Annotated in this window: 46 protein-coding genes and 6 tRNA genes; 11 read left to right on the forward strand and 41 right to left on the reverse strand. The window is 69.6% G+C overall.

Going from position 1 to position 47,328, the window contains the following annotated elements; all coding sequences use genetic code 11:
• Nucleotides 1–551 (forward strand): proline and serine-rich protein 1 family protein (locus tag D7X96_RS22430; protein WP_121770676.1); only part of this gene is annotated, 551 nt, incomplete at its 5' end.
• A gap of 11 nt (nucleotides 552–562) precedes the next feature.
• Here the strand turns inward: D7X96_RS22430 and D7X96_RS22435 are convergent.
• Nucleotides 563–1,066 (reverse strand): hypothetical protein, encoded by a 504-nt coding sequence (locus D7X96_RS22435; protein ID WP_120549134.1) that lies wholly within the window; start codon nucleotides 1,064–1,066, stop codon nucleotides 563–565.
• Nucleotides 1,067–1,237: 171 nt separating this feature from the next.
• Between D7X96_RS22435 and D7X96_RS22440 the strand changes: the two genes are divergently transcribed.
• Complete coding sequence (locus D7X96_RS22440; RefSeq protein WP_121770677.1) at nucleotides 1,238–2,713, forward strand: right-handed parallel beta-helix repeat-containing protein; 1,476 nt, start codon at nucleotides 1,238–1,240, stop codon at nucleotides 2,711–2,713.
• A gap of 52 nt (nucleotides 2,714–2,765) precedes the next feature.
• Here D7X96_RS22440 and D7X96_RS22445 read toward each other — a convergent pair whose 3' ends face one another.
• The 3 genes from D7X96_RS22445 to D7X96_RS39625 all read right to left on the reverse strand — a co-directional run bounded on the left by D7X96_RS22445 (nucleotide 2,766) and on the right by D7X96_RS39625 (nucleotide 5,321).
• The gene (locus D7X96_RS22445) at nucleotides 2,766–3,215 is read right to left on the reverse strand and encodes a hypothetical protein (protein ID WP_120549136.1); all 450 of its coding nucleotides are present in this window, start codon (nucleotides 3,213–3,215) and stop codon (nucleotides 2,766–2,768) included.
• 27 nt (nucleotides 3,216–3,242) lie between these two features.
• Nucleotides 3,243–4,355: a cytochrome-c peroxidase gene (locus D7X96_RS22450; protein WP_121724721.1), complete on the reverse strand. Its 1,113-nt coding sequence runs from the start codon at nucleotides 4,353–4,355 to the stop codon at nucleotides 3,243–3,245.
• A 189-nt stretch (nucleotides 4,356–4,544) separates the two neighbouring features.
• Nucleotides 4,545–5,321, reverse strand: coding sequence for a YfiM family lipoprotein (locus tag D7X96_RS39625; RefSeq protein WP_147468370.1), 777 nt, complete (start codon nucleotides 5,319–5,321; stop codon nucleotides 4,545–4,547).
• Between the two features lie 140 nt (nucleotides 5,322–5,461).
• Here D7X96_RS39625 and D7X96_RS22460 point away from each other — a divergent pair, with 140 nt between their 5' ends.
• Nucleotides 5,462–6,553 carry an acyltransferase family protein gene (locus D7X96_RS22460; RefSeq protein WP_233610125.1) on the forward strand — a complete coding sequence of 364 codons (1,092 nt, stop codon included), beginning with the start codon at nucleotides 5,462–5,464 and terminating at the stop codon, nucleotides 6,551–6,553.
• A gap of 9 nt (nucleotides 6,554–6,562) precedes the next feature.
• On the opposite strand, the gene D7X96_RS22465 is transcribed toward D7X96_RS22460, so the two are convergent.
• Nucleotides 6,563–7,747 (reverse strand): tRNA-uridine aminocarboxypropyltransferase, encoded by a 1,185-nt coding sequence (locus D7X96_RS22465; protein WP_120549140.1) that lies wholly within the window; start codon nucleotides 7,745–7,747, stop codon nucleotides 6,563–6,565.
• Nucleotides 7,748–7,842: 95 nt separating this feature from the next.
• Between D7X96_RS22465 and D7X96_RS22470 the strand changes: the two genes are divergently transcribed.
• A complete protein-coding gene (locus D7X96_RS22470; protein ID WP_121770683.1) occupies nucleotides 7,843–8,583 on the forward strand; it encodes a 16S rRNA (uracil(1498)-N(3))-methyltransferase in 741 nt (246 codons plus the stop codon).
• Here the strand turns inward: D7X96_RS22470 and D7X96_RS22475 are convergent.
• The 15 genes from D7X96_RS22475 to D7X96_RS22545 form a co-directional block, all read right to left on the reverse strand.
• Nucleotides 8,564–9,940 (reverse strand): DUF2914 domain-containing protein, encoded by a 1,377-nt coding sequence (locus tag D7X96_RS22475; RefSeq protein ID WP_121723269.1) that lies wholly within the window; start codon nucleotides 9,938–9,940, stop codon nucleotides 8,564–8,566. The genes D7X96_RS22470 and D7X96_RS22475 overlap by 20 nt on opposite strands.
• A gap of 93 nt (nucleotides 9,941–10,033) precedes the next feature.
• Entirely contained in the window at nucleotides 10,034–10,354 is a 321-nt protein-coding gene (gene grxD, locus D7X96_RS22480; RefSeq protein ID WP_120549142.1) for a Grx4 family monothiol glutaredoxin, read from the reverse strand.
• 17 nt (nucleotides 10,355–10,371) lie between these two features.
• Nucleotides 10,372–10,629, reverse strand: a complete 258-nt coding sequence (locus D7X96_RS22485; protein WP_120549143.1) for a BolA family protein — start codon at nucleotides 10,627–10,629, stop codon at nucleotides 10,372–10,374.
• Nucleotides 10,629–11,174 (reverse strand): YqgE/AlgH family protein, encoded by a 546-nt coding sequence (locus D7X96_RS22490; protein WP_120549168.1) that lies wholly within the window; start codon nucleotides 11,172–11,174, stop codon nucleotides 10,629–10,631. Before D7X96_RS22490 ends, D7X96_RS22485 begins: the two co-directional genes overlap by 1 nt.
• Before the next feature lie 60 nt (nucleotides 11,175–11,234).
• Nucleotides 11,235–11,684, reverse strand: a complete 450-nt coding sequence (locus D7X96_RS22495) for a response regulator (RefSeq protein ID WP_120549169.1) — start codon at nucleotides 11,682–11,684, stop codon at nucleotides 11,235–11,237.
• A gap of 65 nt (nucleotides 11,685–11,749) precedes the next feature.
• A complete protein-coding gene (locus D7X96_RS22500; RefSeq protein WP_121770678.1) occupies nucleotides 11,750–12,562 on the reverse strand; it encodes an ABC transporter permease subunit in 813 nt (270 codons plus the stop codon).
• Complete coding sequence (locus D7X96_RS22505) at nucleotides 12,559–13,443, reverse strand: ABC transporter permease subunit (protein ID WP_120549145.1); 885 nt, start codon at nucleotides 13,441–13,443, stop codon at nucleotides 12,559–12,561. The genes D7X96_RS22500 and D7X96_RS22505 overlap by 4 nt, the downstream gene beginning before the upstream one ends.
• 3 nt (nucleotides 13,444–13,446) lie before the next feature.
• On the reverse strand, nucleotides 13,447–15,108 hold the full coding sequence (locus D7X96_RS22510; protein WP_121770684.1) for a peptide ABC transporter substrate-binding protein: 1,662 nt from the start codon (nucleotides 15,106–15,108) through the stop codon (nucleotides 13,447–13,449).
• Between the two features lie 168 nt (nucleotides 15,109–15,276).
• A complete protein-coding gene (gene lon / locus D7X96_RS22515; protein ID WP_120549146.1) occupies nucleotides 15,277–17,730 on the reverse strand; it encodes an endopeptidase La in 2,454 nt (817 codons plus the stop codon).
• A gap of 194 nt (nucleotides 17,731–17,924) precedes the next feature.
• Entirely contained in the window at nucleotides 17,925–20,111 is a 2,187-nt protein-coding gene (locus tag D7X96_RS22520; protein ID WP_233609838.1) for a prolyl oligopeptidase family serine peptidase, read from the reverse strand.
• Nucleotides 20,112–20,295: 184 nt separating this feature from the next.
• Nucleotides 20,296–21,579 (reverse strand): ATP-dependent Clp protease ATP-binding subunit ClpX, encoded by a 1,284-nt coding sequence (clpX, locus tag D7X96_RS22525; protein WP_014394869.1) that lies wholly within the window; start codon nucleotides 21,577–21,579, stop codon nucleotides 20,296–20,298.
• 235 nt (nucleotides 21,580–21,814) lie between these two features.
• Entirely contained in the window at nucleotides 21,815–22,435 is a 621-nt protein-coding gene (gene clpP, locus D7X96_RS22530; protein ID WP_120549147.1) for an ATP-dependent Clp endopeptidase proteolytic subunit ClpP, read from the reverse strand.
• A gap of 47 nt (nucleotides 22,436–22,482) precedes the next feature.
• A complete protein-coding gene (gene tig / locus D7X96_RS22535) occupies nucleotides 22,483–23,760 on the reverse strand; it encodes a trigger factor (protein ID WP_121723271.1) in 1,278 nt (425 codons plus the stop codon).
• 103 nt (nucleotides 23,761–23,863) lie between these two features.
• Nucleotides 23,864–23,945, reverse strand: a tRNA-Leu gene (locus D7X96_RS22540).
• A 132-nt stretch (nucleotides 23,946–24,077) separates the two neighbouring features.
• Nucleotides 24,078–24,150 (reverse strand) — tRNA-Lys (locus D7X96_RS22545).
• A gap of 333 nt (nucleotides 24,151–24,483) precedes the next feature.
• On the opposite strand from D7X96_RS22545, the gene bet reads away from it, so the two are divergent.
• Complete coding sequence (gene bet, locus D7X96_RS22550) at nucleotides 24,484–25,587, forward strand: phage recombination protein Bet (protein ID WP_120549148.1); 1,104 nt, start codon at nucleotides 24,484–24,486, stop codon at nucleotides 25,585–25,587.
• Nucleotides 25,588–25,681: 94 nt separating this feature from the next.
• Here bet and D7X96_RS22555 read toward each other — a convergent pair.
• From D7X96_RS22555 to D7X96_RS22615, 13 genes are all read right to left on the reverse strand, one after another.
• A tRNA-Arg gene (locus D7X96_RS22555) sits at nucleotides 25,682–25,755 on the reverse strand.
• A 21-nt stretch (nucleotides 25,756–25,776) separates the two neighbouring features.
• Nucleotides 25,777–25,850 (reverse strand) — tRNA-His (locus D7X96_RS22560).
• A gap of 93 nt (nucleotides 25,851–25,943) precedes the next feature.
• Nucleotides 25,944–26,017 (reverse strand) — tRNA-Arg (locus D7X96_RS22565).
• Between the two features lie 42 nt (nucleotides 26,018–26,059).
• Nucleotides 26,060–26,133 (reverse strand) — tRNA-Pro (locus tag D7X96_RS22570).
• A 71-nt stretch (nucleotides 26,134–26,204) separates the two neighbouring features.
• Nucleotides 26,205–26,795: an RdgB/HAM1 family non-canonical purine NTP pyrophosphatase gene (gene rdgB, locus D7X96_RS22575; RefSeq protein WP_120549149.1), complete on the reverse strand. Its 591-nt coding sequence runs from the start codon at nucleotides 26,793–26,795 to the stop codon at nucleotides 26,205–26,207.
• Nucleotides 26,792–27,496, reverse strand: coding sequence for a ribonuclease PH (gene rph, locus D7X96_RS22580; RefSeq protein WP_014394861.1), 705 nt, complete (start codon nucleotides 27,494–27,496; stop codon nucleotides 26,792–26,794). Before rph ends, rdgB begins: the two co-directional genes overlap by 4 nt.
• A gap of 48 nt (nucleotides 27,497–27,544) precedes the next feature.
• Nucleotides 27,545–28,351, reverse strand: coding sequence for an N-acetylmuramoyl-L-alanine amidase family protein (locus D7X96_RS22585; protein WP_121723272.1), 807 nt, complete (start codon nucleotides 28,349–28,351; stop codon nucleotides 27,545–27,547).
• Between the two features lie 61 nt (nucleotides 28,352–28,412).
• Nucleotides 28,413–29,477, reverse strand: a complete 1,065-nt coding sequence (gene selD, locus D7X96_RS22590) for a selenide, water dikinase SelD (protein WP_121723273.1) — start codon at nucleotides 29,475–29,477, stop codon at nucleotides 28,413–28,415.
• A 13-nt stretch (nucleotides 29,478–29,490) separates the two neighbouring features.
• On the reverse strand, nucleotides 29,491–30,435 hold the full coding sequence (locus tag D7X96_RS22595) for a DUF4388 domain-containing protein (protein ID WP_120549152.1): 945 nt from the start codon (nucleotides 30,433–30,435) through the stop codon (nucleotides 29,491–29,493).
• A gap of 37 nt (nucleotides 30,436–30,472) precedes the next feature.
• A complete protein-coding gene (locus D7X96_RS22600; RefSeq protein WP_120549153.1) occupies nucleotides 30,473–31,195 on the reverse strand; it encodes a tetratricopeptide repeat protein in 723 nt (240 codons plus the stop codon).
• Nucleotides 31,196–31,231: 36 nt separating this feature from the next.
• Nucleotides 31,232–31,936: a hypothetical protein gene (locus tag D7X96_RS22605; protein WP_121770679.1), complete on the reverse strand. Its 705-nt coding sequence runs from the start codon at nucleotides 31,934–31,936 to the stop codon at nucleotides 31,232–31,234.
• Nucleotides 31,933–32,703: an outer membrane protein assembly factor BamD gene (locus D7X96_RS22610; RefSeq protein WP_120549155.1), complete on the reverse strand. Its 771-nt coding sequence runs from the start codon at nucleotides 32,701–32,703 to the stop codon at nucleotides 31,933–31,935. The genes D7X96_RS22605 and D7X96_RS22610 overlap by 4 nt, the downstream gene beginning before the upstream one ends.
• 12 nt (nucleotides 32,704–32,715) lie before the next feature.
• Nucleotides 32,716–33,222 (reverse strand): regulatory protein RecX, encoded by a 507-nt coding sequence (locus D7X96_RS22615; RefSeq protein WP_120549156.1) that lies wholly within the window; start codon nucleotides 33,220–33,222, stop codon nucleotides 32,716–32,718.
• Between the two features lie 36 nt (nucleotides 33,223–33,258).
• Here D7X96_RS22615 and D7X96_RS22620 point away from each other — a divergent pair, with 36 nt between their 5' ends.
• On the forward strand, nucleotides 33,259–33,996 hold the full coding sequence (locus tag D7X96_RS22620) for a hypothetical protein (protein WP_120549157.1): 738 nt from the start codon (nucleotides 33,259–33,261) through the stop codon (nucleotides 33,994–33,996).
• A gap of 30 nt (nucleotides 33,997–34,026) precedes the next feature.
• Here the strand turns inward: D7X96_RS22620 and D7X96_RS22625 are convergent, their stop codons facing one another.
• From D7X96_RS22625 to D7X96_RS22640, 4 genes are all read right to left on the reverse strand, one after another.
• Complete coding sequence (locus tag D7X96_RS22625) at nucleotides 34,027–35,445, reverse strand: type IV pilus twitching motility protein PilT (protein ID WP_121770685.1); 1,419 nt, start codon at nucleotides 35,443–35,445, stop codon at nucleotides 34,027–34,029.
• Nucleotides 35,446–35,588: 143 nt separating this feature from the next.
• On the reverse strand, nucleotides 35,589–35,990 hold the full coding sequence (gene rpsI, locus D7X96_RS22630) for a 30S ribosomal protein S9 (RefSeq protein ID WP_120549158.1): 402 nt from the start codon (nucleotides 35,988–35,990) through the stop codon (nucleotides 35,589–35,591).
• An 8-nt stretch (nucleotides 35,991–35,998) separates the two neighbouring features.
• Nucleotides 35,999–36,445, reverse strand: a complete 447-nt coding sequence (gene rplM, locus D7X96_RS22635; protein ID WP_043321175.1) for a 50S ribosomal protein L13 — start codon at nucleotides 36,443–36,445, stop codon at nucleotides 35,999–36,001.
• 167 nt (nucleotides 36,446–36,612) lie between these two features.
• On the reverse strand, nucleotides 36,613–38,679 hold the full coding sequence (locus D7X96_RS22640) for an ATP-dependent helicase (RefSeq protein ID WP_120549159.1): 2,067 nt from the start codon (nucleotides 38,677–38,679) through the stop codon (nucleotides 36,613–36,615).
• 34 nt (nucleotides 38,680–38,713) lie between these two features.
• On the opposite strand from D7X96_RS22640, the gene D7X96_RS22645 reads away from it, so the two are divergent.
• Together D7X96_RS22645 and D7X96_RS22650 are read left to right on the forward strand one after the other, a co-directional pair.
• Entirely contained in the window at nucleotides 38,714–39,274 is a 561-nt protein-coding gene (locus tag D7X96_RS22645) for a hypothetical protein (RefSeq protein WP_233610020.1), read from the forward strand.
• Between the two features lie 22 nt (nucleotides 39,275–39,296).
• Nucleotides 39,297–39,800 carry a caib/baif family protein gene (locus tag D7X96_RS22650; protein ID WP_233610019.1) on the forward strand — a complete coding sequence of 168 codons (504 nt, stop codon included), beginning with the start codon at nucleotides 39,297–39,299 and terminating at the stop codon, nucleotides 39,798–39,800.
• A 3-nt stretch (nucleotides 39,801–39,803) separates the two neighbouring features.
• On the opposite strand, the gene D7X96_RS22655 is transcribed toward D7X96_RS22650, so the two are convergent.
• Together D7X96_RS22655 and D7X96_RS22660 are read right to left on the reverse strand one after the other, a co-directional pair.
• Nucleotides 39,804–40,982, reverse strand: coding sequence for a class I SAM-dependent rRNA methyltransferase (locus D7X96_RS22655; RefSeq protein WP_121724302.1), 1,179 nt, complete (start codon nucleotides 40,980–40,982; stop codon nucleotides 39,804–39,806).
• Between the two features lie 8 nt (nucleotides 40,983–40,990).
• A complete protein-coding gene (locus D7X96_RS22660) occupies nucleotides 40,991–42,244 on the reverse strand; it encodes a metallopeptidase family protein (protein WP_121770680.1) in 1,254 nt (417 codons plus the stop codon).
• Between the two features lie 104 nt (nucleotides 42,245–42,348).
• On the opposite strand from D7X96_RS22660, the gene D7X96_RS22665 reads away from it, so the two are divergent.
• Nucleotides 42,349–42,930, forward strand: coding sequence for a Maf family protein (locus D7X96_RS22665; protein WP_121770681.1), 582 nt, complete (start codon nucleotides 42,349–42,351; stop codon nucleotides 42,928–42,930).
• On the opposite strand, the gene D7X96_RS22670 is transcribed toward D7X96_RS22665, so the two are convergent.
• Nucleotides 42,927–43,892 carry a DHH family phosphoesterase gene (locus D7X96_RS22670; protein WP_120549163.1) on the reverse strand — a complete coding sequence of 322 codons (966 nt, stop codon included), beginning with the start codon at nucleotides 43,890–43,892 and terminating at the stop codon, nucleotides 42,927–42,929. The genes D7X96_RS22665 and D7X96_RS22670 overlap by 4 nt on opposite strands.
• 367 nt (nucleotides 43,893–44,259) lie before the next feature.
• Between D7X96_RS22670 and D7X96_RS22675 the strand changes: the two genes are divergently transcribed.
• Nucleotides 44,260–44,511 carry a hypothetical protein gene (locus D7X96_RS22675; RefSeq protein WP_120549164.1) on the forward strand — a complete coding sequence of 84 codons (252 nt, stop codon included), beginning with the start codon at nucleotides 44,260–44,262 and terminating at the stop codon, nucleotides 44,509–44,511.
• 353 nt (nucleotides 44,512–44,864) lie between these two features.
• On the opposite strand, the gene D7X96_RS22680 is transcribed toward D7X96_RS22675, so the two are convergent.
• A complete protein-coding gene (locus D7X96_RS22680; protein WP_120549165.1) occupies nucleotides 44,865–46,349 on the reverse strand; it encodes a TolB family protein in 1,485 nt (494 codons plus the stop codon).
• A 139-nt stretch (nucleotides 46,350–46,488) separates the two neighbouring features.
• On the opposite strand from D7X96_RS22680, the gene D7X96_RS22685 reads away from it, so the two are divergent.
• A complete protein-coding gene (locus D7X96_RS22685; protein ID WP_120549166.1) occupies nucleotides 46,489–47,286 on the forward strand; it encodes a TatD family hydrolase in 798 nt (265 codons plus the stop codon).
• Nucleotides 47,287–47,328: the final 42 nt, after the last annotated feature.

Consider the following 47,328-nt stretch of genomic DNA (forward strand, 5'->3'; position numbering starts at 1 on the left):
TCCCGGCCCCGCCGCCGCCGCCCGCGCGCAACCTGGCCATCGTCGACCGTGAGCAGGTGGAGCGCCGCATCGACCGGATGGAGAGCGCGCTGCGCGACGCGATGTCCCGCACCAAGGACGCCAAGGGCCGCGAGGCCATCCGCGCCGCCATGGAGCAACTGGACAAGTTGAGCGAGTACGTGGACGACGCCGCGCCGTACGGCACGGGCATCCCGCTTCCCCAGCAGCCGATGCCACCCCCGCCGCCGGTGGTGCGCCCCATCCCGGACGCGCAGTTCCGCAGCATCACCCAGGCGATGGTGCGCGAGTCCTTCCCGCGCGAGAAGCTGCGCATCCTGTCGCAGGTGGCTCCGAACGAGAACTTCCTCGTGTCGCACATCCTGACGGTGCTGGGTCAGTTCTCCTTCTCCAACGACAAGCTGGAGGTGGTGCGCATCATGCGGCCCACGCTGCTGGATCCGCAGAACGGCTACCAGCTGTACCAGGCCTTCCCCTTCTCCAATGACAAGGAGAAGCTCCAGTCCATCCTCGACAGCGGCGGCCACTACTAGCCTTCGATGCTTCAGCGCCGGAGCGCGGACCAGATGGCCCGCGCCTCCGGCGAGTCCGCGGTGGCATGCACGCTGGCCACCACCCGCCCTTGCGCGTCCAGCGCCAGGACGTAGGGCGTGTCGCTGGAGGAGAGTCCCAGCGCCTTGGCCATGCCGCCGTTCTTGTCCATCCAGGTGGACTGCCAGTAGTCCCTGGGCACCTGGCCCTTCGCCTTGCCCCGCGCGGTCCCCTCGCTGACGAAGAACGGCAGCTTGAGGGTGATGAGCGACTGGCGCCGCACCGAGTCCTCCAGGTGCCGGTCCGCCTCCGCGAACCAGCCGCGCATCCTGTCCCCCGCGTCCTTGTCGGTGATGACGACCATCAGGGTGGGCGCCCCCTTCAGCTCCTCGCTCTCATGCGGCCGGGCCGTCAGGTCCTTCGCGGCGAACTCCGGCAGCGGCTGCCCCTTCTCCGGCAGCGCGAGCGCGCCCGGGGCCAGCAAGAGCCCCCCGACCAGCGCAGGCATGGCGAGCATGGGACGTCCCCACCCGGACTCTCTGTGTTGGCGAGCCATGGGACGACAGGTGCTCACGCCCACGCCCTTTCCCTAGCAGCCGGGATGGCGGCGCACGCCAGGCTGCCTGCTTTGCGTGGAAATCCGGTAGCGTCGGGGTCCTCCACCACCCCCCTCCCGGGAGTCCCCCCCTTGAGAACCGTTTCCCTCGCGCTGCTCCTGTTGCCACTGACGGGCAGCGCGGCCGTGAAGAGCGTCTCCACCGTGACCGAACTCCAGGCCGCGCTGTCGTCCGCGAAGGCCGGCGACGAGATCGTCCTGGAGGACGGCACGTACACCGTCAACGCGAACCTGAGCTGCTCGGCGGAGGGCACCCAGGCCGCGCCCATCACGGTGCGAGCGAAGAACCGCCACGCGGCCGTCGTGCGCTTCAACGCGCTGGAGGGCTTCAAGGTGTCCGGCCGCTACTGGACCTTCGACGGCCTCACCGTGGAGGGCATCTGCGCGAACGACCAGAACTGCGAGCACGCCTTCCACGTCACCGGTCACGCGGAGAACTTCGTGCTGCGCAACAGCCGCGTGCGCGACTTCAACTCGCAGCTCAAGGCGAACGCGTCGCAGAACGGCAGCGGCGTCTGGGAGATGCCGCACAAGGGCCTCATCGAGCGCAATGAAATCTACGACACGCGCGCGCGCGCGACGTCCACGCCCGTCAACAAGCTGAACATCGACACGGGCGATGACTGGGTGGTCCGCGACAACGAGATTCACGACTTCGCCAGGCAGGGCGGCGGCATTCCCTACGGCGCCTTCATGAAGAGCGGCGGCAAGCGGGGCCTCTTCGAGCGCAACCGCGTCCTGTGCGTGAAGGACCTGCCGCTCACGGGCGCGAATGACACGCGCATCGGCCTGTCCTTCGGCGGTGGCGGCACCGGCAACCAGTTCTGTGCGCCGGCCTTCGACCCGGCCGTGCCGTGCTCGCCGGAGCACACGGACGGCATCATCCGCAACAACATCGTGGCCAACTGCTCGGACGTGGCCGTCTACCTGAACAAGGCCGCGAACACGCGCGTGCTGTTCAACACGTTCGTTGGAACGACGGGCGTGGACTACCGCTACGCCGCGTCCACCGGCGAGGCCATTGGCAACGTGATGTCGGGCCCCATCCGCACCCGCGACAGCGCCACCGTCACCCAGAGCACGAACAAGTCGAGCGTGCCCACCGCCACCTTCACGTCCTGGTACGTGGATCCGCTCAAGGGCGACCTGACGCTCAAGGGTGACGTGTCGGCCATTGGAACGGGCCCGCGGAACGCCCTGGTGCCGGAGGACTTCTGCGGGCGCGCCCGCCCCGCCACGACCACGCTGGGCGCCCTGGAGCACTCGCTGGGCAACTGCTCCGCGAGCACCGGCGGCGGCACGGATGCGGGCACCGGCGGCGGCACGGACGCGGGCACCGGCACCACGGACGCGGGTGTCGACGCGGGCACCGGCGGCACTCCGGACGCGGGCACGGGCGGCAACCCGGACGCGGGCTCCGGCCCGGAGAAGGAGAACCCGGGCAATGACGAGGATGAGGACGGCGGCTGCAGCGCGAGCCCGGGCCTGCTGCCCGCGCTCCTCATGCTGCTCACGCCGCTGGCCCTGCGCCGGCGCGCCCGCCGCTAGTTGAAGTCACGCGCGAGGCGGCTGGAGGCCCCAGCCGCTTCGCCGCGGGTTGCTAGAACGCGGTGGAGACGAACAGGCCCGGCCGGATGGCCAGGATGCCGCCCGCCACCAGCGCCAGCGACACCAGCGCGCCCACGAGCACCGCCACGTAGCCGGGCGGCACGCGCTTCGCGTCACCGGACTCCGGGGACTCCGGGCCCGCGCTCGCGGCCGCCGCGCGCCGCCGGGTGGCGCCCAGCGGGCCCTGGATGGCGCCCACCGCCAGCACCATCATCACGATGTGCCCGATGAGCGCCGGGTAGTACCCGCGCGTCACCAGCACGCCAACGCCCACGAGCAACTGCAGCTGCAGGAACCCGGAGTAGGACGCGCCGATGATGCGCCCCACCTTGTCGAACGGGCGCTTCGTGGCGGCAGCGAACGCGAAGTACGCGAGCGCGATGACGCCGGACAGCAGCACCAGGTAGCGAAGGCCCGAGTGGAGATGAAAGAAGAAGGTCATGGGCGCGAGGGTTTAGCACCCGCCGGGCTACGATGGGTCGGGCTTGGGCGTGCGCTTCGTGCTGGGAGGCAGGGGCGGCGCGGAGATGCGCTCGGCGGGGGGCAGCTCGCCGGTGAGGCTCTTGAGGAAGGCCACCAGGTCGTCCACCTCGCCGTCCTTCAGCGTGCGCCCCAGCTGGTAGCGGCCCATCAGGCGCACCATGGTGGGCAGGTCCTTCACGCTGCCGTCGTGCAGGTAGGGCCCGGTCATCTCCACGTTGCGCAGGGTGGGCACGCGGAAGTAGCCCCGGTCGTCCTCGTTCTTCGTCGCGTCGAAGCGGCCCGCGTCGGTGAGCGCCGGGTAGGCCTCCACCAGCCCCAGCTTCTGGAACGACGCGCCGCCCACCGCCGGGCCGTTGTGGCACGTGGTGCAGCCGGTGGTGACGAAGGCCTCCAGGCCGCGCTGCTCCTGCGCGCTCAGGGCCGCGTGCTCCCCGGCGAGGAAGCGGTCGAAGCGCGACGGCGTGGTGAGCGTGCGCTCGAAGGCGGCCAGCGCCCGGGCGGCGTTCGCCAGCGTCACGGGCTTGCCCGTCTTGGGGAAGGCGGCGCGGAAGCGCGTGGTGTACTCGGGGATGGAGGACAGCGTGGCCTCGACGCGCTTCGCGTCCGGCATGGCCATCTCCACCGGGTTCATCATGGGCCCTTCCGCCTGGGCCTCCAGCGTGGCCGCGCGGCCGTCCCAGAACTGCGCGATGTGGTGGGCCGCGTTGTAGACGGTGGGCGAGTTGCGGCTGCCCTTCTGCTTCTTGTGCCCTTCCGACAGCGCCTTGTTGTCCACGCCGAAGGTGTCGAGCCCGTGGCAGCTGTTGCAGGACACGTCGTGGTTCTTCGACAGCCGGGGCTCGTGGAAGAGCATGCGCCCCAGGGCCACCTGCTCCGCGGTGTCCTCGGGCAGCGGCGCCTGGTTGCGAGGCGCCTGGAAGAAGTGCGCCGCCAGCTTCGCCACCGCCTCGGCATCCGGCGGCTTGGGAGCCGCGGCCTGCGCCACCACCGGAGCGGGTGCGGGAGACTTCACCTCGGGTGCCTTCTCGGCGGAGCGCTGCTCGCAACCGGTGGCCATCACCGACAGGGTGAACCCGAGCAGCAGTCGATTTCGTGTCATGTGCGGAGCCTCCCGTCAGCAGTGGAGCGCACCGTACCAGTGACCCGGGCGGCTGGCTTCGGGACGGAACGTCGCACCCACCGCGTGGGCTTTCCCGTGCCATCAGTCCGGCAGCGCCTGCCCGCATGGCGGCCCGGCGGACGCGGCCCGGGGCCTCTGCGGAACAATCTCCGCGCCGCTACCTCTTCTTCAAGGACCCGGCGGCGTGCCGGGGACACGCAGCGGCGCGTCCGCATGGAAGCGCGGCGCCACGGAGGACGGCGGATGCAGGACGGTGACTCGGGCGGCAAGGGGCGACAGGTGGACGTGCTCGTCTGCCGCAAGTGTCTGGGCAAGTGCGCCCGGAGCGGCGGGCAGGACCTGCCGCGCTGGCTCCAGGGAGAGCTGGCCGAGCGGGGCCTCGCCGGACAGGTGCGCATCACGCCCACGGGCTGCATGAACCAGTGCCCGCGCCGTCAGGTGACCGTGCTCGTCTCCGACTCGGAGGACGCCGAAGGCCGCATGCTGCTGGTGGAGCCCCGGCTGCAACGCGACCTGCTGCTGAAGTTCGTGGAGCGCCGCGCCCGTCCGGACGCGCCCGCCACCACGCTCGGAGACGACAGTGCGGGGCGGGGGCAGGAGCACCTCGGTGATGAACCGGTCCACGAGGAACGCGGCCAGTAGCCCCGTGGCGGTCCCGGCGGTGTCCCACGCCAGGTCCTTCACGGAGAAGACGCTGCCGCGAGCCCGGTCGTAGACCTCCTTGCCCAGCCCCACGCCCAACCCCAGCCCCACGCCGGTGAGCGCCCGCGCGCCCGGCGAATCAAACAGCGCCGCGCCCACGCCATAGCCCACGCCCGTGGCGCCCGCGCACGCCGCGAAGTGTCTGGGCTTGTCGCTGCCAAACCAGTCATCGCCAGACGCGGCGCGGACGGAGGCCGGAGCGGCCAGGAGCACGAGGGCGGCGAGCGCGGGACGGGTGGACATGCATCCATCCTGTAGCATCCCCCACACGGGGTGCGACCTGGGCCGGGAGTGAAAATCCGGGTCGTTTCCACGCTTGCCGACCCCCACGGTGGGTGCGTTTTGGAGACGAGGCCCGAAGCTGGGCTTATGCTCGGACCGTTTTGAAAGGCTTCGCTCCCTCGCTCAACTTCCGGCAGACCCGGCACCCCGCGCTGGATGGCGCGCGAGGACTGGCCGTGCTCGCCATGGTGATGGGTCACACGCTGGATGCGCTGCTGGCGCCCGCGTTCCGGGACCACCCGTGGGTCCAGGAGTATTGGAAGCTCCGGGGCATCACCGCGCCGCTGTTCCTGCTGGTGAGCGGCTGGGCGGTGGTGATGGCGCTGGGCACGAAGCCTGGGGCCGCGAAGGACTCCTTCGGCCGCCGCTTCCGCCGGGCGCTGCTGCTGCTCTTCCTGGGCTACCTGCTGCACTGGCCGGGCTGGGGCGCGGTGCGTGAGCTGGGCTTCAGTGATGCCATGCTGCGCAAGGTGTTCCAGTTCGACGCGCTCCAGTGCATTGGCGCGGCGCTGCTGCTGGGCGCGATGGCGCTGGTGGTGACGCCGAACCGGGGCGCGCGGGCGCTGCTCCTGGGCGGGCTGGCGGTGGGCATCCCGCTGGCGAGCGCCGGGATGTGGCACGCGGGCGAGCACCTGCCGGTGCCGCTGCAGCAGTTCATTGGCAACGGGGAGGGCAGCCGCTTCCCGTTCTTCCCCTGGGCGGGCTTCTTCTTCGCGGGCGCGTTCGCCGCGCAGCTTCTGCACCTGCTCAAGCCGGGCCTGGCGCAAGGCTTCTCGCTGCTCGCGCTGGGCGGGGCGCTGCTGGGGCTCACCCACCAGGTGCCCGTGGAGTGGACGCCCACCAGCCCCACGATGGTGATGTACCGCGTGGCGCAGGGCCTGCTGGTGCTGGGCGTGGTGAACCTGCTGCCACAGCGCTTGAGCGGCCTGCTGGCGCCGCTGGGCCGGCTGTCGCTGTGGATCTACGTGCTGCACCTGCCGGTGGTGTACGGCTGGGCGGACATCGCGGGCCTCTCGCAGCGCATCGGTCCCCGGCTGGGCATGGCCGCGGCGATGGGCGTCTCCGTGGCGCTGCTGGTGGGCTGCTACCTCGTCGCCCGCCTGGGCCGCTGGGCCCGCGAGCAGGCCCGTCCCTGGCGCGCCGGCTCCACCACGCTGGGCGCCAGCGTGGGCACCGCGCGCCTGGGCCAGTAGGCGCGGCTTTCAGCCTCCGGAGCCGGTGCGCGGCAGCTTCGCGGGAGGCTCGGTGGCGTTTCCACGCGCCACCAGCTCGCGCGTCACGGACTCCAGCGCGCTGATGCGGCGGCCCGCGCGGCCCCGGGCCCACGTGGCCACCTGGGGCGCCTTGAGCAGCTCCACGGCCTGCTCCACGCCGCCCGCCTTGCCCTTGAGCGCCCGCGCCGTGGCCAGCCGCACGTTGCGCGCGGCCCTGCGCGCCAGGCCCCCGTTCCTCAGCAGGTCCAGGGCGAACGTGGTCCACACCGTCAGCTCGTCGTCCGGGCGCAGGAAGGCCTCGAAGCGGGCCAGCGCCTGGGCGCGCGGCTCACCGGCGCGCAGCTCCTCTTCCGTCAGCTCGACGTGCAGGGGCGTGCTGTGCGCCAGCGGCTGCTCCGGCGCGATCACGGCCTCGAAGCGCTCGCCCGTCGCGTAGCGGACCGCCACCAGGTGCACCAGCTCCGGAGGAATCCCGCTCTCCAGCGGGTGCGCGTTCGCCTCCGCGTAGAAGAGCACCAGGCGCTCCGAGGCGTCCGCCAGCGAGCGCAGCTCCAGCGGCGGGCGCCACTCGCCCTTGTAGATGCGGCGGCGGTTGGGCCCGGTGCGCGTCTCCTGCCGCTCCAGCTGCGTGTCCACCATGAACTCGAACGCGCCCAGCATGCGGTCGAAGTAGTCCGGCTTGCCCTCCAGCTGGCCCAGGATTTCCGCCACCGCCTCGATGGTGGAGACGCAGTGGTCCGCCGGCTCCGCGCGGATGCGGTAGTTGCTCGGGCGGCGAGGCACGAAGCCGATGCGCGGCAGCGCCGCGAGCACCGGGTTGCGCATCACCACCTTCTTCGCCTGGGGCCAGGTGCCGTCCACGACGATGAGCGTCTCCGGCGGGTTCGCCTGGGCCTCCTCCACGGAGATGGCGTCCTCGCCCGGGAAGAGCACCGCGACGCGCTCCGGGTGCTTCGCCAGCTCCGCCAGCCGGGCGTGGCCGGTGAAGTCCACGCCCCGGTGCAGCTCCGAGTTGGGCAGCGACAGGTGCGCCATGCGCGCCGTGCCAATGGCCACGCGCCGCTCGCGGGGATGCTGGAGGAACACCACGCGCGTGCGCGTCTGGAGCTGGGGGACGTGCGCGCAGTAGCACGCGCTTTCAGGACGCAGACACTTGATGCAGAAGGTACGCACGGTGAGGCCCTTTATCACGCCCTCGGGCGAAGCGGCCGGGACGCCCTGCTCGCCCCCTCCCCTGCCCGGCCGGGAACGGCTACATGGAGGGGACCGTGAACCTGCTCCTGCTCTTCGACGAGGACTTCCAGCCGGACGGCACCGCCCGCCTCACCGGCCGCCGCGCCCAGCACGCCCGCGAGGTCCTCAAGGCCGAACCCGGCGAATCCCTGCGCGTGGGCCGCCTCAACGGCCTCACCGGCACGGGCGAGGTGCTGGAGAACTCGCCCGGCGTGCTCCACCTGCGCGTGGACCTGACCGAAGCGCCCCCGCCCCGGGCCGGCGTGGACCTGCTGCTGGCCATCCCGCGCCCCAAGGCGCTCAAGAAGGTCCTGCCCGCCGTGGCGTCGCTGGGCGTGGACCGCATCGTGCTGGTGAACGCGGCCCGCGTGGAGAAGAGCTACTTCGACTCCAAGGTGCTCAACGAGGCCTTCGTCCGCGAGCTGCTCCTCCAGGGCCTGGAGCAGGCCCGCGACACGCGCCTGCCGGAGGTGCTCATCCGCGAGCGCTTCCGCCCCTTCGTCGAGGACGAGCTGGACACCGTCTTCGGCCCGGAGGCCCTGCGCCTGCTCCCCCACCCGCCCGCCGCCCACTCCCTCCAGGCCGGGGACATCGCGAGCGCCACGAGGGTGGTGCTCGCCATCGGTCCGGACGGCGGCTGGGTGCCCTTCGAGGCCCAGCTGCTGGAGGCGCACGCCTTCCAGCCCTTCTCACTGGGCCCCCGCATCCTGCGCGTGGAGACGGCGGTGCCGGTGCTGCTGGGTCAGGTGACGCTGCTCAAGGCGCCGGCGCCGTAGCAGCCGCCGGGGCTGGCACCGGAGCAGGAGGCTGGAGCTTCTGCCAGTCCTCCAGCGGCAGCGGCTTGGTGACCTTGAGCACGGACACGTCCACCTTCTCCTCGCGAGGCTCGGTGCGCGTGTCCTCGGTGACGGTGAAGCTCAGGCGGTTGATTTCATGCCCGTCCTCCGTCTCCAGCACGACGCGCCAGTCGCCCGGCTTGGGCGTGGTGCCCGGCTGCGCGTAGTAGCGGTAGCCGCCCTCGGAGCCATTGCTGCTCACGCTGGCCAGGAAGCCCTTGCCCAGCGCCGTCCAGCCCTTCTCCGGGTGGTCATGGAACCAGCGCACGCGCACGCGATACGGCTCGAAGCCCTTGGGCGCGAAGATGCGGAAGAAGTACACCGGCTGCTCGCCGGGCCGGACCATGAAGTCCTGGTCGCCGTGGTGGAACGCCGTCCAGACCTTCCACCAGGGCTGCGCCTCCGACGTCAGGTGATACACGCCCGGGGAGACGCGCTTCACCTGGTGGTAGATGCCGCTGTACTGCACCGCCAGGGGCACCGGCGGAATCACGCCCAGGAAGTAGCACGCGAGCAGCATCGCCTGCGCGCCGAAGCCGGGAATCGCCACCGTGCGCAGCAGCGCCTTCTCATCCGGCCGCCACCGCTTGAGCACGCGAAGCAGCCCATAAATGCTCCCACACCCCAGCACGACGGACAGCGTGAAGATCCACCACCCCACCCGTCCGAAGAGCACCGGCAGCAGCGACGCGAAGTACAGCGTCACACACAGGCTGAAGACGGCCACGCGGATGACGGGGCCCAGCTGCCGGAAGCGCGGCAGCTCATTGGCCACCAGCAGGCCGAACATGCCCGCCATGAACAGCAGCGGCGTGAAACCCGACGAGCTCTTGAAGAGGAACAGCGTGAACGCGCTCAGCAGGCTGCCCAGGAAGAAGTGCAGCGCGTCCTCGCGGAAGCGCCACACCTTCGCCAGCAGCTTCGGCGGCTCCGCGCCTTCCGGGTAGCGCTGCTCCAGCACGAGCAGGCCCGCGAGGATGGCCAGGTAGACGAAGTTCTGGACCCCCGTGAGCGCGTCGTCGACGGGGCTCAGCGTGAGGACGTCGTAGAGAAAGCCCGCGAAGAAGAAGAGGGCCATCTCCTGCTTCTCGTACCTCGCGCGGAACGCCTGCACGCGGTCCACCAGCGTGGGCGTCTTCTCCGTGCTGACCAGGTCGTCCGGATCCACGACCGCGGCGCCGGGCGTGGCGACCGCGACGTTCGCGCCGGGAGGCGGCAATCCGCCCTCGACCGGCACGCCGGGCACTTCGTTGGACGCGTCCTGCGGCTTCGACTCAGGCGGTGTGACGGTGAGCACGGCGGCTTTCAACCCCTCTTGGCGACCGCCGCCCAGTCTACGCGGGGGACGGGGCCCGGGTCTTCCCCCCGGCCCCGCTCCCTCTGGAAGCGCCTACTTGCCGCCGGCGGCGACCAGGTCCTGCAGCTCGCCGCGCTCGGCCAGCTCCATCAGGATGTCCGACCCGCCCACGAACTTCCCGTGGATGTAGATCTGCGGAATCGTGGGCCAGTTGGAGTAGTCCTTGATGCCCTGGCGCACGTTGGGGTCCGCCAGCACGTCCACCGTGTGCACCGGGGTGCCCGTCTGCTGCAACAGCTGCAGGGCGCGCGCGGAGAAGCCGCACTGGGGGAACAGGGCGTTGCCCTTCATGAAGAGGACGATGGGGTGCGTCTTCACCGTCTCGTCGAACTGGGCCTTGAGGGTCGGATCCATGAGTCGTTGCTCCTTCTTCAGCGGTTCCCGAGCTTCTTCCACTGCTCGGGCGAATAGGTCTTGAGCGCCAGCGCGTGCAGCTCGCCGGACTTCAGCCACGGCTGCAGCGGCGCGTACACCAGCTGGTGCTGCTCCACCATCGTCTTGCCGGTGAAGGCGGGGGAGACGACGCGCGCCTCGAAGTGGTCTCCCGTCCCCGTGGTGTCGTTCAACTCCACCTCCGAGCCCGGCAGGGCGTCCAGGAGGTAACGGCGAAGCGTCTCTGCGTCGAGCATCAGTTCATCCCCTTTCCCATCACCAGCATGGCCGGGTCCACGCCCAGCCCGCGCAGGGTGGCATCCCACAACTTCGCCGGGTCCTGCCCCAGCACCGCGTCCGCGGTGGCGTCCGCGTACAGCCACGAGCCCGCGGCGATTTCGCTCTCCAGCTGCTTGGGCCCCCAGCCCGCGTACCCCAGGCAGAAGCGCACGCGCGGGTTCGTCCGTTGCAACAGGGGCCCCAGCGCGTCCAGGGTGACGCTCAGGTAGAGGCCGGGCAGGACGGTGTGCTTCTCCGCGACGGAGTCATCGTCGTGCAGGACGAAGCCCCGCTGAGGTTCCACCGGGCCGCCCACGAACACCGGCTGCGACACGCGGTCCGTCGAGATGTCCATCGACTGACCGCGCGCCAGCTCACCGAGCGTCAGGGGCGCTCCCCGGTTCACGACGAGCCCCATGGAGCCCGTCTCCCCGTGTTCGATCATCAGGATGACCGACCGGTAGAAGTTCGGGTCTCCAAGCTGGGGCATGGCCAGCAGGAAGCCGGAGGCAAGGTTCTTCACGCCAGGGAGCATCGGGTGTCCGGCGGGGGTGTGCAACCGGAACCCGCTCCCCTGCCGCACTCAGTGCCAGCTCTGGTGCTTGGACTTCAGCGCCTTGGCCAGCTTCTCCGGATCCAACGGCTTGCCGATGAAGAGGTCCGCGCCCAGGCCCTTGCACTTGCGCGCGGTGGCCGCGTCGCTCATTGCGCTGACGCCAATGAGCACGGCCTGCGGGAACTTCTCGCGCAGCTTGGACATGAGGGTGGTGCCGCTCCTGCCGGGCAGGAACACGTCCACGATGGCGGCGTCCATGCGCTTGTTGCGCACGGCGAACTCGGCCTCCTCCGCGCTGCCCACGGGCATGGCGTCGTAGCCCCAGGTGCTCACCAGCTCCACCAGGAGCTCGCGGTGCGCGGCGTCGTCTTCCACCACCAGCACCGCGCCGCGGACCATCTCCTTGCGCAGACCGTCGTCGCGCGGACGCTCATCACGGGCAGGCGAGAGGGGGATTTCTTCCGTCGGGAGCGACATGGTGTTCACCTGAGGGCAAAGGGTTTCCGTTCGAGTGAAACCTTCTCCCCAATGTGCGGCATTCCTCACACTTGGCGACGGCGACCTCCCCCCAGTGCCTGTGAGGCAAGCGAGGCGCCGAGCACCAGCAGCACGAGCAGTCCCCAGGCGGGAATCACCACGCGGCCGCCGCCCTCGTAGATGAGCGCGGCGTAGGAGGTCCCCAGGTAGCGGCCCAGGGACATGGGCTCCATGCGGGCGATGCCGAAGAAGCTCACCGTGGACTCGGTGAGGATGGCGTTCGGCAGGCGGCTGAGGAATACGGCGAGCACGAAGGGGCGCAACAGCGGCCACAGGTGCACGCGCAGGATGTGCACCCCGCCACCGCCCAGGGCGCGAGCGGCGGCCACGTACTCCTGGCCCTCCAGCGTGGCCAGGCGGTCTCGGAACATGCGCGCGGGGCCGGCCCAGCCCACCAGGGCCAGCGACGTCACCATCAAACCAAAGGGCCCCAGGCCGCCGCCCATGCCCGCGTCCATGAGGGACTGGCCGGCGAGCTGGAGCACCATCACCACGAGCACGTCGGGCAGCGCGAACATGGCATCCACGGCGCGAAGCACCACCTGCTCCGTCACGCCGCCGGACAGCCGCGCGAGCGCCGCGACGGCCAGCCCCACCACGGTGGACAGCGCACCGGCCGCGAGCCCCACGGCCAGGGACACCCACAGGCCACCGAAGGCCAGCTCGCACACGCTCCGGTCCGGGCGGTTGAGGTCCCAGCCAAGCGGACAGGTCCGCGCAAGAGCATCGGGGAACAGGCGTCCGGCCACGAGGCTCAAGAGGCCCAGGCCCACGAGGAGGACCAGCCCCACCCAGGCGCGCAGGGGAACGCGGCTCAAGCGCGGGCCTCCCGGGCGCGCGGATCCACGAGCATGCGCAAGAGCTCCACGGTGAGGCTCACGACGACGAGCACGGTGGCGAAGGTGGTGGTGGACACGACGACGACGGCGACCTGCTTGTTGAGCACGGCGAGCACGTAGAGCTGGCCGAAGTAGGGCAACCCGAAGACGCGCTCCGCGGCGAACGAACCCGCGAGCAGGGCCGTGGCGACGGGAGTCACGGCATCCAGGAGCGCGGGCCACACGTTGGGAAGCACATGGCGGCGCAGCACGGTGCCAGGGTCCAGGCCCTTGCTGAGCGCGGTGCGCACGTAGTCGCGGGACAGCTCGGTCTCCAGGGCATCGCCCACGAGCGTGCCCAGGAAGGTCCCCGGCCAGATGGCGATGACCACGGCCGCGCAAAGCTCCGGCAGCAGGTGTCCGCGCTCCACCACGGCCGGAGCCAGCAGCAGCGCGGGGATGAACACGGGCGTCCCGAAGGCGATGGCCGGGAGCACGTCCCCGAGCACGGCGAAGCGGCCCCGCCGCCACCGGGTGCGAAGGAGCGCGAAGCCCACGGCCCAGGCCAGCGCGAGAGGAAGCGCGACGAGCCCCACGCCCACGCTGCCGGAGAGTTTCTGCAGCAGCTCATCCCCGGTGATGCCCTGAGCACTGGTGCCCAGGCGCTCTCCGGCGAACAGCTTCTCCCAGGGACGAAGGAACCCGAGCGGTTCACCGATGCCCAGGTCCCGCTGGTACGAAGCCGCCAGCTCCGGAGACACCTGACGCTTGTTGTCGCTCTCCGTGGTGAGCGGCAGCGCGGCCATGAGGAAGTACGAGGCCACCGCCACCACCGGCACGAGCACAAGCTGGCGCACGAGGCGCGTCGCGATGAGGCGCATGCGCTAGGGCCCCTGCCCTTCCGCGCGAGCCGAGGCCGACTCATCCGGCCCCAGTCGCAGCGCGCGCAGCGCGAGGAAGTTGAACGGATCCACGTCCAGGCCGTGCAGCCGGGCCCGCGCGCGGAAGTAGCGGTCCGGGTGGTACAGCGGCGCGATGACGGCCTGCTCCCCCACCAGCACCTCCTGCGCCTTCGCGTACAGCTCGCGCGCGTGCACGGGGTCCGGGTCGCCGTCCGCCTCCTCCAGCAGCAGCTCGAAGCGGCGCATCGGCTCGCCGCCGTCCTGCGTCTCCCAGCCCGTCTGGTGGTTGCCCTGCCGTTCGAACAGCGTGAAGAACGTGTTCGGGTGCGCGTAGTCCGCGCCCAACCGCCGCAGGTACAGGTCATACGCACGAGGCCCCTGCGGCGTCCTGCGCGCCACCTCCGCGGAGTAGTCCGACCGCGAATCCACCACCACCCGCACGCCCACCTTCGCCAGCTGCGCGGCGATGCGCTCCGCCAGCGCCTCCTCTGGCACGAACGAATCCCCCGCCTTCACCACCAGCCGCAGCGGCCGGTCCAACCCCTTCGCCCCCGCCAGCTCCGCCTTCGCCCGCTCCGGCTCGTAGCGAGGCAGCCGCGCCGCCTGCTCCGGCGTCGCCGCCTCCGGAAGCTCCGGAGGCAGCAACACGTTCGTCGCACGCGCGGCGGGCAAGAGCCCCGCGAGCAGCGCCTCCCGGTCCAACGCCCGCGCCAGCGCTTGGCGCACCTCCGGCCGGTCCAACGGCGGGCGCTCCGTGTTGAAGGCCAGGAAGTACGTGGACAACAGCGGCTCACGCTTCAGGTCCGCGGCCCGCATCCCACGCAGCGCCGCCGCGCTGTCCACGAACACGAAGTCCACCCGGCCCCGCTCATACAGCGCCGGGCCGATCTCCGACTTCATCAGCGTCAGCACCGGCGCCGGCGTCTCACCCGGTCCCAGCGGCGGCGGAAACGCGCTGCGCGGGTTGTAGACCAGCCGGACGCGCTCACCCGCGCGGTCCCACCGCTCGACGCGATAGGGCCCCACCGCCAGCGGACGCCCGTCGCGAGGCCGGTCGAAGTAGTCGCGCACCGCCTCGTCCGGCTTCCCCTCCAGGTCCGCCGAAGGCGCGGGAAAGAACAGGTACACGTTCGCGAGCCGCGCCAGGAAGTAGCTCCGGGGCCGGGCAAGCGTCACCCGCAGCGTCCGGGCATCCACCGCCTCCACTCCAACCCTGGACAGCGCACCCTTCACCTCCGCCTCCGGAGCCCCGCGCTCCAGCAGCGCGAGCACCGCCTCCGCGCCCTCCAGGTCCGCCATCTCGCCGCGCTCGCGGCCCAGGAGCGCCCGGTGCCAACCGAAGACGAAGTCGCGCGCCGTGACGGGAGAACCGTCCGACCACGTCACCTCCGGACGCAGGTGGAACGTGTAGACCTCATGCCCGGCCGCGTCCGTCTCGCGCTCCCACCGCTCCGCCAGGCCCGGCTGCACCGAGTGGTCCGCCCCCAGCGTGGTGAGCCCCTTCTGCGTGGCCAGCATCACCGGGTAGTTCACCCAGCTCTGCGGATCCGAATGGCTCCAGTCGAGCGTGGTGGGCATCGCCGGCACCACCACCTTCACGCCCGGCTCGGGCTGGAAGCCGCACGGCCCGCAGGCCGCGGCCATCACCAGCACCAGGGAGTAGGACAAAATTCGCGCGCGGGGGGCCACTCCCCGCGTTGTACCCCGACCCGCGCGCAAAAAAGAGAGAAGCCAGGAGACCGGCGACTCCTGGTCGGCCGGCATCCTGGCTTCGTCACTGCCCGGCCCCCTCAAGGGGCCGGAAGCTCAACTTCAGGCCTGCGAGGGCGTGGACACCGCTTCCGTCACGGACAGCCCCGGCTTCAGGTTGTCCCCGGCGCCCTTGCGGCCGAACTCCTCCGGCTTCTCCAGCACGAGCGCCTCACGCAGCACGTCGTCCACGAACTCCACCGGGACGATGCGCAGCGCCTTGCGGATCTTCAGCGGGATGTCCTTCAGGTCCTTCTTGTTCGCCTTCGGAATCAGGACCGTCTTGATGCCCGCCCGGTGCGCCGCCAGCGTCTTCTCCTTCAGACCGCCGATGGGCAGCACGCGGCCGCGCAGCGTGATTTCACCCGTCATCGCCACGTCCTTGCGGACCGGCACGCGCGTCAGCGCGCTCACCAGCGCCGTGGCCATGGTGACGCCCGCGGACGGACCGTCCTTGGGAATCGCGCCCTCCGGCAGGTGGACGTGGATGTCGTAGTTCTCGAACACCTTGCGGTCGATGCCGAAGCGCTCCGCGCGGCTGCGCACGTAGGACATGGCGGCCTGGGCGGACTCCTGCATCACCTCACCCAGCTTGCCGGTGATGATGAGCTTGCCCTTGCCCGGCATGGACGTGGCTTCCGTGGTGAGGATTTCGCCACCCAGCTCCGTCCACGCGAGGCCCGTGACGATGCCCACCTGGTCCTCGCGCTCCGCCACGCCGTAGCGGAAGCGGGGCGTGCCCAGGAACTTCATCGCCTGCTTGCGGTCCACCTCGATGAGGTCCCGCTTGCCGTTCTTCAGCACGTCGCGGGCAATCTTGCGGAACACGCCGCCAATCTCACGCTCCAGCGAGCGCACACCCGACTCGCGCGTGTACCGGTGCACGATGGTCTTCAGCGCGTCGTTGGTGATGTCGATCTTCAGGTCCGCGAGGCCGTTGGCCTCCTGCTCCTTCGGAATCAGGTAGCGCCGCGCGATGGAGAGCTTCTCCGGCTCCGTGTAGCCCGCGATGCGGATGACCTCCATGCGGTCCTGCAGCGGACCGGGGATGTTGTGCATCGTGTTCGCGGTGCAGATGAACATCACCTTGGACAGGTCGTAGTCGAGGTCCAGGTAGTGGTCATTGAAGTTGTGGTTCTGCTCCGGGTCCAGCACCTCCAGCAGCGCCGCGCTCGGGTCGCCACGGAAGTCCGTGGACATCTTGTCGATCTCGTCCAGGAGGAACACGGGGTTGTTGCTGCCCGCCTTCTTCAGGGACTGGATGAGCTTGCCCGGCATCGCGCCGATGTACGTGCGGCGGTGACCGCGGATTTCGGCCTCGTCACGCACGCCGCCCAGGGACAGGCGCACGAACTTGCGGCCCGTGGCCCGCGCGATGCTGCGCGCGAGCGACGTCTTGCCCACGCCCGGAGGACCGACGAAGCACAGCACGGGGCCCTTCAACTTCTTCACCAGCTGCTGCACGGCCAGGTACTCGAGGATGCGCTCCTTCGGCTTCTTCAGGCCGTAGTGGTCCTCGTTGAGCACCCGCTCCGCTTCGGTGACGTCCAGCCGGTCCTGGGTCTCGTCGTACCAGGGCAGGCTGATGATCCAGTCGATGTAGTTGCGGACGACCGTGGCCTCGGCGCTCATCGGGCTCATCATCCGGAGCTTCTTCAGTTCCTTCTTGACCTTGAGCGTGGCCTCCTTGCTCATCCGCTTGTTCTTCAGCTTCTCTTCAATCTCCTGGATCTCGTTCTTGAACTCGTCGCGCTCACCCAGTTCCTTCTGAATGGCCTGCATCTGCTCATTCAGGTAGTACTCCTTCTGGGTCTTCTCCATCTGCTTCTTGACGCGCGTGCGGATCTTCTTCTCCACCTGGAGGATTTCGATCTCGCCCTGCATCAGCTCGTAGAGCTTCTCCAGGCGCTTGGCCGGAGACTCCGTCTCGAGCAGCGCCTGCTTGTCGTTCAGCTTCAACGACAGGTGCGCGACGATGGTGTCCGCCAGGCGCGCCGGGTCGTCGATGCTGGCGACCTGCATCAGCATCTCCGGCGGGATGCGCTTGTTGAGCTTCACGAAGGCTTCGAAGACGGAGTGGACGGAGCGCACCAGCGCCTCCAGCTCCACGCTCTTCTCCAGCGTCTCCTCGACTTCATCCACCTCGACCATGAAGAACGAGTCGTTGGGGTGGAACTTCTTCACCTTGGCGCGGCGCACGCCCTCCACCAGGACCTTCATCGTGCCGTCGGGCAGCGGGAGGAGCTGGATGAGGTGGCCGATGGTGCCGAAGTGGAAGATGTCGTCGGGCGAGGGGTCGTTCGTCTTGGCCTTCTTCTGGGCGGCCAGCAGGATGACTGCCTTGTCATCCGGCCCCTTGTGGGCCATCGCGTCCTTCAAGGCCGCGATGGACTTCTCCCGGCCGACGAACAGCGGAACCACCATGTGCGGGAACACGATGATGTCCCGAAGGGGCAAGAGCGGGATGGTGAGTCCCCGCTTCTGGGCTTCCTTCTTGTCGTCACGTCCGAAGAACATGTATCCGCCACCCGCTGGCCTGCCAAACAGGCAAGCCCTTCAAGAGTTGCCCACATGCCCGCCTGGCGCGCATGCAGGGTGAAACGCTGCTCTATAACACGCCGGTCGCAGGACCCGTTCCCCGCTCAAGATGAGGGGTCCGCCCCCTGCCTTCAAGGGAACACCGAGAGGCAGGGGTGTGTCCTCCCGCCATTCTAGCGGCTCTCGGCCGCTACCCCGGCATCCGGCCGGGCGACATCCAGCGCCTGGAAGAGGAAGGCATACATGTCCACGCTGGACTCGATGGCCTTGGCCACCTGGTCCGCCCCTCCGTGACCCGCGTTCGCCTCGATGCGTAGCAGCGTGGGCGCGGAATTGCCCTTCGCGTTCTGCACCGCCGCCACGAACTTGCGCGCGTGCATGGGGTCCACGCGGTCGTCGTGGTCCGAGCTCATCATCAGGAGCGCCGGGTACCGCACGTCCTGCTTCACGTGGTGGTAGGGCGAATAGGCGTACAGGGTCTTGAACTGACCAGCGTCCTCCGCCGACCCGTACTCCGGCACCCAGGTCCGCCCGCTGCCGAACAGGTGGAAGCGCACCATGTCCAGGAGCGGCACCCCGCACACCACCGCGCCGTACAGCTCCGGGCGCTGCGTCATGGCCGCGCCCACCAGCAGGCCGCCGTTGCTGCCGCCGTAGATGGCCAGCTTCTTGGCCTGCGTGTACTTCTCCTTCGCCAGGTACTCGGCCGCGCCCGCGAAGTCGTCGAAGACGTTCTGCTTGTTCGCGCCCCGGCCCGCCTCGTGCCACGCGGTGCCGTACTCACCGCCGCCGCGCAGGTTGGCCACCGCGTAGACGCCGCCCGCGTCCAGCCACGGCAGGATGCTGGCGCGGAAGGAGGGCTGCATGCTGACGAGGAAGCCGCCATAGCCGTACAGCAGCGTGGGCGCGTTGCCGTCCTTCTTCAGGCCCTTCTTGTGGACGAGGAACATGGGCACCTTCGTGCCGTCCTTCGACGTGAAGAAGACCTGCTCCGTGGTGTACGCGTCCGGGTCCATGGGCACCTCCACCTTCGCCCACAGGTCCACCTTCCCGCTCTTCACGGACGTCCGGTACACCTGCCGGGGCGTGGTGAAGGAGCTGTAGGAGAAGTACGCGTCGTCCTGGTCCTCCAGGCCCGTCAGGTTGCTGGCGGCGCCCACGCCGGGCAGCTGCACGGTGCGCACCGGCTTGCCCTCCAGCGTGGTGATACGCAGCTCCGTCGTCACGTCCTTGAGGTACTCCAGCGCCAGGTGGCCGCCCACCAGCGACACGCTCTCCAGCGTGGCCTTGGGGTCCTCCGGCACCAGCTCCTTCCAGTTCGCCCGGTCCGCCTTCCTGGGGTCCACGGCGAAGATGCGCTGGCGCGGGGCGCCCTCGTCGGTGACGACGTAGAAGCGGTCCTTCCACGCGAGCACGGTGTACTTGGCGCCCTTGCCCTTCACGAGCAGCCGCCAGTCCTTGTCCGCCGGGTGCTTCCAGTAGACGTCGTTCTCGCTCCAGCCGCGCAGGATGGAGGCGAAGAGGTACTTGCCGTCGCGCGACAGGTCGCCCTGGAGGAACGTCGTCGGGTCGCCGGTGCGCTCGTGCACCACGACGTCCTTCTTCGGGTCCTCGCCCAGCTTGTGGAACTTGAGCTCGGTGTAGCCCGGGCGCGCGTCCACCGGGATGGAGGCGTCCGTGGGCAGCCACTCGTAGTAGAAGCCCTTGCCGTCCGGGGTCCAGTTCGTGTTGGCGTACTTCGCGCCCTCGATCACGTCGACCTTGGACCACTCACCGGTGTCCACGTCGATGACGTGCAGGGTGGCCTCGTCCGCGGCGTTGGGGCGCACCGCGAAGGCCACGCGCTTGCCGTCCCACGACGGCACCCAGCGGCCCAGGGACACCGGGGCGTCCTTGCTCATGGCGTTGGGGTCCAGCAGCACCTTCTCCTGTCCGGACTCGCCGTCCTTCCAGTAGACGATGGCCTTCTCCTTGTCCTTGTGGGTCCGCATGTAGAAGAAGCGGTTGCCCCGGCGGAACGGCGCCGTCACGGAGTCCACGTAGAACAGCTCCGTGAAGCGCTTCTCCAGCGCGGCGCGGCCCGGCAGCTTCTCCAGCGCGGCGCGGGCGAAGCCGTCCTGCGCCTTCATCCAGGCCTGGACCTCCGGGGCCTTCTCGTCCTCCAGCCAGCGGTACGGGTCCGCCACCTGCTGTCCATGCAGCGTGTCCATCACCGCGTCGGAACGGGTCGCCGGGTAGGCCATGCGGGAAGGGCCCTCCTGGGCCGGAGCGCTCTGCGTCGCTGGGGACGCGGCGGGGGCTTCGTCACGCGTGGCTTCCTTCGCGGAGGTGCACGCCACGAGCGACAGCAGGGCAGGCATGAGGAGCTTTCTCATGGGGTACAGCAGATACAAGAAGCCCCCCGCCCCGGCCCGCAAAAAAGCGTGGGCCGCGCCACGCCTGGATGCCCCCTGGGAAAGACGAAGGGCGCGTCCCGGTCCCATGACCGTGACGCGCCCCGTCATCCCCGTCAGGCCCTTGCGAGCCCCTGGAGGATGATGCCGCTTAAGCCGATTCCTTCTTCGGCTCCGGAGTCTCCTTGTTGTCCTGCGAGTGCAGGACGACGGGCTCGCTCTTCTTGAGGATGACCTCCTCGGAGATGAGCACCTCGCGGGCCGTCTTGCGGGACGGGATTTCGTACATCACGTCCAGCATGGCCGTCTCCAGGATGGAGCGCAGGCCGCGAGCGCCCGCCTTGCGGCGGATGGCCTCCGACGCGATGGCCTTCAGGGCCCCGTCGGTGAACTTCAGCGACACGCCGTCCAGCTCGAAGAGCTTGCGGTACTGCTTGGTGAGCGCGTTCTTGGGCTCGCCCAGGATGTTCACGAGCGCGCCTTCGTCCAGCTCCTCCAGCGCGGTGATGATAGGCAGACGGCCGATGAACTCCGGAATCATGCCGAACTTGAGCAGGTCCTCCGGCTCCACGTGCTTGAGCAGCTCACTCAAGTTGCGCTGCTTGCGCGACTGGATCTCCGCGCCGAAGCCCAGGCTGCGGCCGCCCAGGCGCCGCTCAATCACCTGCTCCAGGCCGCCGAACGCGCCGCCGCAGATGAAGAGGATGTTGGTGGTGTCCACCTGCAGGAACTCCTGCTGCGGGTGCTTGCGGCCACCCTTGGGCGGGACGTTGGCCACCGTGCCTTCGATGATTTTCAGGAGCGCCTGCTGCACGCCCTCGCCGCTCACGTCGCGGGTGATGGAGGGGTTCTCCGACTTGCGGGCGATCTTGTCGATTTCGTCGATGTAGACGATGCCCCGCTGCGCGCGCTCGATGTCGTGGTCCGCGGCCTGCAGCAGGTTGACGATGATGTTCTCCACGTCCTCACCGACGTAGCCGGCCTCCGTGAGGCACGTGGCGTCCGCGATGGTGAAGGGGACGTTGAGGATGCGCGCCAGGGTCTGCGCGAGCAGCGTCTTGCCGGAGCCCGTGGGGCCGAGCAGCAGGATGTTGCTCTTCTGCAGCTCCACGTCGTCCATGGCGACCTTGGACTCGATGCGCTTGTAGTGGTTGTGCACCGCCACGGAGAGCGTCTTCTTCGCGCGCTCCTGGCCCACCACGTACTCGTCCAGCACGGCCTTGATTTCAGAGGGCCGGGGGATGCGCAGCTTGGTGTCCTTGGTCTCCTCGCGGTCGATCTCCTCCGCGATGATGTCGTTGCACAGCCCGATGCACTCGTCGCAGATGTAGACCGTCGGGCCCGCGATGAGCTTCTTCACCTCCTTCTGCGACTTGCCGCAGAAGGAGCAGCAGAGGGTCTGGTTGTCTCGCTTCTCCACGTTCTTACCCGCCATGAAATCCCTCGCTGCGCCTGAAAGGCCCCAACCCGCTTCGCGTCCGGTCCCCTGCCCCTGCGTCCAATCTAGTCAGCCCCCATCTGGAACGTCCACGCACCTTCCGGGTACTTAACAAGGGGAAAATGCCGGTGACGGGAGAAACGAGAAGGCCGGAGGCGCGGGAGAGATTCCCAGCACCCCCGGCCGCCGGCCGGGTGGTTGACACCCCGGCCCTTTGCGGATGTCGGTGTGTCTACTTCTTCTCTTCCGGCTTCACACCCACGACCTTCCGCGGGTCCTGGATGGAGTCGATGATGCCGTACGCCTTCGCCTCCGTCGCGCCCATGAAGTAGTCGCGGTCCGTGTCCTTCTCCACGCGCTCGATCGTCTGGCCGGTGTGCTTGACGATGAGCTCGTTGAGCTTGGCCTTCATGCGGAGGATTTCGCGGGCCTGGATTTCGATGTCCGTCGCCTGGCCACGCGCGCCGCCGAGCGGCTGGTGGATCATGATGCGGCTGGAGGGCAGCGAGTAGCGCTTGCCCTTCGCGCCGGCGAGCAGCAGCACGGCGCCCATGGAGGCCGCCTGCCCCACGCAGATGGTGGAGACGGGCGCCTTGACGTACTGCATCGTGTCGTAGATGGCCAGACCGGCCGTCACCGACCCGCCGGGCGAGTTGATGTAGAGGTTGATGTCCTTGTCCGGGTCCTCGGACTCCAGGAACAGGAGCTGGGCGACGATGGCGTTGGCCACGTCATCGTCGATCTCCGTTCCCAGCATGACGATGCGGTCCTTCAGGAGCCGGCTGTAGATGTCGTACGAGCGCTCACCCCGGTGGGTCTGCTCGATGACGTAGGGGACGGGCATGAAGGGCATGTCGGATGAACCTCTAGAAGGGTCTCAGGTGCCTTGAAGGAAAAGCCTCAAGAATACTTCGCCCGGCCCTTGAGGAATTCAATCGTCTTTTCCTCGCGAAGTCGCAGAGACAACCCAAGGCGCTCGTCCGGGCCCTTGAAGTACTTCTTCACCTGGGCGACCGGCTGGTTGGCCTCGATGGCCAGGTCCTCGATGCGCTTCTCCACGTCCTCGTCGGACGCCTGGATGTTCTGCTGCTGGGCGATGGCTTCAAACAGGAGCGTGCCCTTCACCTCCAGGGTGGCCTTCTCCCGCATCTCGTCGCGCAGGCGGTTGAAGTCCAGGCCCAGCTGGCGCGGGTCGATGCCCTGGCGCTGCATCTGGCGGAAGGCGCCCTCCATCATGGAGTCGATGGCGCGCTCCACCATGGCGCGGGGCACGTCGAACGGGTTCTTCTCCAGCAGCGCCTTGATGAGCCCGTCGCGCTCGTCCACGGTGGCCTGGTTCTTCTTGGCCTTCTCCAGGTCCGAGCGCACCTTGGCGCGCAGCTCGTCCACCGTCTGCGCGACGCCGGTCTCCTTGGCGAAGTCGTCGTTGAGCTCCGGCACCACCGGCTTCTTCAGCTCCTTGACGGTGATGTGGAAGACGGCCGTCTTCCCGCGGACCTCTTCGGCCTGGTAGTCCTGCGCGAACGTGTACTCCACGTCCTTGGACTCGCCGACCTTCACGCCCGCCAGCTGCGGGATGTTGCCCTGGATGAGGTCGCCGTCCTGCACGCGCACGCCAATGCCGTCCGCCTTGCTGCCGGGGAACGCATTGCCGTCCACCTTCGCCTCGAAGTCGATGGTGACCTGATCACCCTGGGCGGCGGTGTCGCGGTCGGTGACGGGCTCGATGCGGCCCATGTTCTGGCGCATCTGCTCAATCTGCTGGTTCACCGCGTCGTCGGGGACGGCGGTGTCCACCTTCGTCAGGGACAGGCCCTCGAAGTCCTTGGCCTCCACCTTCGGCTTCACCTCGACGCGGGCCTCGAAGTTGAAGGGGGCGCCGGGCTTGAGGCCGGAGTTGGTCACCTGGGGAGAGGCAACGGCCTCCACCTTGTGCTCGCGCACGGCGTCCAGGTAGGCGCGCTGCACGACGCGCTGGATGACGTCGTCCTCCACCTGCTCGCGGTACTTCTGCTCGAGGATGCGGCGGGGAACCTTGCCCTGACGGAAGCCGGGCATCTTCACCTGGCCGCTGAGCGCGGCGTACGCGCGGTTGAGCTCCTCAACGACGCGGGCGTTGTCGACCTCGATGGAGAGCTTCTTCTCGATGGGAGAGAGCTCTTCGACCTGGACCTTCATGCGGGCCTCGCTCGCCGCCTCCACGGGCAGTACGTCCCGGGGCGGCAACCGGAAAGTGGGACGTGCGGCTTTAGGGGATAGGCACGAACGGGTCAACGCGAAATGGGCGAGGAGGGACTCGAACCCTCACACCTTGCGGTACCAGATCCTAAGTCTGGCGCGTCTACCAGTTTCGCCACCCGCCCGACGCGTCGCGCGACCGCCGTCCTACTCCGAAACGTCCGTGGACGACAGGGGCTTTCCCGCGCGGACCTCCCCGTGAGGGAGCGCCGGAAAAGACACAGGGCCCCTTCCGTTTCCAGAAGGGGCCCTGCGAGTGAGAGCGGAGGGAATCGAACCCACAACCTATGGATTAAGAGTCCATTGCTCTGCCAATTGAGCTACGCTCCCGGCTTGGTTCGTCTGCCGCGTTGGCTGCGCGACGTCCGAGGTGGCGCGGTGAATACCGGTCGCCGCCTGTCCTGTCAAAACGTTTTTGCACACCCCTCACATTCTCCCCGCTGGAACCGGATGCCGGGCGTGCGGCCGACCGTCCCCGGCACCGGGAAGCGATGCGAAGGGTCTGCCCGGCTCGCATGTTGATCCACGCCGCGGTTCGCGCTGCAGGTCTGTAGCAGGTGCCCTTCCGGGCCCCTGCCCCACAGTCCCTGCGCCGTGCTCCCGGGCAACCATGTGGGCGGGCGAGGGTCGTCCGCCTTTTCGAGCGGTGCTGGAGACACAGTGATGGATGCGAATGTGAAGGCGGACGGAACGACGTCGCCGCAGGGCGCGGCCTGGAACCGGGAGCGGGTGGACCTGGTGAAGCGGACCATCTGCCCGCGGGGAATCAGCGAGGACGAGTTCGCCCTCTTCATCGAGCAGTGCAAGCGCAGCGGGTTGGATCCGCTCCTCAAGGAAGCGTTCTGCGTGGCGCGCCGCCAGAACATCGGCAACCGCGAGCGGCCCAACTGGGTGACGAAGTACGAGTTCCAGCCGTCGGAGGCGGGCATGCTCGCCCGGGCGGAGCGCTTTCCGGACTTCAAGGGCATCCAGGCGAGCGCGGTGTTCGCCGAGGACGAGATCGTCGTGGACCAGGGCAAGGGCGAGGTGGTGCACCGCTTCAACCCGGCCAAGCGCAAGGGCGCCCTGGTGGGTGCCTGGTCGCGCGTGGTGCGCGAGGGGAAGCTGCCCGTGGTCGTCTGGCTGGACTTCTCCGGCTACGTCCAGCAGACGCCGCTGTGGGCCAAGATTCCCACGACGATGATTGAGAAGTGCGCGCGCGTGGCGGCGCTGCGCAAGGCGTACCCGGAGGCCTTCGGCGGACTGTACGTGCGCGAGGAGATGCCGGCCGAGGAGTACGACGCGCACCACGACGAGCCGGCGCCCGCGTCCGGTTCCTACGAGGTGCTGGGCTCCAAGCCGGGCCCGGTGAAGGCGTCCTTCCCCACCCTGGCTCCGGCGCCTGTCGCGGCGGAGACCCCCAAGGCGGTGGAGACGGCGCGGACTCCAGAGCGGACTCCGGAGAAGGAGGAGGCGCGGCTGGACGTGGACCTGCCGCTGGCGCCAGCCAAGACGGTGGCGGCGGTGCCCGTGGCCCAGACGCCCGAGCGTCCCAAGGCGAGCGCGGTGGTGGTGGCGTTCGGCCCGCACAAGGGCAAGACGACGTCCGAGCTGTCCGACGACGAGCTGAGCGAGACCATCGACCTGGCGCACGAAAAGCTGATGGAGCAGCCCCGGGCCAAGTGGGCGAAGGCCATGCGCGAGAACCTCACCGCGCTGGAGGCGGAGACGGAGCTGCGCTGCCAGGTGCCCACGGCGAAGAACGGCGCCGCGAACCCGGAGGCCTGAAGTCCCGGCGGGGCACGAAATGAACAACGCCCGCGTCCCGGAAGAGGGGCGCGGGCGTTTCGCTTTTCAGGCCAGGAAGGGGCTGGGAAAGGGTTGCGCCCAGAGGGACTTGAACCCCCAACCCTCGGCTTCGAAGGCCGATGCTCTATCCAGTTGAGCTATAGGCGCGGGGCGAAGCGGGAGAAGAAGGGCGAATGACCGGGATCGAACCGGCAACCTCCGGAGTCACAGTCCGGCGCTCTAACCAGTTGAGCTACATTCGCCGTCACTTCACACGTCACGGCTTTGAAAGGCGGCGGTCTCCTACCGTGGAAACCAGAGCCATTCAAGGCCAAAACCATCTGCCAGCAGATTTGCGCCCCAGGCAGGGCTCGAACCTGCGACCCCCGACTTAGAAGGTCGGTGCTCTATCCAGCTGAGCTACTGGAGCTGGTCGGCCAACAACACTGCGGCAACATCACGGCACTTCAAGTCGGGGCGAGAGGATTTGAACCTCCGACCCCCTGCGCCCAAGGCAGGTGCGCTACCAGGCTGCGCTACGCCCCGAGAAGTGCTGCATTCTTCGCCTAACGCGGACGGACGCGCAAGCCTGCTCTTCCTGACGCCCGCCCGGCCGGTCAGAGCGCCAACAGATGCCGGCGCATCAACTGGAAGGCCCGGGCCCGGTGAGACACCCGGGACTTCTCCTCCGGAGTGAGCTCCGCCATGGAGCGGCCGCCCTCCCCGTCCACCTGGAACACGGGGTCGTAGCCGAAGCCGTGGGTCCCCTTCGGCGCGCGCAGGATGACGCCCTCGCAGCGGCCCACCTCCACCCGGGGGGCGTCCCCCTTGCCCGTCACCAGCGCCAGCGCGCAGCGGAAGGACGCGGTGCGCTGGTCATCCGGCACGTCCGCCAGGTCCGCGAGGAGCTTCTCGTACCGGTCCTTGTCGCTCCCCGGCGCGTAGCGCGCGGAGAGCACGCCGGGCCGCCCGCCCAGCGCGTCCACGCACAGCCCGGAGTCGTCCGCCAGCGCGGGCAGCCCCGTGGCCAGGGAGTACTCGCGGGCCTTCTTCACCGCGTTGTCCTCGAAGGTGGCGGCGTCCTCCACGGGCTCCGGCACGGGCGGCAGGTCCTTGAGGGACACCACCTCCACGGCGTCGCCCACGAGCAGGCGCAATTCGCGCACCTTGCCGGCGTTGCCGGTGGCGAAGAGCAGCTTCGGCTTCATCCCAGCACCTTCGCCTGCGCGGCGGCGAGCTGCTGGATGGCGGCCAGGCCTCCGTCCAGCATCGCGTCCATCGACTTGCGGTCGAAGAGCTTGTGCTCGGCGGTGCCCTGCACCTCCACGATGCGGCCGTCGCCCGTGGCCACGAGGTTCAGGTCCACCTCCGCGGTGGAGTCCTCGTCGTAGTCCAGGTCCACGCGCACCTCGCCGTTCACCACGCCCACGGAGACGGCCGCGAGCGGGGTGAGGCCCTTCAGGATGCCCGGCTTGTTGAGCGAGCGCATGGCCAGCACCAGCGCCACGTACGCGCCGGTGATGGACGCGGTGCGCGTGCCGCCGTCCGCCTGGATGACGTCACAGTCCAGCGTGAAGGTGCGCACGCCCAGCGCCTGCAGGTCCACGGACGCGCGCAGGGCCCGGCCGATGAGGCGCTGGATCTCCATGGTGCGGCCGGACTGCTTGCCCTTGGCGGCTTCACGGGAGCCGCGGGTGTGCGTGGCGCGCGGGAGCATGCCGTACTCGGCCGTCACCCAGCCTGAGCCCTTGCCCATCAGGTGCGGCGGGACGCGGTCCTCCACCGAACAGGTGACGAGCACCTTGGTGTGACCGAACTCCACCTGGACGGAGCCCTCCGCGTAGCGGTTGACGTTGGGCGTGAGGGTGACAGGCCGGAGGTCCAGCGCACCACGGTTGAAGGAACGCACGAGGGAAGGCTCCTGACAGGAGGGGACGGGTAAAGCCCCCACGCTTTATCAGGGCGCGGTGGATCCAGCCACCGGTTGCGAGGGCGACGAGTCCCGCTTGCGCGTCTCCCGCAGGAAGGCCTGCACCCCGTCCGCGATGGCCTCCGCCAGGGTCTCCTGGTACGCCGCGCGGCCCAGCTTCGCCCCCTCCTGCGGGTGGGAGATGAAGCCCACTTCAATCAGCACCGCCGGCGCCTCCACGCCCGTGAGGACGAAGAAGGGCGCCTGCTGCACGCCCCGGTCCGTGGCGCCGCTCCTGGACACCAGGCGCGGGTGGATGGCGTAGGCCAGCCGGGACGCGTCCGAGTGCGCCTCCGTGCGCGCCAGGTCGTCCAGGATGAAGGCCAGCGTGGAGTGCCCGCGCGCGGAGCGGGCCGTGGGGGCCTCCGCGTTCTCGCGGTCCGCCACCGCTCGCGCCGCTTCGCCGGAGGCGTTGGCGGAGAGGAAGTACGTCTCGATGCCCTCGGTGCGCTCGCGCAGGCGCTTCGTGGGCATGGAGTTGGCGTGGATGGAGAGGAAGAGGTCCGGCCGCTGGACGTTGGAGAACTCCACCCGCTCCGACAGCGCCATCAGCGTGTCGTGCTCGCGCGTGAGGAACACCTCGCTGCCCGCGGCCTCCAGCTTCTCCCGCAGGCGCTGGGCAATCTGGAGCGCGATCTCCTTCTCCCAGAGCTCGCCGGGCCCCTTCGCGCCCTCCTTCGCCCCGCCATGTCCCGGGTCGATGACGATGCGCGCGCCGCGCTCCCCCGCCCCGGCGAGGGCCGGCAGGAGGCACGCGAGCAGGGGGAGCCAGAGGGGGAAGCGGCGCGGCGACATTCGCGCCGGATCTTAGCGGAGGCCCGGCCCGGAGGCGAAATCCGGGCCCGGCGCTCGTGCTTCAGCCGATGACGTCGATGCCGGGGCGGCCCGCTTGCACTTCGCCGATGAGGGCCGCGTCCACGCCCGCCTTCTCCAGGGCCTGGATGGCCTTGAGCGCGTGGCGCGCGGGCACGCTGGCCAACAGGCCGCCGTTGGTCTGCGCGTCCGCGAGCAGCCACTGGATGTGCTCCGGCAGCCCCTCCGGGAACGTCACCTGCTTCTTCACGTGGGCGAGGTTCGTCTTCGTGCCGCCCGGAATCACGCCGGCCTCCGCCAGCGCGGGCACCTCCGCGATGAGCGGGATGCGCTCCAGGTCGATGGCCGCGCGCGTCTTCGCGCCGTTCATCATCTCCAGGAGGTGGCCCAAGAGGCCAAAGCCCGTCACGTCCGTGAGCGCGTGCACCTTGAAGGCGCCCGACGCGAAGACCTCTCCCGCCGCCTTGTTGAGCGTGGCCATCTGCGCCGTCACGCGCCTGGTGAGCTGCTTGGACGCAAGGCCCCGCTTGATGGCGGTGGCGGCGATGCCCGTGCCCACGGGCTTGGTGAGCAGCAGCACGTCCCCCGGCTTCGCGCCCGCGTTGGTGAGCACCTTCTTCGGGTGCACCACGCCGGTGACGGCCATGCCGAACTTGGGCTCCGGGTCGCGGATGCTGTGGCCGCCCAGGATGGGGATGCCCGCCTCGTCCGCCTTGGACTGGCCGCCCGCCAGAATCTTCTGCAGCGTCTTGAGCGGCAGCTCGTCCGGGAAGCACACCAGGTTGAGCGCGAACAGCGGCTTCGCGCCCATGGCCCAGATGTCCGACAGCGCGTTGGCCGCGGCGATGGCGCCGAACTGGAACGGGTCGTCCACGAGCGGCGGGAAGAAGTCCACCGTCTCCACCACGGCCATGCCCGGCGCCACCTGGTACACGGCGGCGTCGTCATTGGTGTTGAAGCCCACCAGGGCCCGGGGGTGGGACGCCGCCCCCTTGAGCCCGCCCAGGACCGTGGCCAGGTCCCCCGCCTTGAGCTTCGCCGCGCAGCCCGCGCAGTGGCTCATCTCCGTGAGGCGCTTCTTCGGCGCCGCCGGCTTCGCACCCGCCATGATGTTCCCCGCCCTACTCCGCGCGCACGTAGTCGCGCTTCATGAGCTGCACCACCGACTCGGCGGTGAGCACGTCGTCGCCGTCCGAGTGGTCCAGCACGCCGCCCAGCGACCCGTGGTTGTGCACCAGCTGCAGCACGTCCAGCAGCTCCGGCGTCAGTTCCTTCAACGGCGCCGTCAGGGGCTGCGCGAGGCGCAGCGCCGTGGCCATGGGCGGCAGGTTCGGCTGCAGGCGCTTGAACTCGTCCAGCTGCCTGAGGGCGTCCATCAGGAGCGCTTCGGTGGAGGAGTCCAGTTCCACCATGAACTCCTGCGTGTCCGCCGGGCGCAGCTCGAAGTCACCCTCTTCCCAGGTGACGATGCGGTTGAAGCTCTTCTGCGGGCCCAGGTTGTGGTTGTCGTCGATGACCGCGTAGTACACGCGGCCCTGGCGCAGGTAGATGCGGCCCTCGTGGGCGTTGTTCACCACGAGCACGCCGTTCTTCTTGGACGTGTGGAAGAGCTGGAGCAGGTCCGGGAGGGGAATCTCTTCAATCTTCCCCGTCATGGAGCTGGCCTTGGTGGTGCGCGCGGCCTGGGCGGCGGCGGCCTCCTCCAGCTTCTGCTTCACGACGCTTTCGTCCACGGGGGCGCTCTCCGCGCCCTGGTGCACCAGCTTGAGGATGGAGGTCCCGATGAGGATGCGGTCCCCCTCCTTCAGCTTGGCCTGCTTGACCTTCTCGCCGTTGACGAAGGTGCCGTTGGTGGACCCCAGGTCCTCGATGGTGATGGCTCCGTCGGAGAACAGGATCTTCGCGTGCTTGCGCGAGACCATGTCCTCCACCAGCACCATGTCCAACTCGCTCGACCGTCCGACGACGATCTGCTTGTTGGCCTTCAGCGGGAACTCACCGCCCTGGTACTTCCCGGAGATGAACTTGAGGGCAAAGGACTTCGCCGTACCGCCAGGAGTGCTCACGGTGCCGCGACCTCGATGATGGAAGTTGCCATGGTGCTCAACCCGTCACTTCCGCCTTCCCCGGGTCCTTCACCAGGTTGAGGTACATCTGCGCGCTCTTGTTGCCGGGGCTGCGCACGAGCACGTCTTCCCAGACCTTCACCGCCTCGTCACGGCGTCCCGCCGAGTACAGGGCGATTCCGTAGTTGATCCGTCCAGGAATGTACGACGGATTCTGCGCGATGACCTGTTCGTATTCCGCCAGGGCCGCCGCGTTGTCGCCCGCGTCGCGCAGGGCGTTGCCCAGCTTGAGGCGGATGTCCACGAACTCCGGGAAGTGCGCCAGCGCGCGGCGGTACTCTTCAATGGCCTTCTGCCAGACGCCGCTGGAGGCGAACACGTCGCCGATGTCGGCGTACATGTTGGCCACCTTCTTCATGACGTACGGGTCCAGCTCGCCGGGGGAGCCCTTCTGGCGGGACAAGGCGGCCTGGTAGACCTCCTTCGCCTCCGCGTACTTCCCCATGTCGTTGTAGATGACCGCCAGGTTGAGCGCGGCCTCGGTGTACGCGGGGTTGAGCCGCAGCGCGGACTCAAAGGCCCGCTGCGCCCGGGCGAACTGGCCCTGGTCGTGGTAGATGATGCCGAGCATGTTGTAGACGTCGGCGAAGGTCGGATTCTGCTCGACCACCTTCGTCAAGAACTGCTCGGCCTGGGCGTACTGCTTCTTCTCGAAGGAGCCGCGCCCGAGGGTCAGTAGCTGCTTGAGGGCTTCGTCCATGACTCGGCCCGCGCGGGCCCTGCCTCCTCGGGTAGCCTACATGAGCCCGGGCGAAAACAAGAATTGATCGCCCTCGCGCACCAGCAATAACGGACGCTCCCCCCGCGTGTCGACCGGCCGCGCCGGAAGGTCTCCCTCCACCCGGTAGTGTTCCGTCACCGTCACGTCGTCCCGCTCCAGGCGCGCGTACCAGGCCTGGACCGTCAGCCGCCGCTTGCTCAAGGGGGCCATTTCCTCCCACGTCCGCCCTGCCCCGCCGTCCCCACCCGGGCCGGCCAGCCGCGCCAGCGCTTCCGGGCGGCCTTGCGCCAGGGCCTGCCGCCGCGCCTCCAGCGCCGCCACCGCCGCCACCAGCCGGGGCGCCACCGAGGAGACCGGCTTCCACCGGCCGGACTCGCGGGTGAAGGGCACCACCTCCACGCCCGCGGTGCTGACCGTCGTGGCGCCCAGCGCGCCCTCGAAGTCCAGCGTGGTGAAGGCCTCCGCGCTCTGGCCGTCCGGCGCCACGGAGACGGAGATGCGGGCGTACTGGAGCTTTTGCGAGACGAGCGGGGCCTGCGCGCCGGGCACGGGGAGGGACACACCGTCGTGCTCGGCCTGCTTCAGGGTGGTGACGATTTCGGCTTCCGGTCCGGCCAGGGCGCCCAGCAGGCGCGAGCCCAGGAACACGAGGACGCAGGCGGCCGCGAGCACGGCGATGGCGATGCCCCCCAGCCGGCCCCAGTCCTCCGAGCGCCTCACGAGCCCAGCATCTTCTGGGCGCGCTGGGCGGCGGGCGTGCCCGGCAGACGCTTGAGGACTTCCTTCAGCGTGTTCTGCGCGCGCTCCGTGTCGTTGAGCTTCACGTACGCGTTGTGGAGGTCGAAGAGGGCCTCCTCCTCCAGCGGCGTGCCCGGGTAGTCCTTGAGCAGCCCCTCCAGGCGCTGGGCCACGGCCTTCCAGCGCTCGCGCCTGGCGTAGAAGGACGCGACGTACAGCTCATGGCGCGCCAGGCGCTCCCGGGCGTCATCCCGGTGCATCTTGGCGTCCTTCACGTACTGCGAATCCGGGTACTCGCGCAGGAAGACGTTCATGGCCCGGAGCGCGTCGTACATGGGCTTCTGCTCCTTCTCGTAGGAAGGCGGCAGGGCGAAGAACTCCGAGGGGAACTCCTGCACGTAGGACAGGGCCGCGCGGTAGGCCGCGTAGTCCACCTTGGGGTGCGTGGGGTGCAGCCGCATGAAGGAGTCGAACTTCTCACGCGCCTCCGGGAACATCTCCCGGGCGAAGTCCAGGTCCCCCAGCTTGAGCTCCGCCTCGCGGGCGGCCTCCAGGTAGGGGAACTTGGTGCGGACGTGGTCGAAGTACTTCTCCGCCTTGAGGTAGTCCTTGTCCTCCAGCGCGGCCTCGCCCAGGGCCAGGTTCTCCGCCGCCTGGGTGGCGTAGTCAGGCTCGCCCGCGGGCCCCGCGGAGAGGGCGGCACAGGCGGACAACATCAGGGCGGACAGGACGAGGACGGCGGAGCGCATCACGCCCCCAAACTATTCGTCCTGCCCGGAGGGGTCCAGCGAAGGTTCTCCCACCAGCCGGGTCACGATGTCCGGCGCGAAACCCCTGCCCAACAGGAGCCGCCCCGCCCGCGCCTGCTCCTTCGCGTCCAGCGGGCGGCCCGCCAGGCGCCTCTTCTCCAGCACCTGCCGGGCGGCCTCCAGCGCGTCGAAGCCCACCGCGTCCTTCGCGTCCGACAGCGCGCGCCGGGCCTCCGTGCCCTCCAGTCCGTGCGCTTGCAGACGCTGGAGCACGGCGCGAGGGCCCAGCTTCCCCTTGGACAAAAGGGCGGCGGCGCGGTCGCGCGCGAACTTCGCGTCGTCCAGGTAGCCCCACTCCGACAAACGGGCGAGCACCGCGTCGCGCACGGACTCCGGATAGCCCTTGCGCTCCAGGGCGAGCGACAGCTCATGCCGGCTCCTGCCGCGTGCCTTGAGCAGGCGCAGACAGGCATCGGTGGCGCGCTGGACAGCCTCGGGGCCTTCGGGCTCGTCAACCATCGCGGAGTCCCTACCATGTGGTAACAGGCCGAAGCCATGCACCCCATCCTCGCCCGCTTCCTCACCGCTGACGCCGCCAGGGAAACGCTCCGCAAGGAGAAGGCGGGCGAACCGCTGACTCCGGAGGAGCAGCACTTCGTGGCCGCCGCGGACACCAACCCCAAGCAGAAGGCCATGCTCCTGGGCGTCAGTGGCCGCGCGCTGTCCTCGGACGCACAGGCCGCGCTGGTGCTCCTGGCCGCGCACGCCGCCGCGCGCGCGCTCGCGGCGGACGAGTCCCTGGCCGCCGCCACGCAGAAGGCGCGCGAGGCGCTGAAGGAGGAGGGCGCGAGCGACGAGGAGTCGGATGCCTTCCTCGCGTCCATCCTGCTGGAGGAGGCCTTCGGCTACGAGCAGGAGGTGGACAGCTTCGACGCGGACTACGTGAAGGAGTCCCTGGGCGAGGTGCCCGCCCTGGCCTCGCTGTCCAAGGAGTCCGTGGACGCGCTGTTCCTCGCGTTCGCCAAGGCCGCGCCCAACGACGCGGACCGCAAGGCGCGCGAGCACATGGCGCGGGCGCTCTTCGACATCGCGTGGGCGGAGGGGCCCACCTCCATCAACCCGGAGCACCTGGAGACGCTGCTGGACAACGAGGTCGTCCAGGAGTCCGACGAGGTGCAGGACGCGCGCGTGCGCGCCACCGTGTCGCTGCTCCAGACGCTGGCGCACCAGGGGCTCATTGGTCCCATGCGCCTCACCCGGCTGCGCGCGCAGCTGGGGGACGACGACGCCTGAGCGGCGCCGCCCTCCCCTTTTCGTGAAGCGCTAGAAGCGTTCGATCTGGAAGTCGTCGTCGCCCCCGGCCGCCGGAGCGGGCGCGGCCACCGGGGCGGGCGTGGGCGGACGGGCCGCCACCTGCGGAGGCAGCGGCCGGCCCTGGACGACGCCGGGCGGCGGGGTGGCGGGACGCGCCGCCGCGACACCCGGCGGAGGCGTCATGGGGCGCGCGGCCATGGGCGCTCCGGGGCGCGGGGCCTGGGGCACCGGCGCGGGCGTAGGCGCCGAGGGAACCGCCTGCGCGGGCGCGCCCTTCTGCGCGAAGGACGCCGAGCCCGGGATGGGCCGCTCCTCGCCGACCTTGGCGTCGAAGTTGTCCCACTTCGAGTCGGACGTGCCGCTGATGCCGGAGAAGCGCAGCGCGAAGTCGTCCGGGTTGCTGGCCTGGCGGTGGGCCTCGTCGTAGGTGACCAGGCCGTTGCGCACCAGGCTCATCAGCGACTGGTCGAAGGTCTGCATCCCGTAGGAGTCCGTGCCCTGCGAGATGGCGTCGTGGATCTCCTTCGTGCGGTCCTTGTCTTCAATCAGCTCGCGCACGCGCGCGGTGACGCGAAGCACCTCCACCGCGGCCACGCGGCCCTTGCCGTCCGCGCGCGGAACCAGGCGCTGACTGACGACGCCGCGAAGCACGCTGGAGAGCTGCAGGCGCACCTGCTTCTGCTGGTGCGGGGGGAACGCGGACACGATGCGGTTGATGGTCTCCGTGGCGTCCAGCGTGTGCAGCGTGGACATCACCAGGTGGCCCGTCTCCGCGGCGTGGAGCGCCGTTTCAATGGTCTCGTGGTCGCGCATTTCGCCCACCAGGATGACGTCCGGATCCTGGCGCAGCGCGGACTTCAGGGCCTGCGAGAAGCTCATCGTGTCCACACCCACTTCGCGCTGGTTCACGATGGAGCGCTTGTCGCGGATGAGGAACTCGATGGGGTCCTCGATGGTCATGATGTGGTTGGTTTCGTTGGAGTTGATGTAGTCGATCATCGCCGCCAACGTGGTGGACTTGCCGGAGCCCGTGGTGCCCGTCACCAGCACCAGGCCGCGCTCCTCGCCGCACACCTTCTCCAGCACCGTGGGCAAGAGCAGGTCCTTCATCGTCATCACCTTGAAGGGGATGACGCGGAGCACGGCGCCCACCGTGCCGCGCTGCTGGAAGACGTTCACGCGGAAGCGGCCCAGGCCCGGCACGCCGTAGGCCAGGTCCACCTCGTTGCTGACCTTGAACTTCTCCTTCTGGAACTCGTTCATGATGCCGAACGCCATGCGCGCCACCTCTTCCGGGGGCAGGCGGCGGCCGTCCTTGAGCGGCACCAGCGAACCATCCACGCGGAACATGGGCGGCAGACCCGCCTTCAGGTGGATGTCGGAGGCTCCGCCGCGCAGGGCGATCTGCAGGATTTCGTTGAGTTCCATGAGGGTGTCCGGATGGTAGCAGAACGCCCGCGCGCATCGCGACGGGGCGACGCCCACCCGCTTGCCCGCAAAGCACGACGGCGGAGGCTTCCCGAAGGAAACCCCCGCCGACGAACGGCCGGACAGCTGGCCGGCAAGCGTGATTAGCGCTTGGAGAACTGGAACCGACGACGGGCGCCGGGCTGGCCGTACTTCTTGCGCTCGACCGCGCGGGCGTCGCGGGTGAGGAAGCCGGCCTTCTTCAGCGCCGGACGGAACTCCGGGTTGAAGGCGCACAGCGCGCGCGCGATGCCGTGACGGATGGCACCGGCCTGGCCGGAGAGGCCGCCGCCGCGCACGTTGACCGTGACGTCGAGCTTGCCCTTCTGCTCCAGGATCTCCAGCGGCTGGTTGAGCACCATCTTCGACGTCTCACGGCCGAAGTACTCGTTGATGTCGCGGCCGTTGATGACGACAGCGCCGTTGCCAGGACGCAGCCAGACGCGAGCGGTGGCCTCCTTGCGGCGGCCCGTGGCGTAGAAACCGAGTTCAGGATTGATCGCCATGGTTGTTCTTACGCCTCGACCTTGAACGCCACCGGCTTCTGCGCGGTGTGCGGATGGGTGTCACCAGCATACACCTTGAGCTTCGTCATCATCTGACGGCCCAGGGCATTGCGGGGCAGCATGCGGCGCACGGCGTTGAGGATGATGTCCTCGGGGTGACGCTGGCGCAGCTTCTGGAGGTTGGTGATCTTCAGGGCACCCGGGAAACCGGCGTACGGGTGACGGTAGTACTGCTTGTCCGTCTCCTTCGTGCCCGTCACCTTCACCTTCTCGGCGTTGATGACGATGACGTGGTCACCCGTGTCGATGGACGGGGTGTACGTCGGCTTGTGCTTGCCCTTCAGGAGGGTGGCGATCTGACTGGCGGCGCGGCCAAGCACCTTGTCGGACACGTCGATGACGTGCCACTGGCGCTTGATGTCCCCAGCCTTGGCGCTGTAGGTCTTCTGCGACATTTCGTGCACTCCAGACTTCGGCGCGACGCCCAGGTGCATGCCAGGGGTCGCGTGCTCGTGCGAACCAACCGCGGGTCCTCCGCCTAAACTCCGACAGAAGCCCGGAAAGGCTGACCCTCCTAGTAGGACGGCGGGATCAAGTCAAGGTTGGGAGTACGGGAGACCCCTCAGGGCGCCCGGCCAGGCGTGCCCGGCCCCGGTCCCCCGGCGGCGGGCTTCTTGAAGCGCTCCTTCAGGTTCGCGAAGAAGTTCTTCTCCTTCTCATCCGGAGGGCCCTGACGCGGCGCGTCCATATCCACGACCTCGAAGGCGTCCGGGGGCAGGTCCTCCAGGAAGCGCGAGGGCGTGCGGGGGACCTCCTTGCCGCGCTTCACGCGGGTGGTGGCGCGGGTGAGGTAGAGCAGCTCCTTGGCGCGGGTGATGCCCACGTAGCAGAGGCGGCGCTCCTCCTCGAGGTTCTGCGCCTCGCCCTGCATGCCGCCGTGGGGCATCAGGTCCTCCTCCATGCCGATGAAGAAGACGAGCCGGTACTCCAGGCCCTTGGAGGCATGCAGGGACATCAGCGTCACGCGCTTGTTCTGCCCGGGGACGTCCTCCTCCTCCTGGCGCGTGTCCAGGCTGAGGCGGTTCAGGTACGTGAGGAGGCTGGCCTTGGGGCCCTCGCGCTTCTCGAACTTCTCCAGCGACGCGAGCACCCCGTCCACGCCCTTGAGCTTCTTGTCCGCGGCGGTGCCGGAGACGGCCTTGGCGCGGGTGGCCTCCCGGAAGCCGATCTCCTCCAGCAGCTTCTGCGTGGCCTCCGACAGGCGGGGCGTCTGGGCGAAGGCCTCGCGGTAGCGCTCCACCATCTCCACGAACTCCAGCACCTTGCCGCCCGCGCCCGCGGGCAGGTCGTCATAGGTGTCCGCGCGGCGCATCACCGTCCAGAGCGTCACGCCCTCCGCGCGCGAGTGCGCGTGCAGCCGCTCCATGGTGACGTCGCCGATGCCGCGCGAGGGCACGTTGACGATGCGCATGAGGGAGATTTCGTCCAGCTTGTTCGCCAGGACCTTGAAGTACGCGATGACGTCCTTCACCTCGCTGCGGTCGAAGAACTCGCTGCCGCCCACGACTTCGTAGGCGATGTTCTTCTCACGCAGCATCTCCTCCACCGGGTGGGCCTGGCCGTTGGTGCGGTAGAGCACCGCGATGTCGTCCGCGGGGACGCCCAGCGAGATGTGCTTCTGGATTTCGTGCGCGATGAAGCGGGCCTCCTCTTCATCGTTGGGACAGGCCACCACCTTCACCAGCGGGCCGCCCTTGCGGTCGGTCCACATGCGCTTGTCCTTGCGCTCCGGGTTCTTGGCGATGACGGCGTTGGCCGCGTCCAGCACGCGCTGGGAGGAGCGGTAGTTCTGCTCCAGCCGCACCTCCTTGCCGCCCGGGAAGTGCCGGTCGAAGTCCAGGATGTTGCGCACCTCCGCGCCGCGCCAGGAGTAGATGCACTGGTCGTCATCCCCCACCGCGCACACGTTCCTCGCCGTGCCCGCGAGCAGCTTGAGCAGATCCAGCTGGGCGTGGTTGGTGTCCTGGAACTCGTCCACCAGGAGGTACTGGAAGCGGGCCGTGTACTTGCGGTGCAGGTCCGGGTGCTCGCGCAACAGGCGCGCGGGCAGCACCAGCAGGTCGTCGAAGTCCACGGAGCCCTGCGCCTTGAGCGCGAGCTGGTAGTCCGCGAAGACCATGGAGGTGATGAGGTCGTAGTCATCCCCCATGCCCTCCGGCTTGGGCTGGGGCGCCTCGCCGGAGTTCTTCGCCTTGGAGATGAGGGTGAGGACCTTGCGCGCGTCGAAGGCGCGGTCGTCGATGCGCTTGTCGCGCATGGCGCGGCGGATGATGGAGAGCTGGTCTCCCATGTCCGCGATGGCGAACTTCCTGGGCCAGCCCAGCCGGTGGATGTCCTCGCGCAGCACCTCCGCGCCGAACGCGTGGAAGGTGCAGACCAGCACGCCCTGGGCGCGGGGCCCGGCCATGTGGACGAGCCGCTCCTTCATCTCCGTGGCGGCCTTGTTGGTGAAGGTCACCGCGAGGATGTTGCGGGCCATGATGTGGTTTGGCCGCTCGTTGAGCAGGTGGACGATGCGGTGGGTGATGACCCGCGTCTTTCCACTGCCAGCGCCTGCCAGCACGAGCAGGGGGCCCTGGAGCGTCACCACGGCCTCGCGCTGAGGAGGATTGAGCTTCGAAAGGTCCATTGCGCGCGGGCCAGGGATACCCTTTGATTCGTCCGTGCGCGACTATTTCCTCCGGCTGGCCATCGCATCGCTCGCGCTCGGCGTGGGCGGCGGTTGCCTTGACGGCGAGCGCACGACATCTCCCACCCCGCGCGACGTGGTGACGGCCGCCGCACCGACCGTGTACTTCAAGGATCTGGCGCCGTTCCTGCCGGACTCGCTGGAGGGCTTCACGGTGGGTGCCACCGCGGGCTCCACGGGGAAGTACGGCGAGGTGTCCGTGTCGGAGGCGGAGCGCACCTACACCCGGGGCGAGGGCCGCGAGGTGAAGGTGCGCATCGTGGACACCACCATGGGGCTGAAGCTGGGGCAGGCCATCCGCGAGGCGGCGCAGAAGGCGAAGGGCCGAGCGGCGAGCGACCCGACGGCGCCCATCCAGTGGAAGGAGGCCGTGGGCTTCGTGCGCTATGACGCGGACGAGGCCGTCGCGGAGGCGAACCTCCTGGTGGGTGAGCGGTTCGTGGTGGCGGTCACCAGCCGGGGCTTCCCCAGCACCGTGGAGGTGCGGCGGGTGGCGCGAGGCATCGACCTGGCCGGGCTGGCCCAACTGCAGTGATTCGAGAGTCCAAGGAGCGTTCGTGGCGGTGAAGGAGAAGGGGTCGCGGCCCCAGACGACCCAGGAGTTGCTGGAGCAGGAGAAGGCGGCGCGCCTGGGCGTGTCGTCCCTGGGCAAGCGCGAGTTCATGGAGCAGTTCCAGAAGCTCTCCAAGAGCTACGCGGTGGACCCGGGCAACCCCGGCTCCTACGCGTGCGAGGGCTGTCAGCGCTGCGCCAACTGCATGTTCTGCAAGGACTGCGACAGCTGCCACCAGTGCACGCACTGCACGCGGTGCGAGCTGTGCACCAACTGCTCGCACTGCGTGGAGTGCAAGAACTGCCACGCGTGCGCCTACTGCGTGCAGAGCGAGAACTGCTCCAGCAGCGCGTACGTGGTGCTGAGCAAGAACCTGCAGGACTGCAACTACTGCTTCGGCTGCGTGGGGCTGTCCAAGAAGGACTTCCACATCCTCAACGTGGGGTTCAGCCGCACCGAGTACTTCAAGGTCGTGGGCCGGCTGCGCAAGGAGCTGGGCATCCCGTAGCCGTCACAGGGCGCGCACGTAGAGGGCCTTGAGGTACTCCGTCTCCGTCAGGCCCGCGAGCACCGGGTGATCCAACCCGGCGCCGCGCCGCTCCAGGATTTGAACCGGGCGCTTCGCGTCCGCGGCGGCGTCCAGCACCATGGACTCGAAGCCCTGGCGGTCCAGCTTCCCGGAACACGAGCACGTGACGAGCAGGCCGTCCGGCTTGAGGCAGCGCAGGGCGCGCAGGTTGAGCTCGTGGTAGGCGCGCAGCGCGGTGGCCAGGCCCTCGCGGCGCTTGGCCAGCCCGGGCGGGTCCAGGACGATGGTGTCGAAGCGGCGGCCCTCCTGGTCGAAGCGGCGCAGCACGTCGAACGCGTTGCCGTTCTCCACCTTCACGTTGGCGCGGCCGTTGGCCTCCGCGTTGGACTGGATGCGGGAGGCGGCCTTCGCGTCCTGCTCCACCGCGAGCACCGACGTGCAGTGCTTCGCGAGCGCGAGCGCGAAGCCGCCGTGGTAGCTGAAGCAGTCCAGCGCTTCGCCCCGGCCCAGCTCGCCCGCGCGCAGGTGGTTGTCCACCTGGTCCAGGAACGCGCCCGTCTTCATGTCGCCCAAGAGGTCCACTTCGAAGCGGTTTTCGCCCTCGTGGTAGGTGAAGCGCGCGCTGCCCTCGCCGTGCAAGAGGCGCACTTCGCGGGGCAGGCTCTCGAAGTCGCGGCCGGAGGCGTCGTCGCGGCACACCACGTGGCTTACGCCCGTCCTCTCCACCAGCGCCTTCGCGAGCATCTCCTTGCGCGCGTCCATGCCCTCCGACAGCGTCTGCACGGTGAGGCCCTGGCCGTAGCGGTCCACGAAGAAGCCCGGCAGGAGGTCCGCTTCGCCGTGCACCAGGCGCAGGCCGTCGCGTCCCCGCAGCACGGCGCGGCGGGCGAGCGCGGCCTCCAGGCGGCGGATGAAGAAGGCGTCATCCACCTTCTCTTCATTCGGCCCCTTGCGCGTCAGCAGGCGCAGGGCGAGCGGGGAGCGGCGGGCGTAGAGCGCCTGGCCAATGGGGTTGCCCTGCGGATCCACCACCGCGACCACCGCGCCGGGCGTGTCGGTGGCGGGGGGCTCGGTGAGCTCCGTGCGGTACAGCCAGGGGGTGCCGCGACGCAGCGTCTTGGCGCCCTTGAGGCTCACGCGGGCGGTGGGAAGGGAAGGCATGGGGGGGCTCACTCCAGGCCGCGCGCGGCCAGTTCCTCGTCGTCTTCCCCGCGCAGATGCCCGATTTCATGCAGCAGTGTCACGCGAATCTGTTCGCGCAGCTCTTCGGGGGTCCTCACCGCGCGGGCCAGGTTGCGCCGGTAGAGGGCCACCGAGCGGCAGGGCGTCTCCGAGCCGTCACACGGCTCCTGGAGGGACGGGCCCCGGAACAGGCCCAGGATGGTGGGCGACAGGGGGGGCTGGTTGGCGAGGAGGTCGTCCTCGGAGGGAATCTCCTCCGTGGCCACCGGCACGCCCTTCAGGTCCTTGCGCATGTCCTCCGGCAGGTCCGCCAGCGCGCGCGTCACCTGGGCCTTGAACTCGTCCGGCGACGGCAGGGGCGGCGCGGGGAAGTCCTCGGGCTCCAGGGCGCGGGCCTTCTGGAAGTGCTCCTCCGCCCTGGCCCACTGGCCCTCGCGCTCCAGGAGCAGGCCCAGGTGCTGGTGCGCGTGCGCCGCGCGGTCCTTGTCCTTGAGCAGCGACGCGAAGGCCGCCTTCGCCTCGCGGAAGCGGCACAGCTCGAAGAGGGCCAGGGCCTTCTCGTACTTCGCCTCGGCGTTGCCCGGCTCGCGGGCGAGCACGATGGCGGCGCGATCCAACGCCTGGTCCGCCTGCCCCAGGTCGTTGAAGGCCATGGCGGCCACCAGCGCCAGCGCCGGCACGAGCTCCGGGGGCGTGGAGGGCTGGGACAGGCCGCGCTCGGCGTAGAGGGCGCCCAGCTCGTCGCGCTCACGCGAGGAGGGCAGCTGCACGGCGTACAGGTGCGCGGCGCCCAGGAGCGCGTCCGCGTCCCCCGGGTCGATGGCCAGCGCGCGGGCGTAGGCGAGCTGCGCCTCCGGCTCGCGGTTGAGCGCGGCCAGGGCGGCGCCCCGTTCCGCGTGGGCGGCCGCGAGGTCCGGCTCCAGCGCGGCGGCCTGCGCGGCGCAGGAGAGCGCCTCCGCGTAGTGGCCGGCGTCGTAGTAGTCGCGGGCCGCGTCCAGGGGCTCGCCGCCCTTCGCGTCGCACACCGCCAGGGGGTGCACCTCCGCCACCGGGTCGTCCGGGGACTTCACCGGGAGGGGGGGCCCCGCGTCCACGGCGGCCCGCGCGAGCACCCCCGCGTCCGCCTCCACGGCGGCGGTGGCCAGGCCCGCATCCGTTCCCGCGTCGGCGTCCGCCGGAGGGTTGCGTTTGCAGGAGGCGAGCAGGAGGAGACAGACAGCGAGCAGACCGCGCCGCGACATGGGCGGGGAGGCTATGGCATCCGCCCCATGCACAGGAAGCGGGGACGTGCCTGCCCGCTCGGGGGGTCCCCTCCCCTCCCCGGCTGCACTACCCTCGGGCTCACATGAGAGACCTCATCCTGGCATCCACCTCCAGCGCGCGCCGGGCCCTGATGGACGGGCTGGGCGTGCCCTACCGCACCGAAGCCCCCGGCGTGGACGAGTCCGTCCCCGAAAGCCTCCCCGCCGACGAGGCCGTGCGGATGCTCGCCGTGCGCAAGGCCCGCGCGGTCCAGGAGCGCCACCCGGAGGCCTGGGTGCTGGGCGCGGATCAGCTGGTGGAGGTGGGCCGCGACGTGCTGGGCAAGCCCCGGAACCGGGACGCGGCGCGCGCGCAGCTTCAGCGCCTGCTGGGCAACACCCACGTCATCCACACCGCCGTGTGCCTGCTGGGGCCGGGCGGGCACCACTCGGAGACGGTGGAGGACACGCGCCTGACGTTCTTCCCCGTGCCGCCGGAGGAGCTGGAGCGCTACCTGGACACCGGCGAGTGGGAGGGCTGCGCGGGCAGCTACCGCGTGGAGGGACGCGGGCAGGCGCTCCTGCAGAAGCTGGAGGGTGACCGCACCAACGTGCAGGGACTGCCCATGCTGTCGGTGGTGCGGCTGTTGCGGCAGGCGGGCTTCGACCTCTTCGCCCGCCGCTAGGCTCCGGCGGTGGACAGCTCCGCCAGGATCTCGTGGTACGCGGTCCGGGCCTTCTCCGCCTGGTCCGCCTTGAAGCTCACCGCGGCCACCACCGGGTGGCCTCCTCCGCCGTAGCGGCCGGCGATGGCGGACAGGTCGTGCTGGCGCGTCTGGGGCTTCCACGGGTTGGAGCCCAGCGACACCTTGGCGCGCGACGAGCCCCGGCCCACCCACAGCGTGTAGCGCGCGTCCGGGTAGAGCGCGTACGCGATGAACTTGTTGAGGCTGTCCACGCCCTCGTCCACCAGGTCGAAGTGGACGACGCCGTTCTCGTACCGGGCCTTCTCACGCACCAGGTCGATGTTGCGCTGGTGCTTGAAGAGCAGCGGCTCCAGCGGGGCGGAGATGAGCGGCGAGCGGGCGATGTCCGCCAGCGACTCGGACTGCATGCGCCGGATGACCTCCGGGATGAGCGTGTCGTCCTTGGTCGCCTCCAGCACCGTCATGATGCGCAGCGCGGGCTCCTCCAGCGCCACGGCCATCTGGGGGCTGGGGAACTGCGCGCCGTCGATGATCTCCGCCCAGTGCAGCAGGTCCTTCAGCGGGGACGCGTCCCAGCCGAAGCGCTCGCGCGCCACGTCCGCCAGGTACAGCGTGCAGCTCTTGCGATGCGGGTCGTGGAACTTCCGGCCGCTGGTGTCGCGCTGGAAGTGGGGCTCGTCGCCGGGCTGCTGGAAGGCGGAGGCGTGGTGGTCGAACCACCAGGTGAGCCGCGCGTCCTGGCTGTAGCGGAAGTCGACGATGACGTTCTCGTCGCCGGTGAAGACGGCCGGGTCGATGCCCTCCGCGCCCGGCTTGTGGGACAGGCCCCGGTAGCTGAACGTCGCGTCCGCGCGCACACGCTCCCGGTAGAAGCGGGTGAAGACCGCGGCGCTGGCCGCGCCGTCGAAACAGTTGTCGTGGAAGAGGACCTGGACTCGCATGAGCGCCCGCCCTCTACCCTGAATCCCGGCCGGGCCCCAACCCGACCGTGGTCGCTCGGCCGCAGGGCTGTGGCCATGGGGTGACACCTGACCCATCCCTGTCCCCCCAGGGCCACGCGGTGGATGCGCGGGATTGAACGTTGCGTGGAAATCGCCGCACCGGGTGAACGAAAAACTCGACAGAACGAGGAACGACCCTGAAGGGCTGAAAAAAGGTGGGCCTGCCAGCCCCACGGAAACCCGCTATCCGCGAGGAAAACCCCTGGAATCAGGAACCTCCCAGGGAGGCCAACCCCTGGCACCCCGCCTGCATGGTGTCAGACCGACGAGGTACTCACCCGCGCGGCACGAAGTGGCGGGAGGAACCATGGCGAAGCGGACCGCAGGCAAGGCGAAGGGTGGTTCGGTGGTGCGGCGGCAGGGCCGGCGGGTGATGCCCGCGCTGCGTCGCACGGCGAAGCGCGCGCGGGTGGCGGCCCAGAAGGCCCAGCTCACCGTGGGTGAGGTCATCGCGGCGGCGTTCGACACGGCGGGCGGAGAGATGAGCGGCGTGCTGGAGCTCGTCACCTCCCCGCAGATGACCCGCGCGCTGGGCCGCCGCATCGTCGTCGTGGGCTGACGAAGGCTGCGGTCCAGGTCCATGACGTGCCCAGGCCGTGCTCCCTTTCTAGAGCGCGCGGGCGCTCGGGCCTTCGCGACACGGCTGTCAGCCTTCCTCCACCAGGTGCCGCGTTTCGCGTGAGCGCGGGTGGAGTCCTTCTTCCCTCCCCTTTCGTCCTGGAACCTGGATCCGTTGGACCCGGATGTGGATCCGCGCGCGGGTTCATCCGGACCCGGCACTGACCGCGTTCGTCACTTCGCACGCAGTGGGCGGCGCGCTTCGCACTGGAAACACGACGGCCCGTGTTCCCTTGAGAAACGGGAAACACGGGCCGGAAAGCCCCGGAGCACGGGGCTTGGGATGCGTGGGGACTAGCGGGGCTGCCAGCGCGGGCGGTGGTCGTCGCCCTCGTTCGTCAGCACCGTGTACGTGCCCTTGGTGTGGACGATGGCCGTGCCGGAGGCCTGGCCGGTGGCCGGGTCGATGGGCTGCACGTTGAGCTCACCGGACTTGATGAAGGCCACGAGGCGGCCGTCCGGGGAGAACGAAGGCAGCGTGGCGTTCTCCGCGAGTTGCACCGGGGCGCCGTCCGCCGCGCCCGAGGCCTTCACGCGCTGCAGGAAGACGATGTTGCCGGCGCGGTTGCCGCACAGGGTCGCGCCCGTGCTGCCGCACAGCACGGCCGCGCCGCCGACGTTCTGGTAGTAGGCGCGCACGTAGGCCACCCAGCTGCCGTCCGGCGCCCAGTTCGGGTTCGCGATGTACGAATCCACCGTGCCGCCCGTGACGGCGTCGGAGCTCTTGGCAGCGAGCACCTCCGGGGTGCCGCCGCCCGTCACCGGCAGCGAGTACAGCTTGAGCACCGGCGTCACCTCCGTGCCGAAGGTCACGGTCTCGCCCTCCGGGTTGGCCAGGAAGAGCAGCTGCGAGGTGACGCGGTTGAAGTGCGGCTGCTCACCCGTGGGGGCCGAGCCCTGCAGCACGGCCGGCGCGGCGCCGCCCGTGGAGACGTAGATGCCGGTGTTCGCGGCGCTGTACGCGAAGTCCGTGCCGTTGGCCGCCCAGTCCGGGAAGGTGCCGCTGTTGGTGACCGACGTGACCGTGCCGCCCGTCGCCGCGATGGTGGAGATGCCCGTGCTGCCGCGCACCCAGGCGATGAGGTTGCCCGGCTCCCACTCCATGTAGCGGATGCGCGCGCTGCCGCCCGTGGTCAGCACGGTGGCCGCGGCGTCCGTGACCGGCAGCGGGCGCACCGAGAGCTCACCCTCGGCGTCGGTGACGTCCCCCTGCACGAAGGCCACCTGGGTGCCGCCCGGGCCGAAGCGCGGGTAGGCGCTGGCGACGCCGGCGTCGCTGAGCGACGTCAGGCTCGGCACGTCGAAGGGAGTCACCAGCGCGGCCGTGCCCGTGCCGCCGTCGCTGAGCGTCGCGCCGCTGGCCGTCACGGCGATGAGGAGCGACTGGCAGGTGTTGGCCTCGCAGCGCAGGCCCGCCATGCAGTCCGGGGTCGCGCTGCACGCGCCGCCCTTGCCCACGTTCATGCCCGCGTCGGTGCCGGCGTCCGTGCCCGCGTCGGTGCCCGCGTCCACCTCCGTGCCTGCGTCCGTGCCCGCGTCGGTGCCGGCGTCGGTGCCGGCGTCGGTGCCCGCGTCGACCCCGGTGCCCGCGTCCGGTTCCGGCTCGACAGGGATATTCTGCAGCTCGCACTTGTTGTCCGCGTTGCAGGTCCACTGCTGGCCCGCGGGAGCCACGCCCTTGTCACGGCAGTCGTACTGGTCGACGCACTCGTCGCCACAGCCCGTGGCCAGCATCGTCAGTGCCCCGAACAACGCCCCCAACACCACACGCTTGGTCATTTTCACGCCTCCCGTTTCGCAATGGCTCCAAAGTCAGGCGGCGCGTCATAGCTTCACGCTCGCGGGCGCCGGGGAGCCTTGAAGGGCCCCGCATCCGTGGCTGTCAGTGATTGAACGGCGATGGGAAGAGGGATGCTCAATGATCGACACGCACTGCCATCTGGACGCCTCCCGCTTCAATCCGGACCGCGACAGCGTTGTCACACGCGCCTGGGCGGCGGGGCTGCAGGGCATCCTCATCCCGGCGGTGGGCCCGGAGACGTGGGAGCCATTGCTCGCGCTGCCGCGCCAGGAGCCGCGCATCCAGGTGGGGCTGGGCATCCATCCCCAGTTCCTGCCGGACCTGCGGCCGGAGGATGACGGCGAGCACCTGGAGCGGCTGGACGCGCTGCTGGGCCAGGGCGGCGCGGTCGCGGTGGGCGAGTGCGGCCTGGACGGCCCGACGCTTCCGGGCGCCCCGCTGGAGCGGCAGCTGGCGGTGCTGCGCGGGCACCTGGCCCTGGCGCGCAAGCACGGGCTGCCAGTGCTGATGCACTGCCACCGGCTGCACCCGGCGATGATGGAGCTGCTGAAGACGGAAGCGTGGCCGGAGGCCGGCATCCTCATGCACAGCTACAGCGGCGGCGCGGAGCTGGCGCGCTTCTACATCCAGAAGGGCTGTCACTTCTCCTTCGCGGGCCCGGTGACGTGGGCGGAGGCGCGCAAGCCCCTGGACGCCCTGCGGGTGATTCCGGCGGACCGGCTGGTGGCGGAGACGGACTCGCCGGACCAGGCGCCCACGCCCTTCCGGGGGCAGCGCTCGGAGCCGGGCTACCTGCCCCACATCCTCGCGGGCATGGCGCAGGTGCTGGGGGAGCCGCCGGACGTGCTCGCCCAGCGGACGACCGAGAATGCCCGGCGGCTGTTCCGGGAAGCTTTCCCCTCCCCTTCGCGGTAGGCGAGCGTCGCGTGATAGAGGAGCCCTTCATGAACCCGCAGC

Source organism: Corallococcus interemptor (genome assembly GCF_003668875.1).
Lineage (GTDB): Bacteria > Myxococcota > Myxococcia > Myxococcales > Myxococcaceae > Corallococcus > Corallococcus interemptor.

Excerpts from the sequence above, each read along its gene's own strand:
- D7X96_RS22495 (WP_120549169.1), bottom strand. The coding sequence starts at position 11,684 with ATGTCGCTCCCGACGGAAGAAATCCCCCTCTCGCCTGCCCGTGATGAG.
- grxD (WP_120549142.1), bottom strand. The coding sequence starts at position 10,354 with ATGGATCCGACCCTCAAGGCCCAGTTCGACGAGACGGTGAAGACGCAC.
- D7X96_RS39625 (WP_147468370.1), bottom strand. The coding sequence starts at position 5,321 with ATGTCCACCCGTCCCGCGCTCGCCGCCCTCGTGCTCCTGGCCGCTCCG.
- D7X96_RS22600 (WP_120549153.1), bottom strand. The coding sequence starts at position 31,195 with ATGGACGAAGCCCTCAAGCAGCTACTGACCCTCGGGCGCGGCTCCTTC.
- D7X96_RS22655 (WP_121724302.1), bottom strand. The coding sequence starts at position 40,982 with ATGCCTTCCCTTCCCACCGCCCGCGTGAGCCTCAAGGGCGCCAAGACG.
- tig (WP_121723271.1), bottom strand. The coding sequence starts at position 23,760 with ATGAAGGTCCAGGTCGAAGAGCTCTCTCCCATCGAGAAGAAGCTCTCC.
- D7X96_RS22620 (WP_120549157.1), top strand. The coding sequence starts at position 33,259 with ATGCACCCCATCCTCGCCCGCTTCCTCACCGCTGACGCCGCCAGGGAA.
- D7X96_RS22505 (WP_120549145.1), bottom strand. The coding sequence starts at position 13,443 with ATGCGCCTCATCGCGACGCGCCTCGTGCGCCAGCTTGTGCTCGTGCCG.
- selD (WP_121723273.1), bottom strand. The coding sequence starts at position 29,477 with ATGGCGGGTGCGAAGCCGGCGGCGCCGAAGAAGCGCCTCACGGAGATG.
- rdgB (WP_120549149.1), bottom strand. The coding sequence starts at position 26,795 with ATGAAGCCGAAGCTGCTCTTCGCCACCGGCAACGCCGGCAAGGTGCGC.
- D7X96_RS22625 (WP_121770685.1), bottom strand. The coding sequence starts at position 35,445 with ATGGAACTCAACGAAATCCTGCAGATCGCCCTGCGCGGCGGAGCCTCC.
- D7X96_RS22660 (WP_121770680.1), bottom strand. The coding sequence starts at position 42,244 with ATGTCGCGGCGCGGTCTGCTCGCTGTCTGTCTCCTCCTGCTCGCCTCC.
- D7X96_RS22610 (WP_120549155.1), bottom strand. The coding sequence starts at position 32,703 with ATGCGCTCCGCCGTCCTCGTCCTGTCCGCCCTGATGTTGTCCGCCTGT.
- D7X96_RS22680 (WP_120549165.1), bottom strand. The coding sequence starts at position 46,349 with ATGACCAAGCGTGTGGTGTTGGGGGCGTTGTTCGGGGCACTGACGATG.
- D7X96_RS22510 (WP_121770684.1), bottom strand. The coding sequence starts at position 15,108 with ATGGCCGCGGCCTGCGGGCCGTGCGGCTTCCAGCCCGAGCCGGGCGTG.
- D7X96_RS22445 (WP_120549136.1), bottom strand. The coding sequence starts at position 3,215 with ATGACCTTCTTCTTTCATCTCCACTCGGGCCTTCGCTACCTGGTGCTG.
- D7X96_RS22640 (WP_120549159.1), bottom strand. The coding sequence starts at position 38,679 with ATGGACCTTTCGAAGCTCAATCCTCCTCAGCGCGAGGCCGTGGTGACG.
- rplM (WP_043321175.1), bottom strand. The coding sequence starts at position 36,445 with ATGTCGCAGAAGACCTACAGCGCCAAGGCTGGGGACATCAAGCGCCAG.
- D7X96_RS22675 (WP_120549164.1), top strand. The coding sequence starts at position 44,260 with ATGGCGAAGCGGACCGCAGGCAAGGCGAAGGGTGGTTCGGTGGTGCGG.
- D7X96_RS22665 (WP_121770681.1), top strand. The coding sequence starts at position 42,349 with ATGAGAGACCTCATCCTGGCATCCACCTCCAGCGCGCGCCGGGCCCTG.
- rpsI (WP_120549158.1), bottom strand. The coding sequence starts at position 35,990 with ATGGCGATCAATCCTGAACTCGGTTTCTACGCCACGGGCCGCCGCAAG.
- D7X96_RS22670 (WP_120549163.1), bottom strand. The coding sequence starts at position 43,892 with ATGCGAGTCCAGGTCCTCTTCCACGACAACTGTTTCGACGGCGCGGCC.
- D7X96_RS22615 (WP_120549156.1), bottom strand. The coding sequence starts at position 33,222 with ATGGTTGACGAGCCCGAAGGCCCCGAGGCTGTCCAGCGCGCCACCGAT.
- D7X96_RS22685 (WP_120549166.1), top strand. The coding sequence starts at position 46,489 with ATGATCGACACGCACTGCCATCTGGACGCCTCCCGCTTCAATCCGGAC.
- clpX (WP_014394869.1), bottom strand. The coding sequence starts at position 21,579 with ATGGCGGGTAAGAACGTGGAGAAGCGAGACAACCAGACCCTCTGCTGC.
- D7X96_RS22450 (WP_121724721.1), bottom strand. The coding sequence starts at position 4,355 with ATGACACGAAATCGACTGCTGCTCGGGTTCACCCTGTCGGTGATGGCC.
- D7X96_RS22485 (WP_120549143.1), bottom strand. The coding sequence starts at position 10,629 with ATGCTCGACGCAGAGACGCTTCGCCGTTACCTCCTGGACGCCCTGCCG.
- lon (WP_120549146.1), bottom strand. The coding sequence starts at position 17,730 with ATGTTCTTCGGACGTGACGACAAGAAGGAAGCCCAGAAGCGGGGACTC.
- D7X96_RS22435 (WP_120549134.1), bottom strand. The coding sequence starts at position 1,066 with ATGCTCGCCATGCCTGCGCTGGTCGGGGGGCTCTTGCTGGCCCCGGGC.
- D7X96_RS22520 (WP_233609838.1), bottom strand. The coding sequence starts at position 20,111 with ATGCCTGCCCTGCTGTCGCTCGTGGCGTGCACCTCCGCGAAGGAAGCC.
- D7X96_RS22585 (WP_121723272.1), bottom strand. The coding sequence starts at position 28,351 with ATGTCGCCGCGCCGCTTCCCCCTCTGGCTCCCCCTGCTCGCGTGCCTC.
- clpP (WP_120549147.1), bottom strand. The coding sequence starts at position 22,435 with ATGCCCTTCATGCCCGTCCCCTACGTCATCGAGCAGACCCACCGGGGT.
- bet (WP_120549148.1), top strand. The coding sequence starts at position 24,484 with ATGGATGCGAATGTGAAGGCGGACGGAACGACGTCGCCGCAGGGCGCG.